The 55945-nt window shown below is 67.9% G+C and carries 53 protein-coding genes and 2 tRNA genes (1 of these 55 cut by a window edge); 25 read left to right on the top strand and 30 right to left on the bottom strand.

Going from position 1 to position 55945, the window contains the following annotated elements; all coding sequences use genetic code 11:
* The first annotated feature begins 56 nt into the window (after positions 1–56).
* Both AC5QAB_RS01015 and AC5QAB_RS01010 read left to right on the top strand, forming a co-directional pair.
* Positions 57–932, top strand: coding sequence for a phosphate/phosphite/phosphonate ABC transporter substrate-binding protein (locus tag AC5QAB_RS01015; protein WP_227864238.1), 876 nt, complete (start codon positions 57–59; stop codon positions 930–932).
* On the top strand, positions 929–3055 hold the full coding sequence (locus AC5QAB_RS01010) for a putative bifunctional diguanylate cyclase/phosphodiesterase (RefSeq protein ID WP_014647803.1): 2127 nt from the start codon (positions 929–931) through the stop codon (positions 3053–3055). Before AC5QAB_RS01015 ends, AC5QAB_RS01010 begins: the two co-directional genes overlap by 4 nt.
* Positions 3056–3122: 67 nt before the next feature.
* Here AC5QAB_RS01010 and epmB read toward each other — a convergent pair whose 3' ends face one another.
* Positions 3123–4163, bottom strand: coding sequence for an EF-P beta-lysylation protein EpmB (gene epmB / locus AC5QAB_RS01005; protein ID WP_087948696.1), 1041 nt, complete (start codon positions 4161–4163; stop codon positions 3123–3125).
* Positions 4164–4259: 96 nt separating this feature from the next.
* Here epmB and efp point away from each other — a divergent pair, with 96 nt between their 5' ends.
* The 5 genes from efp (at position 4260) to AC5QAB_RS00980 (ending at position 8522) form a co-directional block, all read left to right on the top strand.
* A complete protein-coding gene (gene efp / locus AC5QAB_RS01000; RefSeq protein ID WP_005410381.1) occupies positions 4260–4826 on the top strand; it encodes an elongation factor P in 567 nt (188 codons plus the stop codon).
* Positions 4827–5027: 201 nt separating this feature from the next.
* Entirely contained in the window at positions 5028–6371 is a 1344-nt protein-coding gene (locus AC5QAB_RS00995; RefSeq protein WP_014647801.1) for a TRZ/ATZ family hydrolase, read from the top strand.
* Positions 6372–6397: 26 nt separating this feature from the next.
* A complete protein-coding gene (gene ubiG / locus AC5QAB_RS00990) occupies positions 6398–7114 on the top strand; it encodes a bifunctional 2-polyprenyl-6-hydroxyphenol methylase/3-demethylubiquinol 3-O-methyltransferase UbiG (protein ID WP_014647800.1) in 717 nt (238 codons plus the stop codon).
* Complete coding sequence (locus AC5QAB_RS00985; protein ID WP_014647799.1) at positions 7111–7806, top strand: phosphoglycolate phosphatase; 696 nt, start codon at positions 7111–7113, stop codon at positions 7804–7806. Before ubiG ends, AC5QAB_RS00985 begins: the two co-directional genes overlap by 4 nt.
* 11 nt (positions 7807–7817) lie before the next feature.
* A complete protein-coding gene (locus tag AC5QAB_RS00980; protein ID WP_032956133.1) occupies positions 7818–8522 on the top strand; it encodes a squalene/phytoene synthase family protein in 705 nt (234 codons plus the stop codon).
* Positions 8523–8611: 89 nt separating this feature from the next.
* Here the strand turns inward: AC5QAB_RS00980 and AC5QAB_RS00975 are convergent, their stop codons facing one another.
* The 3 genes from AC5QAB_RS00975 to yidD are packed head-to-tail and all read right to left on the bottom strand — an operon-like array spanning position 8612 to position 11059.
* A complete protein-coding gene (locus tag AC5QAB_RS00975) occupies positions 8612–9457 on the bottom strand; it encodes a M23 family metallopeptidase (protein WP_032956132.1) in 846 nt (281 codons plus the stop codon).
* A complete protein-coding gene (locus AC5QAB_RS00970) occupies positions 9457–10803 on the bottom strand; it encodes a dihydroorotase (RefSeq protein ID WP_032956131.1) in 1347 nt (448 codons plus the stop codon). The genes AC5QAB_RS00975 and AC5QAB_RS00970 overlap by 1 nt, the downstream gene beginning before the upstream one ends.
* A 1-nt stretch (position 10804) precedes the next feature.
* A complete protein-coding gene (gene yidD, locus AC5QAB_RS00965) occupies positions 10805–11059 on the bottom strand; it encodes a membrane protein insertion efficiency factor YidD (protein WP_014037867.1) in 255 nt (84 codons plus the stop codon).
* Between the two features lie 271 nt (positions 11060–11330).
* Between yidD and dksA the strand changes: the two genes are divergently transcribed.
* The gene (gene dksA, locus AC5QAB_RS00960) at positions 11331–12557 is read left to right on the top strand and encodes an RNA polymerase-binding protein DksA (RefSeq protein ID WP_075076325.1); all 1227 of its coding nucleotides are present in this window, start codon (positions 11331–11333) and stop codon (positions 12555–12557) included.
* 520 nt (positions 12558–13077) lie between these two features.
* Here dksA and AC5QAB_RS00955 read toward each other — a convergent pair.
* Genes AC5QAB_RS00955 through cysS form a run of 3 tightly spaced genes read right to left on the bottom strand, consistent with a single transcriptional unit; the run spans position 13078 to position 16205 of the window.
* A complete protein-coding gene (locus tag AC5QAB_RS00955) occupies positions 13078–14325 on the bottom strand; it encodes an MFS transporter (protein WP_032956128.1) in 1248 nt (415 codons plus the stop codon).
* The gene (locus AC5QAB_RS00950; protein WP_032956126.1) at positions 14322–14774 is read right to left on the bottom strand and encodes a SufE family protein; all 453 of its coding nucleotides are present in this window, start codon (positions 14772–14774) and stop codon (positions 14322–14324) included. Before AC5QAB_RS00950 ends, AC5QAB_RS00955 begins: the two co-directional genes overlap by 4 nt.
* A 54-nt stretch (positions 14775–14828) precedes the next feature.
* A complete protein-coding gene (gene cysS / locus AC5QAB_RS00945) occupies positions 14829–16205 on the bottom strand; it encodes a cysteine--tRNA ligase (RefSeq protein WP_014647791.1) in 1377 nt (458 codons plus the stop codon).
* Positions 16206–16393: 188 nt separating this feature from the next.
* Between cysS and AC5QAB_RS00940 the strand changes: the two genes are divergently transcribed.
* From AC5QAB_RS00940 to AC5QAB_RS00890, 11 genes are all read left to right on the top strand, one after another.
* Positions 16394–16957, top strand: a complete 564-nt coding sequence (locus tag AC5QAB_RS00940; protein WP_014647790.1) for a glycine zipper 2TM domain-containing protein — start codon at positions 16394–16396, stop codon at positions 16955–16957.
* Between the two features lie 331 nt (positions 16958–17288).
* A complete protein-coding gene (locus AC5QAB_RS00935; protein ID WP_014647788.1) occupies positions 17289–18299 on the top strand; it encodes an N-acetylornithine carbamoyltransferase in 1011 nt (336 codons plus the stop codon).
* 119 nt (positions 18300–18418) lie between these two features.
* Positions 18419–19615, top strand: a complete 1197-nt coding sequence (locus tag AC5QAB_RS00930) for an argininosuccinate synthase (RefSeq protein WP_014647787.1) — start codon at positions 18419–18421, stop codon at positions 19613–19615.
* A 151-nt stretch (positions 19616–19766) separates the two neighbouring features.
* Positions 19767–20855: an acetylornithine deacetylase gene (locus tag AC5QAB_RS00925; RefSeq protein ID WP_014647786.1), complete on the top strand. Its 1089-nt coding sequence runs from the start codon at positions 19767–19769 to the stop codon at positions 20853–20855.
* Positions 20856–20930: 75 nt separating this feature from the next.
* Positions 20931–22259, top strand: coding sequence for an acetylglutamate kinase (locus tag AC5QAB_RS00920; protein WP_014037858.1), 1329 nt, complete (start codon positions 20931–20933; stop codon positions 22257–22259).
* Positions 22260–22263: 4 nt separating this feature from the next.
* Positions 22264–22863, top strand: coding sequence for a GNAT family N-acetyltransferase (locus AC5QAB_RS00915; protein WP_014647784.1), 600 nt, complete (start codon positions 22264–22266; stop codon positions 22861–22863).
* Positions 22860–23813, top strand: coding sequence for an N-acetyl-gamma-glutamyl-phosphate reductase (gene argC, locus AC5QAB_RS00910; protein WP_014647783.1), 954 nt, complete (start codon positions 22860–22862; stop codon positions 23811–23813). The genes AC5QAB_RS00915 and argC overlap by 4 nt, the downstream gene beginning before the upstream one ends.
* 20 nt (positions 23814–23833) lie before the next feature.
* On the top strand, positions 23834–25129 hold the full coding sequence (gene argH / locus AC5QAB_RS00905; RefSeq protein ID WP_069116091.1) for an argininosuccinate lyase: 1296 nt from the start codon (positions 23834–23836) through the stop codon (positions 25127–25129).
* Positions 25129–25392, top strand: coding sequence for a YciI family protein (locus tag AC5QAB_RS00900; protein ID WP_164165722.1), 264 nt, complete (start codon positions 25129–25131; stop codon positions 25390–25392). The genes argH and AC5QAB_RS00900 overlap by 1 nt, the downstream gene beginning before the upstream one ends.
* A gap of 11 nt (positions 25393–25403) precedes the next feature.
* Positions 25404–26561 (top strand): glutamate 5-kinase, encoded by a 1158-nt coding sequence (gene proB / locus AC5QAB_RS00895; RefSeq protein WP_014647780.1) that lies wholly within the window; start codon positions 25404–25406, stop codon positions 26559–26561.
* Positions 26558–27829, top strand: a complete 1272-nt coding sequence (locus AC5QAB_RS00890; RefSeq protein ID WP_014647779.1) for a glutamate-5-semialdehyde dehydrogenase — start codon at positions 26558–26560, stop codon at positions 27827–27829. The genes proB and AC5QAB_RS00890 overlap by 4 nt, the downstream gene beginning before the upstream one ends.
* Before the next feature lie 128 nt (positions 27830–27957).
* Here AC5QAB_RS00890 and pgaD read toward each other — a convergent pair whose 3' ends face one another.
* The 10 genes from pgaD to AC5QAB_RS00840 all read right to left on the bottom strand — a co-directional run bounded on the left by pgaD (position 27958) and on the right by AC5QAB_RS00840 (position 38648).
* On the bottom strand, positions 27958–28428 hold the full coding sequence (pgaD, locus tag AC5QAB_RS00885; protein WP_014647778.1) for a poly-beta-1,6-N-acetyl-D-glucosamine biosynthesis protein PgaD: 471 nt from the start codon (positions 28426–28428) through the stop codon (positions 27958–27960).
* Positions 28425–29675 carry a poly-beta-1,6-N-acetyl-D-glucosamine synthase gene (pgaC, locus tag AC5QAB_RS00880; protein WP_172412062.1) on the bottom strand — a complete coding sequence of 417 codons (1251 nt, stop codon included), beginning with the start codon at positions 29673–29675 and terminating at the stop codon, positions 28425–28427. The genes pgaD and pgaC overlap by 4 nt, the downstream gene beginning before the upstream one ends.
* Positions 29676–29682: 7 nt before the next feature.
* On the bottom strand, positions 29683–31569 hold the full coding sequence (gene pgaB, locus AC5QAB_RS00875; protein ID WP_495233109.1) for a poly-beta-1,6-N-acetyl-D-glucosamine N-deacetylase PgaB: 1887 nt from the start codon (positions 31567–31569) through the stop codon (positions 29683–29685).
* Position 31570: 1 nt separating this feature from the next.
* Entirely contained in the window at positions 31571–33598 is a 2028-nt protein-coding gene (pgaA, locus tag AC5QAB_RS00870) for a poly-beta-1,6 N-acetyl-D-glucosamine export porin PgaA (RefSeq protein ID WP_032956114.1), read from the bottom strand.
* Positions 33599–33940: 342 nt separating this feature from the next.
* Positions 33941–35146 (bottom strand): CynX/NimT family MFS transporter, encoded by a 1206-nt coding sequence (locus AC5QAB_RS00865; protein ID WP_014647774.1) that lies wholly within the window; start codon positions 35144–35146, stop codon positions 33941–33943.
* A gap of 221 nt (positions 35147–35367) precedes the next feature.
* Positions 35368–35444: transfer RNA gene (locus tag AC5QAB_RS00860), tRNA-Pro, on the bottom strand.
* Between the two features lie 140 nt (positions 35445–35584).
* Positions 35585–35661, bottom strand: a tRNA-Pro gene (locus AC5QAB_RS00855).
* Between the two features lie 55 nt (positions 35662–35716).
* On the bottom strand, positions 35717–35833 hold the full coding sequence (gene cydX, locus AC5QAB_RS00850; RefSeq protein WP_005410354.1) for a cytochrome bd-I oxidase subunit CydX: 117 nt from the start codon (positions 35831–35833) through the stop codon (positions 35717–35719).
* 58 nt (positions 35834–35891) lie between these two features.
* A complete protein-coding gene (gene cydB, locus AC5QAB_RS00845; protein WP_014647773.1) occupies positions 35892–37043 on the bottom strand; it encodes a cytochrome d ubiquinol oxidase subunit II in 1152 nt (383 codons plus the stop codon).
* A 15-nt stretch (positions 37044–37058) separates the two neighbouring features.
* Complete coding sequence (locus tag AC5QAB_RS00840; protein ID WP_032958157.1) at positions 37059–38648, bottom strand: cytochrome ubiquinol oxidase subunit I; 1590 nt, start codon at positions 38646–38648, stop codon at positions 37059–37061.
* Positions 38649–38876: 228 nt separating this feature from the next.
* Here AC5QAB_RS00840 and cydD point away from each other — a divergent pair, with 228 nt between their 5' ends.
* Positions 38877–40622: a thiol reductant ABC exporter subunit CydD gene (gene cydD / locus AC5QAB_RS00835; protein WP_495233108.1), complete on the top strand. Its 1746-nt coding sequence runs from the start codon at positions 38877–38879 to the stop codon at positions 40620–40622.
* Positions 40619–42298, top strand: a complete 1680-nt coding sequence (gene cydC / locus AC5QAB_RS00830; protein ID WP_495233107.1) for a thiol reductant ABC exporter subunit CydC — start codon at positions 40619–40621, stop codon at positions 42296–42298. The genes cydD and cydC overlap by 4 nt, the downstream gene beginning before the upstream one ends.
* Positions 42299–42410: 112 nt before the next feature.
* On the opposite strand, the gene AC5QAB_RS00825 is transcribed toward cydC, so the two are convergent.
* From AC5QAB_RS00825 to ccmA, 11 genes are all read right to left on the bottom strand, one after another.
* Entirely contained in the window at positions 42411–42755 is a 345-nt protein-coding gene (locus AC5QAB_RS00825; protein WP_014647770.1) for a DUF1294 domain-containing protein, read from the bottom strand.
* A complete protein-coding gene (metX, locus tag AC5QAB_RS00820) occupies positions 42756–43868 on the bottom strand; it encodes a homoserine O-acetyltransferase MetX (protein WP_164165735.1) in 1113 nt (370 codons plus the stop codon).
* Positions 43869–44048: 180 nt separating this feature from the next.
* Entirely contained in the window at positions 44049–45038 is a 990-nt protein-coding gene (locus AC5QAB_RS00815) for a tetratricopeptide repeat protein (RefSeq protein WP_495233106.1), read from the bottom strand.
* Positions 45032–45481 (bottom strand): cytochrome c-type biogenesis protein, encoded by a 450-nt coding sequence (locus AC5QAB_RS00810; RefSeq protein WP_495233105.1) that lies wholly within the window; start codon positions 45479–45481, stop codon positions 45032–45034. Before AC5QAB_RS00810 ends, AC5QAB_RS00815 begins: the two co-directional genes overlap by 7 nt.
* Positions 45482–45485: 4 nt before the next feature.
* A complete protein-coding gene (locus AC5QAB_RS00805; protein ID WP_014647766.1) occupies positions 45486–46103 on the bottom strand; it encodes a DsbE family thiol:disulfide interchange protein in 618 nt (205 codons plus the stop codon).
* An 8-nt stretch (positions 46104–46111) separates the two neighbouring features.
* Positions 46112–48031, bottom strand: a complete 1920-nt coding sequence (locus AC5QAB_RS00800; protein ID WP_495233104.1) for a heme lyase CcmF/NrfE family subunit — start codon at positions 48029–48031, stop codon at positions 46112–46114.
* Positions 48032–48493, bottom strand: coding sequence for a cytochrome c maturation protein CcmE (gene ccmE / locus AC5QAB_RS00795; RefSeq protein WP_014647764.1), 462 nt, complete (start codon positions 48491–48493; stop codon positions 48032–48034).
* Positions 48490–48678, bottom strand: a complete 189-nt coding sequence (ccmD, locus tag AC5QAB_RS00790) for a heme exporter protein CcmD (protein WP_005410342.1) — start codon at positions 48676–48678, stop codon at positions 48490–48492. The genes ccmE and ccmD overlap by 4 nt, the downstream gene beginning before the upstream one ends.
* Positions 48675–49445, bottom strand: coding sequence for a heme ABC transporter permease CcmC (gene ccmC / locus AC5QAB_RS00785; protein WP_495233103.1), 771 nt, complete (start codon positions 49443–49445; stop codon positions 48675–48677). The genes ccmD and ccmC overlap by 4 nt, the downstream gene beginning before the upstream one ends.
* Positions 49446–49488: 43 nt before the next feature.
* Complete coding sequence (gene ccmB, locus AC5QAB_RS00780) at positions 49489–50184, bottom strand: heme exporter protein CcmB (RefSeq protein WP_014647762.1); 696 nt, start codon at positions 50182–50184, stop codon at positions 49489–49491.
* Positions 50181–50810: a heme ABC exporter ATP-binding protein CcmA gene (gene ccmA / locus AC5QAB_RS00775; protein WP_014037834.1), complete on the bottom strand. Its 630-nt coding sequence runs from the start codon at positions 50808–50810 to the stop codon at positions 50181–50183. The genes ccmB and ccmA overlap by 4 nt, the downstream gene beginning before the upstream one ends.
* Positions 50811–50996: 186 nt before the next feature.
* On the opposite strand from ccmA, the gene AC5QAB_RS00770 reads away from it, so the two are divergent.
* From AC5QAB_RS00770 to AC5QAB_RS00760, 3 genes are all read left to right on the top strand, one after another.
* Positions 50997–52145: a pyridoxal phosphate-dependent aminotransferase gene (locus AC5QAB_RS00770; RefSeq protein WP_049406006.1), complete on the top strand. Its 1149-nt coding sequence runs from the start codon at positions 50997–50999 to the stop codon at positions 52143–52145.
* A 14-nt stretch (positions 52146–52159) separates the two neighbouring features.
* Complete coding sequence (locus AC5QAB_RS00765; protein WP_049406008.1) at positions 52160–52966, top strand: amidohydrolase; 807 nt, start codon at positions 52160–52162, stop codon at positions 52964–52966.
* A 111-nt stretch (positions 52967–53077) separates the two neighbouring features.
* On the top strand, positions 53078–53512 hold the full coding sequence (locus tag AC5QAB_RS00760) for a hypothetical protein (RefSeq protein ID WP_197561846.1): 435 nt from the start codon (positions 53078–53080) through the stop codon (positions 53510–53512).
* Here the strand turns inward: AC5QAB_RS00760 and AC5QAB_RS00755 are convergent.
* Positions 53499–54629, bottom strand: a complete 1131-nt coding sequence (locus AC5QAB_RS00755; protein ID WP_100450333.1) for an MFS transporter — start codon at positions 54627–54629, stop codon at positions 53499–53501. The genes AC5QAB_RS00760 and AC5QAB_RS00755 overlap by 14 nt on opposite strands.
* Positions 54630–54719: 90 nt before the next feature.
* Between AC5QAB_RS00755 and AC5QAB_RS00750 the strand changes: the two genes are divergently transcribed.
* Positions 54720–55508 carry an AraC family transcriptional regulator gene (locus AC5QAB_RS00750; RefSeq protein WP_164109466.1) on the top strand — a complete coding sequence of 263 codons (789 nt, stop codon included), beginning with the start codon at positions 54720–54722 and terminating at the stop codon, positions 55506–55508.
* 115 nt (positions 55509–55623) lie between these two features.
* Here the strand turns inward: AC5QAB_RS00750 and AC5QAB_RS00745 are convergent, their stop codons facing one another.
* Positions 55624–55945: the end of a pseudouridine synthase gene (locus AC5QAB_RS00745; protein ID WP_197561847.1), read on the bottom strand. It continues 1316 nt past the right edge of the window; 322 of the gene's 1638 nt are visible here — the last part of the coding sequence; its start codon lies beyond the right edge, outside the window; it ends in the stop codon at positions 55624–55626.

Genomic DNA, 55945 nt, shown 5'->3' with positions numbered 1-55945 from the left:
TGAAGCCTGTGTCGGGTCTGCGAAGGGCAGTGCAGAGGGGACTGCTGGGCCTGGTCATGATCCTGCTGGCCGGGACGGTGCATGCAGCACCGGACCCGGTGCTGGTGCTGGGCCGGATCAGCGATGATCCCAAGGCCCATTACGAGCAGCTGCAGCCGTTGCTGGACTATGTGGTGGCACGCATGCATGACGTCGGCATCAAGGAGGGGCGGATCCTGATGGCGCGCGACCCGCAGCAGATGGCCAGCTATCTGCGGCGGGGGCGGGTCGACTGGGTTACGGAAACGTCGGGTACGGCAGTGGCACTCGGCCAGCGCAGTGGCGCGCGGCCGTTGTTGCTGACCGAGCGCAATGGTGTGCGTGAGTACCAGACCGTGTTCTTCGTGCGCCGCGACAGTCCGGTCCAGCGCATCCAGGATATGCGTGGGCATCGCCTGGCGTTGCAGAACACGGCGTCCACCAGTGCCTACCTGGTGCCGGTGATGACGCTGCTGCAGGAGGGGCTGGCGCCGCAGATCCTGGCCGGCGTGTGGGACATGCCGGGCCGGGACAGTGTGGGGTATGTGTTCGCGCGCAGCGAGTTGAACATCGCTACGTTCGTGCACAAGGGCGTGGTTGACGTGGGGGCGGTGAGCAGCGTGGACTGGAACGACGAGCGACGGATGCCGGCGGCATTCCGGCGCGACTTCCGCGAGCTGCTGCGCACCAGGCCCTACCCGCGGGCGGTGGAGATGGTGCGCGCCGACCTCGACCCGCGGGTGCGTGACCGGCTGCAGGACGTCCTGCTGCAGGCGGCCAGTGACCCGCAGGCGCAGGGGGCGTTGCATCGGTTTTTCGGTACTTCCGGTTTCCACCGCGTCGATGCGCATGCGCAGCAGCGGCTGGATGAATTGAAACAAGGATTGACGCGCGTGCGGATGGAAGTGGAATGAAGTGGCTCGGCTCGGGAATGCAGGCCCGGTTCCTGCTCGCGATGGGCGGGGCGATGGTCGTGGTGGTGGCGATCCTGGCAGTGTTGCTGGGGCGGCAGGCGGCGATGCAGGGCGAGGTGCGCAACCTCAGTGGTGGCGTCATCCATGAACTGTTCGACCGCAGCGTGCGCAGCCGCGGCGAAGCGATGGCGCGCGAGCTGTCCGACGCGCTGGCCAACCCGTTGTACTACCGCGACCTGGACCAGGTCGGTGCGCTGGTGCGCAGCACCGCACGGCAGCCGGTCGTGCGCTATGTGCTGGTGTTCGACGACCGTGGCCGGCTGGTGCATGACGGCTCGATCGAGGTGTCCGGCTTCGGCCAGCCGATGGCCGACCCGCTCGCTCCCAAGGCCGCGGTGGCGCAGGCGCTGGTGGTGCAGGAATCGCCCAAGGTGCTCGACAACACCATGCCGATCATGGTCGGCAACCAGCGCATCGGCGGCGTCCGCGTCGGCATGGCGCTGGACGAGGTGCAGCAGCGCGAACAGGCAGCCAATGCCACGCTCGGCGAGCGCCTGCAGCAGGTCGGCAGCCGCCACCTGGGCTGGCTGCTGCTGATGCTGGGCCTGCTGGTGGTGATCGGCGTGGCGGTGATCCTGTACGTGCAGCGCACCCTGGTGGCGCCGATCCGGGACCTGGCCGCTGCGGCACGCCGCATCGAGGCTGGCGACTACCAGGCGCCGCTGGCCGAGAACACCCGCAATGACGAGGTCGGCGAGCTGGTGCGCGGCTTTGCCCGGATGCGCGATTCCATCGCCCGCCATGACCGCGAGGTGCGGCGCATGGCCTATACCGATGCGCTGACCGGGTTGACCAACCGGCTGGCGTTCCGGGAAGCACTGGACCATCGCCTGATGGCGGCGCGCGCATCCAATCATCGGCTGGGCCTGCTGTTCGCCGATATCGACGACTTCAAGCGCGTCAACGATACCCTTGGCCATGAGGCCGGTGACGAAGCGCTGTTGCAGTTCGCACAGCGCATCGGGCGCGCGGTTGCCGAAGCGGGAGGCGATGAGGCGCTGCTGGCCCGCTTCGGCGGCGACGAGTTCGTGATCCTGGTCGGCGATGGCGACGTGGCCGCGAACGCCCGGCTGCTGGCCGAGGTGCTGGTGCGCGAACTGGGCAAGCCGCTGGTGGTACAGGGCAGGGAGCTGTTCCTGGGGACCTCGATCGGCGTGACCCTGTTCCCGGACGATGCCGCCGATGCGACCACGCTGCTGAAGAACGGCGACATCGCCATGTACCAGGCGAAGATGGCCGGCAAGAACTGCTACCGCCATTACAGCCGGGCGATGGACCATGCGGTCGAGCGCCGCGTGCACATGGAGCAGGAGCTGCGCGGGGCCTGGGAGCGCGGCGAGCTGCGCCTGGCCTACCAGCCGATCTTCCGCATGCGCGACCGGCGCATGGTCGGCGTCGAAGTGCTGCTGCGCTGGCAGCATCCGACCCTGGGCACGATTCCGCCGTCGGTGTTCATCGAAGTGGCCGAGCAGAGCGGGCTGATCGAGATCATCGGCCCGAAGGTGCTGCGTGCGGCCTGCATGGAAGCCTCGCAGTGGCCACGGGGTGCGGGCGGCGACGATCTGTTCGTGTCGGTGAACGTATCACCGCGGCAGCTGCGCGGCGGCGAGCTGCCGGCGCTGGTTGCACAGTGCCTGCATGAGTCCGGGCTACCGGCCTCGCGCCTGCACCTGGAGCTGACCGAAACCGCAGTGATCGGCGACGAGATGGTTGCCGCGCAGCTGCTGGACAAGCTGCACCGCACTGGCGTGAAGGTCTGGCTGGATGATTTCGGAACGGGCTTCTCCGGTCTCAGCCACCTGCGCCAGGTGCCGGTGGACGGCGTGAAGATCGACAAGAGTTTCGTGGCCGACATGCAGCGCGATCCCGACGATCTGGCACTGACCACGGCCATCATCGCCATGGCCCACGCGCTGGGCATCACGGTGGTGGCCGAAGGCATCGAGCAGCAGGCGCAGTTCGAACTGCTGGTGCAGCGCGGCTGCGATCTTGGCCAGGGCTACTGGCTGAGCCACCCGGTGACCGCCACCGAAGTGGTGCGGATGATCGAATCGGGTCTCTGACCGACGGTTGTTGTGTCGGGGTCAGATCCCTTTTCCGCAGGAAAAAGGGATCTGACCCCCTGCGGAATTACAGCGGGCGCTTGCTCGGGTCGCCGGGCAGTTCGCGCACCAGCTTGGGGATCAGGTAGCCGGACAGGCGTGCGGTCAGGCCGGCAATCAGCGCCTTGGCCTGGCTGTCGTCCACTTCGAAGTGGGCCACGCCCTCGACCCGGTCCAGCTGGTGCAGGTAATAGGGCAGCACGCCGGCGGCGAAGCTGCGCTCGCTCAGGTCCTGCAGGGCCTGCACGCTGTCGTTGACCCCGCGCAGCAGGACGGCCTGGTTCAGCAGCTGGGCGCCGACGCCGCGCAGGCGGCTCATCGCAGCGTCCACGCTGGCGTCGAACTCATTGGCATGGTTGGCGTGGACCACGATCGCCAGCGGCCACGGCAGGCTGCCCAGCCAGGCCAGCAGCTCCTCGTCCACGCGCTCCGGCAGCACGATCGGCAGCCGGGTGTGGATGCGCAGGCGGCGGATGTGCGGGATCGCGCGCAGCGCATCGGTCAGCTCGGCCAGCTTGTGCGTGGCCAGTGACAGCGGGTCGCCGCCGGACAGGATGACCTCGTCGATGTCCGGGTCGGCCGCGATGGCTGCTACGGCCTCCTGCCAGCCGCCCTTGGCGGCGTTTTCCGCGGCATAGTCGAAGTGGCGGCGGAAGCAGTAGCGGCAGTTGATCGCGCAACTGCCGGTGGCGACCAGCAGGGCGCGTCCACGGTACTTCTGGATGACGCCGGTGGCCTTCCTGGCGGCACCATCACCCACCGCATCGAAACTGAACCCGGGTGCCGGGCGCATTTCCTCGTCGACGGGCAGCACCTGGCGCAGCAGCGGGTCGGCCGCGTCGCCCACGCGCATGCGCGCCACGAAGCCCTCCGGCACGCGCAGCGCGAACTGGGCAATGGCCGCCTCCGAGACACCCAGCGCGGCCGGGTCCAGCTGCAGCCGGGCCAGCAGGGCGTGCGGGTCGCGCAGCGCCTGGCGCCAGAGCTGCTGCCAGCGCGCGGGCGCGCCTGGCGACTGGGGCCGGGGGAAGGCGGAAAGCTGCATGGAGAGGGGGCCTGCGGTTATCATGGGGGCAGAAAAACAGTCGCCCACCGGCACCCGGTGGGCTTTCCATTCTAACGGCTCGCCGCACCCGCGGCGTTTTTGCCACTCAGGAGTTTACGCATGGCCAGCTACGGCATGAACGACGTCAAGAACGGGATGAAGATCCTGGTCAACAACCAACCGGCCGTCATCATCGACACCGAATACGTCAAGCCGGGCAAGGGCCAGGCCTTCACCCGCGTGAAGTACCGCCTGATCAAGGACGGCCGTACCCAGGAAGTGACCATGAAGTCGACCGACTCGCTGGATGCAGCCGACGTCGTCGATACCGACATGAACTTCATGTACAGCGACGGTGAGTACTGGCACTTCATGGACCCGGAATCCTTCGAGCAGGTCCAGGCCACCAAGGCCGGCATGGGCGGCGCCGAGAAGTGGCTGAAGGGCGAGGAGTCCTGCGTGGTCACCCTGTGGAACGGTGAGCCGATCTTCGTGCAGCCGCCGAACTTCGTCGAGCTGAAGATCACCGAAACCGATCCGGGCGTCCGTGGCGACACCTCGGGCGGCGGCGGCAAGCCGGCCACCCTGGAAACCGGCGCCGTGGTCCGCGTGCCGCTGTTCGTGAACCAGGACGAAGTGATCCGCGTCGACACCCGTTCGGGCGAATACTCCGCACGCGTCAAGTAATCCGGCGCAGCCGGATTACGGTAGTGACGGCCGCTGGCCGGATACGCGCCATCGCATTCGCGCTGGCGCTCCCATGATCTGCTTCGGCAGATCATGGGCCCCCGCTTCACGGGTCTCCAGACCCCGCCGCTTCGCGGCAGCCCCTGACTCAGGGGCGTGTCCCCCAGAAGTATCTCGCCGCCCCCCAGCCAGTGAGCCCGCATGAGCGATAGCCCGCACCTCCCCGAAGCCTGCGACCTGCTCATCGAAGCCGGTTACGTCGTTCCGATCGAGCCGCATGCGGTGGTGCTGGAAGACCATGCCGTTGCCGTGCGTGGCAGCGAGATCGTGGCCATCCTGCCGCGTGCCGAGGCGCGCGCACGCTTCCGCGCCACCCAGGTGGTGAGCCGACCCGAGGCTGCGCTGATGCCGGGCCTGGTCAACGCGCACACGCACAACCCGATGACCCTGCTGCGCGGCGTTGCCGACGACCTGCCGCTGATGACCTGGCTGCAGCAGCACATCTGGCCGGTGGAAGCGGCGGTGATCGGCCCCGAATTCGTTGCCGACGGTACCACCCTGGCCATCGCCGAGATGCTGCGCGGCGGCACCACCTGCGCCAACGAGAACTACTTCTTCGGCGACGTGCAGGCCGCGGTCTACAAGAAACACGGTTTCCGCGCGCTGGTGGGCGCGGTCATCATCGATTTCCCCACCGCCTGGGCCAAGACCGACGACGAGTACTTCGCCAAGGCCGGTGAACTGCACGACCAGTGGCGCACCGATCCGCTGATCGGCACCGCGTTCGCGCCGCATGCGCCTTACACGGTCAATGATGCCAACTTCGAGCGGGTACGGATGCTGTCCGACCAGCTCGACATGCAGGTGCACCTGCACACCCACGAGACCGCGCAGGAAATCAACGATTCGATCAGGCTGCACGGCCAGCGCCCGCTGGCGCGGCTGGATCGGCTCGGCCTGGTCAACGACCGCCTGATCGCGGTGCACATGACCCAGCTGACCGATGCGGAAATCCACCTGTGCGCCGAACGTGGCGTCAGCGTGGTGCATTGCCCGGAATCCAACCTGAAGCTGGCCTCCGGTTTCTGCCCGGCCTGCGCCCTGCAGCGCGCAGGCGTGAACCTGGCGATCGGTACCGATGGCTGCGCCAGCAACAACGACCTGGACATGTTCAGCGAGAACCGCACCGCGGCGATCCTGGCCAAGGCCGTGGCCGACGACGCCACTGCACTGGACGCGGCAACCACGCTGCGCGCGTCCACGCTGGGTGGCGCACGCGCGCTGGGCTTCGGCGACCGCATCGGCTCGATCGAAGTCGGCAAGCAGGCCGACCTGGTCTGCGTTGATCTGTCCGCGCTGGAAACACAGCCGCTGCACAACGTGCTGTCGCAGCTGGTGTACGCCACCGGCCGCCAGCAGGTCAGCGATGTCTGGATCGCCGGCAAGCCGAAGCTGGTGCAGCGCGAGCTGGTCGGCATGGACCTGCCGGGCATCATCGCCAACGCGCGCCAGTGGCGCGAGCGCATCCGCCATATCCGCGCCTGAACCCTGGCGCCGCAAGGACATCCCACATGACTGCCCCCCACGCTTCCTCAAATTTCGATCAGGCCGAGCTGGACAAGTTCGCTGCGCTGGCCAACCGCTGGTGGGACGCTGACGGCCCGCAGAAGCCGCTGCATGCGCTGAATCCGGTGCGCCTGCAGTACGTGGCTGACCGCGTGCCGCTGCGCGGCGCCCGCGTGCTCGACATCGGCTGCGGTGGCGGCCTGTTGAGCGAAGCGCTGGCCCAGGCCGGTGCTGACGTCACCGCCATCGACCTGGCCCCGGAGCTGGTCAAGGTCGCGCGCCTGCATGCGCTGGAAAGCGGCGCCCAGGTCGATTACCGGGTGCAGGCGGCCGAGGATCTGGCCGCCGAGCAGCCGGGCAGCTTCGACGTGGTCACCTGCATGGAAATGCTGGAGCACGTGCCGGACCCGGGCGCGATCATCGAGGCCTGCAAGCGCCTGCTGAAGCCGGGCGGCCACCTGTTCCTGTCGACCATCAACCGCACCGCCGCCGCGTTCGCGGTGGCGATCGTCGGCGCCGAGTACGTGGCGCGCCTGCTGCCCAAGGGCACGCACCACTACCAGGAATTCATCAAGCCGGCCGAGCTGGCGCGCTGGCTGCGCGAGGCCGACCTGCAGCTGGTGGATGTCAGCGGCATGGCCTACGAGCCGTGGCGCAACCATGCCCGCCTGAGCAGCCGCACCGACATCAACTACCTGGCCTACGCGGTCAAGCCGGCATGACCGCCGCCCGCTTCCCGCGTGCGGTGCTGTTCGACCTGGACGGCACCCTGCTGGACAGCGCGCCGGACTTCGTCGCCACCTGCAACGCGATGCTGGCCGAGCGTGGTCGTGCGCCGATCGATCCGGCGGTGCTGCGCCCGGTGGTCTCCAAGGGCTCGCGCGCGATGGTCGGGGCCGCTTTCCCGGACCTGGATGCCGCTGCGCGAGATGCACTGATTCCGGAATTCCTGCAGCGCTACGAAGCGCTGATCGGCCAGCACGCGGTGCTGTTCGATGGCGTGGCCGGCATGCTTGCCGCGCTGGATGACGCCGGCACCGTGTGGGGCATCGTCACCAACAAGCCCGAGTACCTGGCGCGGCTGATCCTGCCGCAGCACGGCTGGCAGCAGCGCTGTGCAGTGCTGGTCGGCGGTGACAGCCTGGCCGAGCGCAAACCTCACCCGCTGCCGCTGCTGCACGCTGCGCAGGCCATTGGCGTTGCTGCCGAAGACTGCGTGTACGTGGGTGACGACGAGCGCGACATCATCGCCGCGCGGGCCGCGGCCATGCCGTCGGTGGCAGCCCTGTGGGGCTACCGCCTGCACAGCGACGATCCGCTGGCCTGGCAGGCCGACGTGCTGGTCGAGAACGCTGAACTTCTGCAACTGGCCAGTCTCTGGCCGACCCGGCCGGCAGCCCCGGCCCAGCCGTAAGGAATGGTGTAGTGAGCAGTACCGCGCTGGACAGTTTCCTCGACAAGTGGCGCAGCCGTTGGCCGGAATGGTCGGTGGCCGCCCCGTTCGTGGCCGAATCGCAACGCGAGCTTGCAGTGGCGTGGTTCGCGCTGCTGCAGGAGTTCGACGACATGCTCAACACCAGCGGCGATCCGCTGCCGGCCGACGCCAAGCTGGCGTGGTGGGGCGAGGAGCTGCGCAGCTGGGCGGGACATCGCTCGCGCCATCCGCTGGGCAGGCTGCTGGAGCCGGTGCGTGCACCGTGGGCCCAGTTGGCCGAAGCACTTCCGGATCTGGTTGAAGCGCGCACGGTCGCGCTGGATGCGGCCGGCGCCGAGCGCGCGCTGGCGAACTACGCCGAGGCCGTAGCCGCGGTGGAGGCGGCCTTGTTCGCTGACAAGCCGCGCACCGGCGCCGGTCGTGCGGTGCAGCTGCAGACCTTGGCGCAGCGCCTGCAGGACGCTGGCGTGGCGGGTGTGCCGCGCAGCCTGCTGGACGAGGACGCCAGCAATGCCGCACAGCGCTGGGCGCAGCATCTGTTGAAGGGGTGGGGCACCCGCGTGCCCGGCCCGCGCCCGCGCCGTGTGTGGTCCAGCCTGGCGCGTGCGCGGGTGGCGGCACAGGCCGCAGGCAAGCCGATCGAGGCCACCCCGGTGCGCACCCTGCTGCGCGTGTGGTGGGCCGCGCGCGGTTGATCCAACGTACCTGGTAGTGCCGGCCGCTGGCCGGCATCCAGCAGGGCGCGGAAGAGGATGAGGTTGCCGGCCAGCGGCCGGCACTACCGTTACTTGCGCTCCAGCACCAGCAGCGGGTCGATACGGGTCTCGAACCAGTTCATGCCCCAGTGCAGGTGCGGGCCGGTGGCACGGCCGGTGGCGCCGACCGCAGCGATCACCTGGCCCTGTTCAACCCGGTCGCCGACCTTTACGTCGATGCGCGAGAGGTGCAGGAAGTTGGAGCTGACCCCGAAGCCGTGGTCGAGCAGCAGCGTACCGCCGGTCAGGTACAGGTCCGGCCCGGCGAAGGTGACGATGCCGGCGGCCGGTGCCTTCACCGGGGTGCCGGTCGGTACCGCGATGTCCATGCCCGAATGACCGGCACCGGGCTGCCCGTTGTACACGCGGGCATTGCCGAAGCGACCGCTGATGCGGCCCTGCACCGGCCAGATGAAGGTCTGGGTGAAGTCGGTGCGGTCGTCATCGCGGGCACGCGCGGCGGTCACCTGCGCCTGTTCGCGCTTGATCCGCTCGGCAATCGCCGGCGGCGGATTGACCGTCTTCGGCGGCACGCCGTTGACCCGCTCGGTGGGCCAGTCGCGCGGCGTCACCGCAATGGTCGCGGTCTCGCTGCCACCATCGGGGCGCTGCACCTGCACGCGCAGCGGGCCCTTCTCGTCACGGCCGATGCCGAACACCACGCTGCCGTAGCCGCTCACCCGCAGCTGGCGACCGGCGTACTGCACGCGGCTGCCGGCGGGAACCTTGCCGATCACCAGTGCGCCCTGCGACGCACTGGCCGGGAACACCACGCGGCTGTCGATCAGGCTGCCAATGCCATCCTGCGCCTGCGCCGCGGGTACGGAAAACAGGGGCGCGGCCAGCAGCGCCCCGATCAGAAGTGCCGAGCGCATCAGCGGTTGTAGGTCATGCGCTGGCCGGCGGGTTCGCCCACCAGGTTGCTGCCGTCCCACACCAGCTGGCCGTTGACCCAGGTGGAGGCGACGCGCGAACGGAAGGTGGTGCCCTCAAACGGCGACCAGCCGCACTTGGACAGCACGTCCTCGCGCTTGACCGTGAACGGCACGTCTTCGACCAGGACCAGATCGGCGAAGTAGCCTTCGCGCAGGAAGCCACGTTCTTCCACGTCGAACAGCTGCGCCGGGGCGTGGGCGAACTTCTGCACCACCTGCTCGCGGGTCAGCTTGCCTTCGTGCACGCGCTCCAGCGCGGCCACCAGCGCGTACTGCACCAGTGGCAGGCCGGAGGGGGCCTGCGCGTAGGGCTTCTGCTTCTCTTCCCAGGTGTGCGGCGCGTGGTCGGTAGCCAGCACGTCCAGCACGTCGTCGGCCAGCGCAGCGGTGATCGCCTCGCGGTCGGACACTTCCTTGATGGCCGGGTTGCACTTGATCAGGTTGCCCTTGGTCGCATAGTCCGGGCGCGCGAAGTGCAGGAAGTGCACGCAGGTTTCAGCGGTGATCTGCTTGCGGCTGCCATCGGCGCGGATCAGCGGGCCCTTCTCGAACAGCGCCAGTTCATCGGCGGTGGAGATGTGCAGCACGTGCAGGCGGGTGCCGTGTTTGCGCGCCAGCGACATCGCCAGGCGGGTCGACTTGATGCAGGCTTCGCGCGAGCGGATGTCCGGGTGCATGTCCGGGGTCAGCGCATCGCCGTACTTTTCCTGGAAGGCCTTCAGGTTGGCATCGATCATCGGCGTGTCTTCGCAGTGCGTGATGATCGGGGTCGGGCATTCGCGGAAGATCGCGTCCAGCGTTTCGGGGTTGTCGACCAGCATGTTGCCGGTCGAAGCACCCATGAACACCTTCACGCCCGGCGCCTTCTTCGGGTCCAGCGCACGGATGGCGTCCAGGTTGTCATTGCTGGCGCCGTGGTAGAAGCCGTAGTTGGCCCAAGCGCGGCCGCGCGCGAGCTCGTACTTGGCTTCCAGGATGGTCGAATCCAGCGTCGGCGGGTTGGTGTTGGGCATGTCCATGAAGCTGGTCAGGCCACCGGCCACGGCCGCCGCCGATTCGCTGGCGATGTCGCCCTTGTGGGTCAGGCCCGGTTCGCGGAAGTGCACCTGGTCATCGATCATGCCCGGGAGCAGCCAGCGCCCGGCCGCGTCCACCACCTGCTCGCCGTCGCGCGGCGCCAGCCCGTTGCCGATCTGCGCGATGCGGCCGTTCTCGATGCGCAGGTCGCCGTCGAAGGTGCGGCCTTCGTTGACCATGCGGGCATTGGTGATGAGGGTGGAGGACATGTCAATGTTTTCCTGTGCAACGGCAAGAGGGGGCGTTGGGGGACTCGGGCACGGGGTCGAAGCCGCCGGGATGGAACGGGTGGCAGCGGCCCAGCCTGCGCGCAGCCAGCCAGCTGCCGCGCAGCGGGCCGTGCCGCGAGATCGCGTCCATCGCGTATTCAGAACAGCTCGGCACGAAACGGCAGCGGGGCCCCAGCAAGGGGCTGATGAAGCGCTTGTAGAAGCGCAGCAGGGCAATGAGCAGGCGCGAGATCACCCAGTCATCTTATGCCAGTTGGCATGAAGGCCGCATTTGTGCAGGATGGGCCGTTGGTCGCATGTCGCCGATGGCCTGCGACCGGTACCAGCACCGTCGGGTGCTGGCCAGGTTCCGTACCGCGCAAGGCGGTCCGTGTTCGTCGGACTGCCCATTGGGCGCCTTGGCTCCAGGACTGAATGGAGCAGGGTGCCGAGGTTGCTGCTGCGGGTCGGGTAGGCTATAAAGGCCCGCTTTCCCGGGCCCCGGGGAATCCAAGGAAGAGCGTTTCGTGGCTGCTAAAAAAACTGCAAAGAAGGCCGCAACGGCCGCCAAGAAAACCGCCAAGCCTGTTGTGAAGAAGTTGGCGGCAAAGCCCGTTGCCAAGAAGCCGGCGAGCAAGCCGGCGACCAAGGCAGCGTCCTCGCAACCGGCGGCCAGGAAGGCCACCGCAAAGAAAACGCCGGTCAAGGCAACCAAGCCGGTGGCGAAGAAAGCCGCTGCGCCCGCCAAGGCCAAGCCAGCCGCTGCCAGCAAGAAGGCGCCGGTGAAAAAGGCCGTCAGCAAGGCTGCGCCGGTGAAGAAGACCGTCGCCAAGCCGGTGGTCAAGAAGGCAGCAGCCAAGCCGGCGCCGAAGGCGGTGGTGAAGAAGGCTGCAGCCAAGCCGGTCGCCAAGCCGGCGGCAAAGAAGGTCGCTGCGGCCAAGCCGGTCGCCACGCCTGCCGCTGCAAAGAAGGTTGCCAAGAATGTTGCCGCACCGGCCGTAAAGCCGGCCCCGGCCCCAGTAGTGAAGTCCGCACCGAAGCCTGCTGCCAAGCCGGCTCCGGCCAAGCCTGTCCCGGCCAAGACCGTGGCAGTGGCAGCAGCCCAACCGGCCTCCAAGCCGGCCCCGGCCGCCGCTCCTGCCGCTTCGAAGGCCCCGCAATCCAAGAATCCCGTGCCCGTTTCGAAATCGCCTGCCAAAACCGCCGTGAAATCCGATTCCGCCCCGAAGACCGTGTCGCGCCCTGTCGGCAAGGTTGCCGTGGCCGTCGCCGCCCGCTCGGCAGCACCGGCCCCGCGCAGCAAGTACAAGGTGGTCGAATACAAGACCGACGAGGCCACCGGCCGCCCGATCCTGCCGGCTGGCTACAAGCCGTCCTCGGAAGAGGAATACATGAGCCCGCTGCAGCAGGAGTATTTCCGCCAGCGCCTGCAGAACTGGCGCGCGGACCTGGTGGAAGAGTCCAAGCAGACCATCGAGAACCTGCGCGAGGAAGTGCGTGACATCGGCGACGAAGCCGAGCGCGCGACCCGCGAAACCGAGAACTCGCTGGAACTGCGTACCCGCGACCGCTACCGCAAGCTGATCGGCAAGATCGACAGCACCCTGAAGCGCCTGGAAGCGGGCGACTACGGTTACTGCGTCGACACCGGCGAAGAAATCGGCCTGGAGCGCCTGGAGGCGCGCCTGACCGCCGAGCGCACCATCGATGCCCAGGAGCGTTGGGAGCATCTGCAGAAGCAGCAGGGCGACTGATTCCTGATCGTTGTCTGGTCATGCAGAAAACCCGGCTTCGGCCGGGTTTTTTGTTGGGTTCGAGTTGGCTGTGTAGAGCGCCTTCCGGGTATCGGGTGGAGCCTGCGGGTGGGGCCGATGTAGAGCCGAGCCCACGCTCGGCTCAGGCCGAAGCCGGAGGGCAAGGAAGAGCAAAAGCAAAAGCAAAGGCAGCCAAGCATGGCTTGGCTCTATCAGGAACGGTCATGCGTGCGCTCGCGGCTGTTGAGTCCGCCTTGTAGCGAGCCGAGCACCGCAGGGGAATCAGGCGCGAAGAGGCGGCTCTATCCTGTAGAGCCGACTGCTGGTCGGCTGGCTCTCCGCGCCGTCCCCTGATTCACCGAGGAGCACAGGGCACCGGCGCGCAGCGCCGGCTCGCGGATGGCGGAGCGCTTCTTTGGTTACTTTCTTTTCGCGAAAAGAAAGTGACAAGCCCGATCATCGAGGGAGAGCAACGGCCCCAGCCAAACGCCCGGCGCCGCCGAATCCGCTGTTAGCAGCGTCACTGCAGGTCGCGAAGATTCAACTTCCGCAGCGTCGGGTTCTTCCACGCGGTGATCCCGGCAACGCTCAGCACCGCGAACCCGCCCAGCACCACGGCCGGTACCAGGCCGAGCAGCTTCGCCATCGTGCCGGCATAGAACGCGCCCAGCTCGTTGGACGAACTGATGAAGATGCCGTTGATCGACGATACGCGACCGCGCATTTCTTCCGGCGTGGCCAGCTGCAGGATGGTCGAGCGGATCACCACCGAGACGCCATCGAAGGCGCCGTAGAACAGCAGGATCAGCGCCGACAGCCAGAAGTGCTGCGACAGCCCGAAGCTGATCACGCACAGGCCGAAGCCGGCCACCGCGAACAGCAGCACGCGGCCGGCATTGCGGTGCAGCGGGTGGCGGGCCAGCCACAGGCCCACGCACACCGAGCCCAGCGCCGGCATCGCGCGCAGGATGCCCAGGCCTTCCGGGCCGTGGTGCAGGATTTCGTGCAGGAACGCCGGCAGCATCGCCACCACGCCGCCCAGCAGCACCGAGAACATGTCCAGCGCCATCGCGCCGACCATGATCCGGTTGCCGACCACGAAGCGCGCGCCTTCGGCGATGCTCTTGAAGATCGGCGCGGCAGGGCCGGTGTGCACCGGCTCCTCCACTTTCAGCGTGGCCAGACAGGCCATCGCCACCAGCGCGAAGGCGGTGGCCACCGCGTAGGACAGACCCTTGCCACCGAAGCCGACCAGCACGCCGCCCAGTGCCGGGCCGGCGATCATGCCGGCCTGGAATACCACCGCGCCCAGGCCGGCGCCACGCGCGAACTGGTCACGGGCCAGTACGCGGGCGAACAGGGCGTTGTAGATCGGCGACAGGAAGGCGCGGACCATGCCGGTCAGCGCAATGGCTGCGTAGATCGGCCACACGCCGTCGATCGGCAGCCAGCCCATGGCCACGCTGGTCAATACCAGTGCGGTGGCGATCAGTCCGCAACAGGCGACCATGCCCAGGCGGCGGCGCGGCAGGTGATCCACCAGGTAACCGGCGAACGGCGCCACGCAGAAGAACGGCAGCACCTCGGCCAGGCCGATCAGGCCCAGCGAGAACGGATTGCGGGTAACTTCGTAGATGTGCCAGCCGACGGTGACCGCGACCACCTGGTAGGACAGCATCGCGAAGATGCGGTACGCCAGCAGCCTGGCGAAACCGGGCCGGGACAGCAGGCCCAGCGCGCTGTCTTCGGCTGTGGCAGGCTCGCTCACGACGGGTCGCGCTGCAGCTGGGCCTGCGCGGTCTCGCGGATGAAGGCCAGCATCGCCGCCACGCCGTTGCTGCGGGTCGGCGAGAGGTGGCGGGCCAGGCCGATGTCCTGGATGTAGCTCGGCTCGGTGGCCAGGATCTCCTGCGCCGAGCGCCCGGAGTACACACGCAGGGCCAGGAAGATCAGGCCGGAGACAATCGCCGAATCACTGATGGCATGGAAGCGCAGCGACTGCGCGTTGCCTTCGGGCACGATCCAGACCATCGACTGGCAGCCGAGCAGGCGATGCTCTTCGGTCTTCCATTCTTCCGGGAAGGCCGGCAGCTTGCGGCCGAGGTCGATCAGGTACTGGTAACGCTCGGACCAGTCGCCGAAGAAGCCGAATTCCTCGGCGATGGCGGCCTGTGCCTCGGCGGCGGTGGGTTCAAGCGGGAACGGGGAGTCGATCACAACAGTCTCTACGGTGGGGGCGTGGCCGGCGTACCGGCCACGGGGCAGGGCGGGTCAGCCGCGCTTGCGCGACCAGCGCACGCCCTGCGGGGTGTCTTCCAGCACGATGCCTTCGGCGGCCAGCTGGTCGCGGATGGCGTCGGAACGGGCGAAGTCGCGCGCCTTCTTGGCAGCGGCACGCTCATCGATCAGGCCCTGGATGCGGGCATCGTCGCCGCCGTCGCTGGCCGCAGTGCCGAACCACTGCGCTGGATCGGCCTGCAGCAGGCCCAGTGCCAGTCCGGCGCCGAGCAGTTCACCCTTCAGGCGCGCCTGCTCGGCCGGATCGGTGGCACGACGCGCATCGGCGGCGATGCGGGCCACTTCGGCCAGTGCCTGCGGGGTGTTCAGATCGTCATCCAGGGTCGCCTCGACCGTGGCCGGGATCGCAACGACCGCCTCGACTGACGCCAGTTCGCGCAAGGTGCCGTACAGGCGGTCCAGGGTGCGCACCGACTGTTCGATCAGGCCATCGGACCAGTCCAGCGGTTGCCGGTAGTGGGCCGACAGCAGGGCCAGGCGCAGTGCTTCCGGCGGGTGCTGGCGCACCAGGTCGTGCACGCGCTCGATGTTGCCCAGCGACTTGCTCATCTTGGCGCCGCCGAAGTTGAGCATGCCGTTGTGCAGCCAGAAGCGGGCGAAGATCTTGCCGCCGTGGGCGCACTCGCTCTGCGCAAGCTCGTTCTCGTGGTGCGGGAACTGCAGGTCGACGCCGCCGGCATGGATGTCGATGGTCTCGCCCAGGTGGGCGGCGGCCATTGCCGAGCACTCGATGTGCCAGCCCGGGCGGCCACGGCCCCATGGCGACGCCCAGCCGGGCAGGTCGTCGCTGGACGGCTTCCACAGCACGAAATCACCCGGATCACGCTTGTACGGGGCCACGTCGACACGGGCGCCGGCCAGCATTTCGTCCGGATCGCGGCGCGAGAGCTTGCCGTAGCCATCGAAGCTGGCCACCGCGAACAGCACGTGGCCTTCGGCAGCGTAGGCATGCCCGTTGGCGATCAGCTGCTCGATCATGGTGATGATCTGCGGAATGTGCGCGGTCACCTCCGGCTCGATGTCCGGCGGCACCACGCCCAGCGCGGCCATGTCCTCACGGTAGGCGGCGGCGAACCTGTCGGTGATGGTGCTGATCGGTACGCCCTGCTCGCGCGCGGCGGTGTTGATCTTGTCGTCCACGTCGGTGATGTTGCGCGCGTAGCGCAGGCCACCGAAACGGCGCCGCAGCAGGTCGGCCAGCACCCCGAACACCACCGGGCCACGGGCGTTGCCGATGTGCACGTAGTTGTAGACCGTCGGGCCGCACACATACAGGGTCGGACAGGCCGGATCGAGCGGGGTGAACGGTTCGAGCTGGCGAGTCAGGTTGTTGTGCAGGCGCAGGGTCATGGGGCTGTGGCTGGGGGACAAGCCTGTGATTTTAGAACGTGTCGGCCCCCTTTGGGGGCACCCGTTGCCACCGGTGGACGCCGGGGCCACCCGGGGTGGGGTGGGCAGGAGCGGCGTGGACGGGTAATGTTCAGCCCCTTGCGCTCGCCACTGCCTACACTATTGCCGTGTCCTTGCTCCCGTCGCCAATGAAATCCACCGCGTTGCTGACCCTGGCCTGCCTGTCGGCGCTGCCCGCCGTGGTGCTGGCGCAGGAGGCCGAGCCCCGCAACCGGGTGGTGATCGTTGAGAACGTGAAGTTCGACTACGCCCAGGTGCTGAACGTGGAGCCGGTGTTCCAGACCCTGCGCGCGACCCGCACCGAGGAGCACTGCGAGCCGGTGTCGACCCGGACCCTGGCCCCGGTGAACGTGACCGGCGAGGAGCCGGTCGAGGACAAGGGCCGGATCAGCCGCTTCTGGGACTCGGTGCGCTCGATGTTCAAGCGCAGCGACGAAGAGGCCGTTGAGGAGCCCGGAGCCGAGACGCCGGCCCCGGCACCGGCCAACACTGGCCCGATGCTGACCCGCGACTGCCGCATCGTGCCGGTGGGGCGTGAATTCCGCCGGCCCATCGCCTACGACGTGGATTACGTCTACAAGGGCACCAAGTACCGTTCGCGGCTGCCGGAAGACCCCGGCAACCGGCTCAAGATCCGGGTGTCGATCACGCCCTGGGTCGGCCCGGAGCAGGGCACGGCCAGCAATCCCTGATTCTGGGACCCCGGCCCTTGCGCCGGCCTCGGCCGCATGCGAAGATGGTTGACCATGAAGCTCACCGACTTCCAGCACGACAGCAGCGCAGCCCGACAGGCGTCGGGCATGACCTCGCGTGCGCGTCGACCGGAACCCCACATCCTCGCTGGGTAACCGGAGCTTTTTGCTGTTCGTCCGAAAAAACCCAGCCCGCCGGCTGGGTTTTTTCGTTTCCGCGCTTCAAAAGTGCATCTTCTGAAAGCTGCAACTGCAATCTTCCCGCTCCACCTTTGATTCCTGTTTTCCCTTCCACCGCGTCGAAACCGGCGCCGCCACGCAAGGAAAGATGATGTCCCCCAAGCACTTCCTGAACACCCAGGACTGGAGCCGCAGCGATCTCGACGCGCTGTTGACCCAGGCGGCGCTGTTCAAGCGCAACAAGCTCGGCGACCAGCTCAAGGGCAAGTCGATCGCGCTGGTGTTCTTCAACCCGTCCATGCGCACCCGCACCAGCTTCGAACTGGGCGCGTTCCAGCTCGGTGCCCACGCGGTGGTGCTGCAGCCGGGCAAGGATGCGTGGCCGATCGAGTTCAACCTCGGCACGGTGATGGACGGCGATACCGAAGAGCACATCGCTGAAGTGGCCAAGGTGCTGGGTCGTTACTGCGACATCATCGCCGTGCGTGCGTTCCCCAAGTTCATCGACTGGGCCTACGACCGCCAGGACATCGTCCTCAACAGCTTCGCCAGGTACTCGCCGGTGCCGGTCATCAACATGGAGACCATCACCCACCCGTGCCAGGAGCTGGCCCACATCATGGCCCTGCAGGAGCACTTCGGCACCCAGGACCTGCGTGGCAAGAAGTACGTGCTGACCTGGACCTACCACCCCAAGCCGCTGAACACCGCCGTTGCCAATTCGGCGCTGACCATCGCCACCCGCATGGGCATGGACGTGACTCTGCTGTGCCCGACCGCCGACTACATCCTCGACGAGCGTTACATGGGCTGGGCCGAGCAGAACGTGGCCGAGAGCGGCGGCTCGCTGAAGATCAGCCATGACATCGACAGCGCCTACGCCGGCGCCGACGTGGTCTACGCCAAGAGCTGGGGCGCGCTGCCGTTCTTCGGCAACTGGGAACCGGAGAAGCCGATCCGCGACCAGTTCAAGCACTTCATCGTGGACGAGCGGAAGATGGCGCTGACCAACAATGGTGTGTTCAGCCACTGCCTGCCGCTGCGCCGCAACGTGAAGGCCACCGACGCGGTGATGGATTCGCCGCAGTGCATCGCCATCAACGAAGCCGAGAACCGCCTGCACGTGCAGAAGGCGATCATGGCGGCGGTTGCCGGGCGCTAGATCGAACAAGGGGTAGAGCCGACCGTTGGTCGGCTGCTCCCGCAGCGGCGCATCCAATATTCCAGCCGACCAACGGTCGGCTCTACCGAATTCCCATCCCCCAAGTGGACCTGACCCCCATGAGCAACAAAGACGTCGTTCTCGCCTTCTCCGGCGGCCTGGATACCAGCTTCTGCGTGCCGTACCTGCAGGAGCGCGGCTACAACGTGCACACCGTGTTCGCCGACACCGGCGGCGTCGATGATGAAGAGCGTGATTTCATCGAGAAGCGCGCCGCCGAACTGGGCGTGGCGAGCCACCTCACCGTCAACGGTGGCCCGGCCATCTGGGAAGGCTTCGTCAAGCCGTTCGTGTGGGCCGGCGAAGGCTACCAGGGCCAGTACCCGCTGCTGGTCTCGGACCGCTACCTGATCGTCGATGCCGCGCTGAAGCGTGCTGCCGAGCTGGGCACCAACATCATCGCCCACGGTTGCACCGGCATGGGCAACGACCAGGTCCGCTTCGACCTGGCCGTGAAGGCGCTGGGCGACTACCAGATCATCGCGCCGATCCGCGAGATCCAGAAGGAACACACCCAGACCCGCGCCTACGAGCAGAAGTACCTGGAAGAGCGTGGCTTCGGCGTGCGCGCCAAGCAGCAGGCCTACACCATCAACGAGAACCTGCTGGGCCTGACCATGTCCGGCGGCGAGATCGACCGGTGGGAAGCCCCGGGCGAGGGTGCGCGTGGCTGGTGCGCACCGCGCAGCGAGTGGCCGGAGCAGGCCCTGACCGTGACCCTGAAGTTCGTTGAAGGCGAAGCCGTCGAACTGGACGGCAAGGCGCTGCCGGGTGACCAGATCCTGGCCCAGCTCAACAAGCTGTTCGCGCCGTACGGCGTGGGCCGCGGCGTCTACACCGGCGACACCGTGATCGGCCTGAAGGGCCGCATCGTGTTCGAGGCCCCGGGCCTGGTTTCGCTGCTGGCCGCACACCGTGCGCTGGAAGATGCGGTGCTGACCAAGCAGCAGAACCGCTTCAAGCCGGACGTGGCGCGCAAGTGGGTGGAGCTGGTGTACGAAGGCTTCTACCACGACCCGCTGAAGACCGACATCGAAGCCTTCCTGAAGTCCTCGCAGGCCAAGGTCAACGGTGAAGTGGTGCTGGAAACCCGTGGTGGCCGCGTCGATGCGGTGGCCGTGAAGTCGCCGCACCTGCTCAACACCAAGGGCGCCACCTACGCGCAGTCGGCCGACTGGGGCGTGGAGGAGGCTGAAGGCTTCATCAAGCTGTTCGGCATGAGCTCCACCGTTTACGCGCAGGTCAACCGCGGTTGACCTGTGACGGGGTGCCGGCCGCTGGCCGGCGCCTCGCAACGTCGATGGAGGGTAGTGCCGGCCGCTGGCCGGCTCGTGGCACGGCTGGATCATTGCGGAGCCGGCCAGCGGCCGGCACTACCGATTTCGAACCCTACGGATATTCAGACACATGCTTGAACAGACGCTCGATCACCTGCAGGCCCTGGTGTCCTTCGACACCCGCAACCCGCCGCGTGCGATCACCACCGGTGGCATCTTCGATTACCTGCGCGACAACCTGCCCGGCTTCAACGTCGAGGTGATCGACCATGGCGCGGGCGCAGTCAGCCTGTACGCCGTGCGCGGGACGCCGAAGTACCTGTTCAACGTGCACCTGGACACCGTGCCGGACTCGCCGCACTGGAGTGCCGACCCGCATGTGATGCGGCGCCTGGACGACCGTGTGGTCGGCCTGGGCGTGTGTGACATCAAGGGCGCCGCCGCTGCGCTGGTGGCGGCGGCCAATGCCAGCGATGGCGATGCCGCCTTCCTGTTCTCCAGCGACGAGGAAGCCAACGATCCGCGCTGTATCGCCGCGTTCCTGGCCCGTGGCCTGCCGTATGAAGCGGTGCTGGTGGCCGAGCCGACCATGAGTGAAGCGGTGCTGGCGCATCGTGGCATCAGCTCGGTGCTGATGCAGTTCGCCGGCCGCGCCGGCCATGCGTCCGGCAAGCAGGACGCGGCCGCCAGCGCGCTGCACCAGGCCATGCGCTGGGGCAACCGTGCACTGGACCATGTGGAATCGCTGGCCTCGGCCCGCTTCGGCGGGCTGACCGGGCTGCGCTTCAACATCGGTCGCGTCGAAGGCGGGATCAAGGCCAACATGATCGCACCGGCTGCTGAGGTGCGCTTCGGGTTCCGCCCGCTGCCGTCGATGGACATTGATGGCCTGCTGGCGACCTTCGCCGGTTTCGCCGAACCGGAAGCCGCCGTTTTCACCGAAACGTTCCGTGGCCCCAGCCTGCCGGCCGGTGACATCGCCGAGGCCGAGAACCGCCGCCTGCTGGCGCGCGACGTGGCCGATGCGCTGGAGCTGCCGATCGGCAACGCGGTGGACTTCTGGACCGAGGCCTCGCTGTTCTCCGCCGGTGGCTACACCACGCTGGTGTTCGGCCCGGGCGACATCGCCCAGGCCCACACCGCCGATGAGTTCGTGACGCTGGAGCAGCTGCAGCGCTACACCGACGCCGTGCATCGCATCATCGCCGCCGGCGCCTGATCGACCCTACAACGCCGCCCGGCCCTGGCCGGGTGGAACTGCAACGCGGCGACCGCCGCCTGTGACGAAACCGAAATGTCTCCTGCCCTCCAGCCCCACCGCCAGACCCGCCAGACCATCGTGCGCCTGCTTTCCAGCATGGCCAGCGCGAAGGAGATCAGCCAGTACCTCAAGCGCTTCTCGCAGCTGGACGCCAAGCGCTTCGCCGTGGTCAAGGTCGGCGGCGCGGTGCTGCGCGACGACCTCGACGCGCTGACCTCTTCGCTGTCGTTCCTGCAGGAAGTCGGGCTGACCCCGATCGTGCTGCACGGCGCCGGCCCGCAGCTGGATGCCGAACTGTCGGCCGCCGGCATCGAGAAGCAGACCGTCAACGGCCTGCGCGTGACGTCGCCGGAAGCGCTGGCGATCGTGCGCCGGGTGTTCCAGCAGTCCAACCTGCGCCTGGTCGAGGCGCTGCAGCAGAACGGCGCGCGCGCCACCTCGATCACCGGCGGCGTGTTCGAGGCCGAGTACCTGGACGTGGACACCTACGGCCTGGTCGGCGAGGTGAAGAAGGTCAACCTGGCACCGATCGAGGCCAGCCTGCGTGCCGGGTCGATCCCGGTCATCACCAGCCTGGGCGAGACCGCTGGCGGCCAGATCCTCAACGTCAACGCCGACTTCGCCGCCAACGAGCTGGTGCAGGAACTGCAGCCATACAAGATCATCTTCCTGACCGGCACTGGCGGCCTGCTGGACGAGCAGGGCAACGTGATCGATTCGATCAACCTGTCCACCGAGTACGACCACCTGATCGCGCAGCCGTGGATCCACGGCGGCATGAAGGTGAAGATCGAACAGATCAAGGATCTGCTCGATCGCCTGCCGCTGGAATCGTCGGTGTCGATCACGCGCCCGGCCGATCTGGCCAAGGAACTGTTCACCCACAAGGGGTCGGGCACGCTGGTGCGCAAGGGCGAGAAGGTGCTGCGCGCCACCGCCTGGAACGAGCTGGACCTGCCGCGCCTGAAGGGCCTGATCGAATCCAGCTTCGGCCGCACCCTGGTGCCGGAGTACTTCGAAAAGACGAAGCTGCTGCGCGCCTACGTCAGCGAGAACTACCGCACCGCGGTGATCCTCACCGACGAGGCCGAGGGCGTGTACCTGGACAAGTTCGCCGTGCTCGACGATGCGCAGGGCGAGGGCCTGGGCCGCGCGGTCTGGAACGTGATGCTGGAGGAAACCCCGCAGCTGTTCTGGCGTTCGCGCCATGGCAATCCGATCAACCACTTCTATTACGCTGAATCCGACGGCTGCTACAAGCAGGACCACTGGAAGGTGTTCTGGTTCGGCGCCGACGGCATCGACCGGATCAAGACCTATGTCGACCATTGCGCCCGGCGCGCGCCGAGCCTGCAGGGCTGAACACATGAACCATGCCGACTGGACCAAGGTCCCTACGCTAGCGGGCACCCATGCGCGGCTGGAGCCGCTGCAGATGGGGCATATCGATGGCCTGCGCGGCGCGCTTGGCGATGGCGCGTTGTCCAGGCTCTGGTACACCCAGGTGCCCGATGCGAAGACCATGGCCGGCTACGTGCAGGCAGCGCTGCAGGCGCAGGCCGAAGGCAGGGTGCTGCCGTTCGTGGTGTTCGATGCCAACGACCAGATTGTCGGTACCACCCGCTACTACGATCTGCAAGCGGACGTGCCGCGCCTGAGTATCGGTTACACCTGGTATGGCGAGTCTGCGCAACGCACCGGGGTCAACACCGAGACCAAGCTGATGCTGCTCAGCCACGCGTTCGAGCGGTTGCAGTGCCTGAGCGTCGTGTTCGAGACCAGCTGGTTCAACTTCACTTCGCGCACCGCCATCGCACGCCTCGGCGCCAAGCAGGATGGCGTGCTGCGCAACCACAAGCGGCACGCCGACGGCACGCCGCGCGACACCGTCATCTTCTCCATCATCGATGCGGAATGGCAGGGCGTGAAGCGCCACCTGCAGTACCGCCTGGACAGCCACGCATGAACGATTCGACTTTCACCCTGGGCATCGTCGGGGCCCGCGGCCATACCGGCGCCGAGCTGATCAAGCTGGTGGCCGCCCATCCGCGCCTGGAACTGGCCTTCGTCTCCTCGCGCGAGCGCGCCGGGCAGCGCCTGTCCGACCACCACCCGGAATTCCAGGGCGAGCTGCAGTACGAGAACCTGGATGCCGACGCGGTGGCCGCCAAAGGCGTGGACGCGGTGATCCTGGCCCTGCCCAACGGCCTGGCCGCACCGTTCGTGGCCGCGCTTGAAGCCGCCAAGCCGGACACCGTCATCGTCGATCTCTCGGCCGACTACCGCTTCGACAACAGCTGGTATTACGGCCTGCCGGAGCTGACCCGCGGCCGCTACAACGGCCAGAAGCACATCAGCAACCCGGGCTGCTATGCCACGGCGATGCAGCTGGCGGTGCATCCGCTGCTGGACCTGCTGGCCGGCCCGCCGCAGTGCTTCGGTGTCTCCGGCTACTCCGGTGCCGGTACCACGCCGTCGGACAAGAACAACGTCGAACTGCTGGCCGACAACCTGATGCCGTATGCGCTGACCAACCACGTGCACGAGCGCGAGGTGTCGGTGCAGCTGGGCGTGGCCGTCGAGTTCATGCCGCACGTCGCGCCGCATTTCCGCGGCATCACGCTGACCGCCAACCTGTGGCTGAACCGCGTGCAGACCCGCGAACAGATCGTCGAGCGCTTCCAGCAGGCCTATGCCGGCGAACCCCTGATCGAAGTGGTGGATGAAGCGCCGTGGGTCAGCCGCATCGCCGGCCGCCACGGTGCCCAGGTCGGTGGCTTCACCCTGGCCCCGGGCGGCAAGCGGGTGGTGGTGGTGGCGACCCTGGACAACCTGCTCAAGGGCGCGGCCACCCAGGCCATGCAGAACCTCAACCTCGCGCTGGGCATCGACGAACTGACGTCGATCCCGCACTGAACACGCCTTCCGGAGCCCCCATGGCAGACCTTCTTTGGCAGAAGCCCGGCGTCGCTGTCGACGCCCAGATCCAGACCTTCCTCGCCGGCGACGACGTGATCCTCGACCGCGAGTTCTTCCTGCATGACATCGCTGCCAGCGCCGCGCATGCGCAGGGCCTGCAGCACATCAGCATCCTCAGCGCCGACGAGCTGGCAGGCCTGCTGCGCGAGCTCGACGTGCTGGCGCAGGATTTCCGTGAAGGCCGCTTCGTGCTGGATACGCAGTACGAAGACGGTCACTCAGCAATCGAAGCGCGTTTGACCGAACGCCTCGGCGACGCTGGCCGCAAGATCCACACCGGCCGCAGCCGCAACGACCAGATCCTGGTCGCCACCCGCCTGTGGCTGAAGGAGAAGCTGCTGCGCGTGGCCGGGCTCAGCACCGACGTGGCCAAGATCGCGCTGGACCGTGCGCAGGCCGAGAAGGACCTGCCGATTCCCGGCTATACCCATATCCAGCGCGCCGTGGTCTCTTCGGCCGGCATGTGGTGGGCCGGATGGGCCGAGGCCTTCATCGACAACGCCATCCGCGCCCGTGACACCCATGCGCTGGTCGACGCCAATCCGCTCGGCACCGCCGCCGGCTACGGGGTGAACCTGCCGCTGGACCGCGAGCACACCACGGCCGCGCTCGGTTTCGCGCGCATGCAGATCTCGCCGATCTACGCACAGCTGTCGCGCGGCAAGTTCGAGCTGGCCGCGCTGGAAGCACTCGGTGGCGCTACGCTGGACCTGCGCCGCATCGCCTGGGACCTGTCGCTGTTCACCAGCGCCGAGTTCGGCTTCGTCGCGCTGCCGGCGCAGTACACCACCGGCAGTTCGATCATGCCCAACAAGCGCAACCCGGACGTGATCGAGCTGATGCGTGCGACCCACGCCAGCGTCGCCGCCGCGCGCACCGAGATCGAGCAGCTGCTGTCGCTGCCTTCGGGCTATCACCGTGACCTGCAGTCGTCCAAGGGCGCCATCTTCCACGGCTTCGGCCGTGGCCTGGCCGCGCTGGAACTGCTGCCGGCGCTGCTGGCCAATCTGGAGTGGCGTGACGACAGGCTGCGCGCAGCGATCGATTCGGGCATGTATGCCACCGACGTCGCCGTGGAAGCGGCGGTGGCCGGTGTGCCGTTCCGCGAGGCCTACAAGGCCGCTGCAGCCGGTGCCGACAGCGCAGGGCAGGGACGTACCCCGGAAGGCAGCCTGGCTGCGCGTGTATCGCCGGGCTCGGCCGCCGATCTGCGCCTGGACGAACTGCGCGCACGCTGGCAGGCGCTGTCCTGATGGCGGGCACTGTCTACCTGGTGATGGCGATGCGCCGGCCGGACTTCAACGATGCGGCGGTGCAGCCGCACCGCGATTTCCTCGAGGCGTTGCAGGCACAGGGAAAGCTGCAGCTGACCGGTGGTTTCGCCGATGGCAGCGGTGGCGCCTATGTGCTGTGCAACGTCGAGAGCCTGGAACAGGCGCAGGCGATCGTCGCCACCGATCCGCTGGTGACGATGCACGCTTCCGAGCTGACCGTGCACGAATGGAATACCCGCTGAGGCCCTGACCGATGACCCTGCACGCCGCCACCGTCGCTTCGCCGTTCCCGCAACAGGCGCTGCCGCCATGGCGGCGTGCGGTGCTGAAGGTCGGCAGCAGCCTGCTGGCGGCCGATGGTGGCGGCCTGTCGCCACGCCACGCGCTGGGCCTGGCCCAGTTTGTATCCGCCAACGTACTGGCTGGGCGCGAGGTGGTGATCGTCTCCTCCGGCGCGGTTGCGGCGGGGCGCGCGATCCTGCCGCGGGCCGATGAACCCGGTGCGGCGATGGCGGCGCGCCAGGCCCTGGCCGCGCTCGGCCAGGCGCAGCTGATCGGGCTCTGGCAGCGCTTCTTCGAGCGCCCGGTGGCGCAGGTGCTGCTGACCCACGACGACCTGCGCAACCGCCGCCGCTACCTCAATGCACGCGCCACGCTGAGCGAACTGCTGCGGCTGGGTGCGCTGCCGGTGGTCAACGAGAACGACACCGTATCGGTGGACGAGCTCAAGCTCGGTGACAACGACAACCTGGCCGCGACCGTGGCCGCGCTGGTCGATGCCGATGCACTGTTCATCGCCACCGACATCGACGGCCTGTACAGCGCAGATCCGCGCACCGTGGCCGACGCGCGGCCACTGCACGACGTGCCGGAACTGAGTGACGATGTGCTGGCGATGGCCGGCGGCGCCGGCTCGCGCGCCGGCACCGGCGGCATGCGTACCAAGCTTGAGGCGGCGGCCAAGGCGGGCCGCCTTGGCATCGAGACCTACCTGTTCAACGGCCGCAGCAGCGATGTGGTGCGCGCGCTGGCGCAGGACCGCCTGTTCGGCACCCGCATCCACGCCGCACGCAGCCGCGAGGCTGCCCGCAAGCACTGGCTGCGGCACGCGCCGCTGGCCGAGGGCGCGATCGTCGTCGATGCCGGTGCGGCACAGGCGATGCGGGAGAAGGGCGCCTCGCTGCTGCCCGGCGGCATCACCGCTGCCGAGGGGGCATTCCGGCGCGGCGACATGGTGCAGGTGTGCTGGATCGCACCGCAGGGGCGTGTCTGTGTCGCCCGCGGCGTCAGCCAGTACGCGGCCGACGACGTGCGCCGGATCGCCGGCCATCATTCGCGCGACATCCAGGCCGTGCTGGGCTACAACTACGGCGGCAGCGTCGTCCATCGTGACGACCTGGTGCTGCCATGACCGGTTTGAAGGACACCCCGATGAGCGAAATCGAAGCCCAGGCGCGCGCCTGCCGTGATGCAGCGCAGATCGTTGCCGGCCTGGACAGTGCGGCGCGACGCACGCTGCTGCTGGCGATGGCGCAGGCCCTGGAAGTAAATGCCGGACTGATCCTGGCCGGCAACGCACGCGACCTCGCCGCCGCGCGCGACAAGGGCGTTGGCAGTGCCATGCTCGACCGCCTCGCACTGGACCCGCCGCGGCTGTTCGCGATGGCCGAGGCGGTGCGCGAGGTGGCCGCGCTGCCTGACCCGGTCGGCCAGGTGACGCGCGACGACGTACGTCCCAACGGCATCCGCGTGCAGAAGGTGCGCGTGCCGCTGGGCGTGATCGCGATGATCTACGAGGCGCGCCCGAACGTGACGGCCGAAGCCGCCGCGCTGTGCCTGAAGGCCGGCAATGGCGTGATCCTGCGCGGTGGTTCCGAAGCGATCCACTCCAATACCGCCATCGCCCAGGCGCTGGCCGGTGCATTGAAGGCCAACGGCGTACCGCCGGCGGCGGTGACCGTGCTCACCGACCTGCGCCGCGAGGCGATGCTGGAACTGCTGCAGCTGCATGAGCTGATCGACCTGGCCATTCCGCGTGGCGGCGAAGGCCTGATCCGTTTCGTGGCCGAGCACGCGCGCGTGCCGGTGATCAAGCATTACAAGGGGGTGTGCCACCTGTTCGTGGACGCCAGCGCCGACCTCGGCAAGGCCATCGACCTGCTGGTGGACGGCAAGTGCAGCCGGCCGGCGGCGTGCAATTCGCTGGAGACGCTGCTGGTGCACCGCGCCGTGGCTGACGCGTTCCTGCCGCGCGTGGCGCAGGCGCTGGGTGAGCGTGGGGTGCAGCTGCGCGCCGATGCGCAGGCGCAGCCGTTGCTGCCGGGCAGCACGGCGGCGACCGAGGAGGATTACGCCGCCGAGTTCCTCGATCTGGTGCTGGCGGTGCGCGTGGTCGATGATCTTGATGCAGCCATCGCGCACATCCGCACCTATACCTCCGACCACACCGAAGTGATCGCCACCGAGGACACCGGCCACGCCGAGCGCTTCGTCAACGCGCTGCGCTCGGCGGTGGTGATGGTCAACGCTTCGTCGCGCTTCTCCGATGGTGGCCAGCTGGGCCTGGGCAGTGAGATCGGTATTTCCACCACGCGCCTGCACGCCTACGGCCCGATGGGCTTGGAAGCCCTCACCGTTGAACGATTTGTCGTGCGCGGCGAAGGGCAGACGCGTACATAAGTGGATCCACGCCGCGCGTGGATGCTCTTCGCGGCAAACCCCGGTGCCGACCAAGGCCGGCACCCACCAGGCCCAAGCGCCGACCAAGGTCGGCAGCTACCAAAGCAAGCGCCGACCCAGGTCGGCAGCTACACCACCTCGCGGCGGATTCCGACCGGCCGTGCGTGATCATCCATGTGCAGCGTGGCGGCCTTGCAGCCCATCAGGCGTTCGGCCAGCCCGGTGCTGGCGCCCAGATCGGCGGCCACTTCGTTGAGGCTGGCCAGGGGCCGCGGCAGGCGGCGTTCGCGGCCACGGAAGCGGGCGCGGTTGTACTCGGCCCAGGCGATCAGCAGCACGCTGGCGCACAGCAGCATCAATGGCAGCGCGACCAGCACGTACGGGTCGAACTGGTTCTGCCGTTCGTAGAGCTGCCGCCAGGCCAGCTGGCCACCGATCAACCACGAGAGCAGGGTCACCAGGGGGGCCCACAGATAGAAGTAGAAGCCCCAGAACGCCAGGGTGACGAAGCCCCAGGCCGTGCGCTGGAAGTGTGGCTGGCGATGCGGCTTGCGGATCATCCGCGAGTCGAAGCGGTTGGACGGGCGTTGCGCGTTCATCGGATCCCCCGGTCAGGGCTGGTCCAGGTGGCGCGCTTGCTGCGACGGCGCAGCAGCGTCTTGGGCAGCGCCACCAGGGTGGTGGAAAGGCTGATCAGCCAGTACGCCATCGGGTACCAGATGACCCAGAAGTAATTGCGTCCAATCTGTGTTTCGTAACGCCGGTCGATGATGAGGCTGCTGGCGAACTGCAGCAGGCAGACCAGCGCCAGGATCACGCCATGCCACTCCGGCAGCAGGCTGGCGATATGCAGCTGCGGCGGCAGCTCGATGAACTTGCCCAGTGCCCACAGCAGCACGATGAACAGCATCGTGTAGGCCCAGACCACGCTCAGCACGTACTCCAGCAGCACGCCCCACATGCGCCGCTCTTTCCAGTGCAGCAGCGAGCGCGCGTGGCGCAGCATCACTTCCACGCCGCCCTGGGCCCAGCGCAGGCGCTGCCGCCAGAGGCCCTTGAGCGTCTCCGGCATCAGGATGAAGCACAGCGCATTGGGTTCGTAGCGGATGTCCCAGTGCGCGCGCTGCAGGCGCCAGCTGATGTCGATGTCCTCGGTCACCATGTCATCCGACCACCAGCCGACCTGGTGCAGGGCAGTGCGGCGGAAGCCGGCGATCACGCCGGAGATGGTGAAGATGCGGCCATACACGCGCTGTGCCCGCTTGATCATGCCGATGATCGAGGAGAATTCCGCCACCTGCAGGCGTCCGAGCAGGGTGGAGCGGTTGCGGATGCGCGGGTTGCCGGTGACCGCACCGACCCGGTTGCCACTGACCAGGTGCCAGACCATCCAGTGCAGTGCATGCTCTTCCAGCATCGCATCGCCATCGATGCACACCAGGTACTCCGAGCGTGCGGCCAGTGCGCCCATGCGCAGCGCATTGGCCTTGCCCAGGTTGCGGTCCAGGTGCAGCACGCGAAGCCGTGGATGCCTTGCCGCCAGCGCATCCAGCCGTGCGCCGGTGTCATCGCTGCTGCCATCGTCGATGGCGATCACTTCGTAATCGGCGGGGTAGCGCTGGGCCAGCGCCGCAGTGAGCGTGTCGTCCAGGTTTTCTGCTTCGTTGTGGCAGGGCACCAGCAAGGTCGCGAAGGGAGGGGCGATCATCAAGGGCGGATCGTTGCGCGGACGTGAGTGACGCTCGCGCCGGAAGTAGTAGTACAGGCCACCGGACATCCAGAAGAACGCCATCACCATCGGGTAGTAGAAGGCGAACTGGAACAGGACCTGCAGCAGCGGATGCATGTCCACGTCACTTCTCCGGGTACGGGAAGTTGCCGGCGGACATTGCCGCGCGGGCATCGCGGGTGGAGGGCTGGTCGGCGATGAAGTCATCGGGGTACCAGGCGAAGTGGTGCACGCCCTGCGCTTGCAGCTGGCGGATCTGCGCACGCAGGCGCCCGGCGGGAATCGGCTGCCCGCTGCGCCAATCGACGGTCTGCAGCTCGAACAGCGTGTGCTGAAGCTGCGGGTCGTGCGCGCGTACCGCGGCCAGCAACTGGTCGAGCCAGCGCTCGGGGTGCCTGCTGCCTTCCATCCACGGCATCGCCATCAGCGCCGTCTGGTCGTAGGCCTTGTTGAACAGGTCCAGGCGCTGCGCGAACCAGGCTTCGCTCTGCGGGCGGAGTACCGGCTCGGCATACAGGTTGCGCACCGTTGCCAGTTTCGGCCGCCAGCGCTGCGCGCTGTTGCGCAGAGCCAGGGTGAAGTCGATCAGTGCCTGGGTACGTGCGCTGCCATCTTCGCCGGCCGCCAGGGCGGGCAGCTCGGTGTCGCGCAGGTAGCCGTCGTCATGGAACAGCAGGCCTTCGAAGTAGGAATTGACCGCCAGGTCCTCGTAGATGTCGAGCATGATCTGCCTGGCCTTCGGGTTGGTGAAATCCAACCGGTACATGCCGTCGGCATCCCCATTGCGGATCGCCAGCACCTTGCGCTGCTCCGGGTCGGGCAGTTCGAAGCCGAGCACTGGCAACCACGCGTAGACCTTCACGCCCGCGCGGGATTTCAGCTGCCAGGCGACGCGGCTGAACAGGTCCGCCCGCATCGGCATGTGCCGGTTCGGGAAATACAGCGCATCGGCGGTGTTGTTGCCGTCCGGGTCGGCAAAGGCCTGCAGATAGACATGGGTCGGCGCGATGCGCTTGACCCGCTCGATCAATGCATCGAGATTGCGTGCCTGCTGCGCTGGATCCGGGTCATACATGTCATCCAGATCGATCTGCAGGGCGCGGATGCCATCGAGCGCCACGTCTCGGCGCAGTTCGTAGGCCAGGCCTTCCACGGTCGGGTTGTTGCTCACCAGCAATCGTGCCAGCCCGTGCAGGTCGGGGGCCACTGGCGTGCTACGGCCTTCCAGGTCGAACGAAACCGGCATGCCCAGCTGCTCGGCGATGTCGTTGCTCAACTGGTTGTACGCGGCATATGGCCAGACGATGGCGCGCGGGCGCACGCCCAGGTGCTGCTGGATGCGCTGCACGCTGCGCGAAAGATCAGTGCGCAGGCGCTGCTCATACTGTGTCCCGCTCTCGTAGCTGCGCGTGGCCGGGGTGTAGATGCGGGTGACCACGGCGGGCGTGGAGTTTCCCTGCGGATTGGCAAGCACGCCGTGGTGCAGGTCGTCGGTATGGCTGGCCACTTCGATCAGGCCACTGTCGTGCATCTGCTTCAGCTGCGCCCAGGTCACGAAGTCATCGTGGCCGAACGGGCGGTAGCCGTAGTCGATGGTGCGGCCCGGTGCCATGTCCACGTAATCGGTGATCACCGCCACCAGGGCCGGGTAGTGGTAGGCCTGCAGCAGCGGGAAGGCCTTGTCGTAGACGCTGCGCAGGCCATCGTCGAAGGTCAGCAGCACCGGCTTGGGAGGCAGCGTGGCGCGGCCCTGCGAGGCCTCGATCAGCTGCGACAGCGAAACCGGGTGGTAGCCGTGCGCGCCCAGCCAGTCCAGGTGCGCGGCGAAGTTCTGCGTGCTCACCGCATAGGAATCGGCATCACCCTTGGCGGCCACCTTGTCGCGGATGTCGTGGTAGCTGAGGATCAGCAGGCCGTTGTCGATCGCATCAAGATGCAGGGGCTGCTGCGCGAACGCCGGTGGCACGCAGGCCAGCAGCAGGAGCACGATCAGTCGCAGGAAGCGGGCCATGTCAGTCTCCCCAGCGCAATGCGGCTTCGAAGCCGATATGGCGCTCGCGATGGCCGTCGTAGACCGGTCGTGACCACCGCACGCCATACTCGAACACGCGGCCAGGGCCCAGCTGCCACTCGTGCATGTAGGACACCGACGGCACCAACGCGCTGCCGAAGCCGTCCTGCCAGTAGTCGCCCAGCGAGACGGTCAGCCGGTGCCGGAAGTGGCGCTCGTAGTGCCGCCACAGCTGCTGGTCGATGCGCAGGCCGATCTCGACCATGCGGTCGCGCTTCGGGTTGAAGTAGGGCGCATCATCGCGGCTGCCGCGACTGGTGTAGGCACTGGCCAGGCCATCGACCAGCCAGCGTGGGCGGGTCAGCAGGCGCTGTTGGACGCTGGTGCCGAACAGCTCGCGGTGGTTGCCGTCGTCATAGCGGAAGCGGCTCGCGCCGAACGTCCAGTGGGTGAGCTCGCTGCGCCGGTAGTCCACCTGTGCGCTCACGCTGTCGGCGGTGATGCCGGCCGCGCGCGCCTGCATCGAGGCCTCCGGGTCATTGCGTGCGACCACCACGCCGGCGTGCCAGGAATCGTTGAACTGCCAGCCGACGCCGACGCGCAGGCCGGTGTCGCCGATGTGATCGTTGGCGCGCAGGACCGCCGCTTCCGCATCCAGCTGCCCGAAGCGGTAACGCACGCCCGCACCCAGCCACAGGGGATCGATGCGCTGGTCCTGGAAGTCGGTCACGCGACGGTCGGCGAGGGCGAACAACCGCCAGCGGTCATCAAGGACCGGCGTCTCCACGTCCACGCCGTAGTGGCGGTCGTTGTTGCCCAGGGGCGAAGTACCACCGCCCCCGGAGCTGCGGCCGATGTCGGTCCATGCCTTCAGCTGCCAGCCGCGATGCGCGCGCCAGGCCTGGTCCATGCGTTCGACTGCCGGCTGGGTGGGGTAGCGTGCGACCAGGTCATCGTGCAGCGGCCGCGCCAGGTCGTCGCGCTGCAGGGCGACATAGGCCTCTTCCATGCCCAGCCGCGGTTCGATGTCCCGCGGATCGAGCGCGTGTGCCATCTGCTGGCGCTGCAGCGCCCGGCGTGGCCAGCCGCGCATCATGTAGACGCTGCCCAGCGCACTCTGCAGCCCGCCGTTGCCGGGTGCGATCTCGACCATCGACTCCAGGTCGTGCTGCGCGGTGTGCAGGTCGCCGCTGTAGGCGCGCACCATCGCCAGGTTGAGATCGGCCTCGTAGCGCGACCAGTTCGCGTACGGCGACTTGCCGTTGCTCCAGCGCCACGCCGGCTCCTTGTCGCGCCATGCCTGCAGCAGGTCGATGGCCTTTTCCTGCTGCTCGCTTTCCAGGTAGGCGTAAGCCAGTTCCGAATGCGAGGCGTCGCGCGTCGGGTCGCCAGCGACGGCCGCCTGCAGCACCGGGATGGCTTCTTCCGGGTGCAGGGTGCCCATCAACGAATCGCCCACTGCGGGCAGCACGTAGTCGGGCAGGGTGTGGCCTTCGGCCTGCAGTGCCCGCGCTTCCTCGCGGACCTGTGCATGGCGGCCCAGCCGGTTGAGCAGGATCAGCCGGTCCATGCGGATCCGCAGTGGTGCCTGCGAGGGCGGGGTGCCTTCGCCGCCGAGGTAGCGCTGCATGCGGGCCAGGGTCGATTCGGCTTCTTCCAGGCGGCTGTCCTCGCTGCTGCTGTAGGCCAGGCTCCAGACCACCAGCTTGGCCAGGTAGTCGCCTTCCAGGCGCTGTTTCTGCGCAGCGTCGAACAGTTGCGGGCGCTGCTGGTACAGCTCCCACGCACGCCAGGCGTTGCCGATGTCGCCCAGCGTCAATACGCGCAGCTTGAACAGCAGGTCGTCGTTGGGTTGCTGTTGGCTGGCGCGCTCGATCGCGCCCAGGGCGTCCAGCCAACGCGCCTGGTCTCGATAGCGGCCGATCTCGGCCAACGCTGCTTCGCGGTCGGGCGGGGCAGCGCTGCTGGCCCAGGCCAGGGCGGTGCAGGCGAGGCCGACGCAGAGCGCCAGCCGGCGGTGGACAACCATTGGGGACCCCCTTGGCTTCCGAACCAGACAACCTGAAAAATGTGACGCACATCACATGCCAGCTTTTGGCGTGGCCGTGGCCCGCGTCACTCCCTTCGTGCATTCCCGCCCAGCGAAGACGGATACAACCCGGACAGCGACCTGCGATGTCTTGTCTGAAACGAAAGTCCCCCGCACACCGAGTGGTGGCCCGGGCGGCGCTGCCGCCCCCATGCCCGATGCCGGCACGCGGCAAGGATGGGCATTCGTGGGCACTATCCGCCCGGAATTGTCAGCCCGGCGTCAAAATGCGCAGACGGGCTGACGAATGGTAGGTGGGCCCGGTTGCGGGCCCCACGTGGCTTACCAGAGATCTTCCAGCTTGCGCGGCTTGCAGGCCACCCACGAGGCGCACAGCATCAGGGCGGCGCAGCCGAACAGGAAGCTGAACGGGAGGGTCCAGCCGTCGCTGACCGTGTGCAGCCAGCCGACCAGGAACGGGCCCAGGCAGCTGAAGCTGTAGCCCACGCCCTGCATGAAGCCGGACAGCGCCGCCGAGCCGGTCGGGGTGCGGGTGCGCAGGTTGATCAGGGTCAGTGCCAGCGGGAAGGTGGATGGGCCGACGCCGAGCAGGCAGGCCCACAGCAGGGGGGCCTTCATCGGTGCCAGCAGCAGGCCGGTGAAGGCGATCACGAACGAGAAAAAGCCGATCAGCACCAGCGGGAACGGGTTCTGCATGCGCACCGCCATCGACGGAATGACCAGCGATGGCAGCAGGCCCAGCGCCGAGAACACGGCGACCATCACGCCACCGAACGCGGGCGTGCCACCGGCCTCGACCACGATGCGCGGCAGCCAGGTGAACATCGAGTAGGTCATCAGCGAGGTCATGCCGAACATCAGCGTCATGCTCCAGCCCAGTGACGTGCGCCAGACCTTGCCATGCGGCTGCGCGGTCGGATCGGACACGTTGGACTGCGGCTTCGGCGCGCGCGTGGCCAGCACCAGCCACGGCAGTGCGGCAGCCAGCGCCAGCAGCGCCCACATGCCCAGCGACACGCGCCAGCCTGCGGCGTTGGCCACCGGCACCGCCAGCAGTGCCGGCAGCATCGTGCCCAGCTGCAGCACGCTGATGTAGAGCGTGCTCATGGTGCCGACCTTGTTGGCGAAATAGCGCTTCACCAGCGGCGGCACCACCACGTTGCCGATGCCCATGCCGGCCAGTGCCACCACCGAACCCAACAGCAGCGTGCCGACGTTGCCGGCGCTGGAACGCAGCAGCAGGCCGGCCATCGCCATCACCATCGCCAGCAGCGTGGTGCGCTCCAGCCCGAGGCGCCGCGCCAGTGCCGGCGTGGCCACGCCGAACAGTGCGAACGACGCGGTCGGCAGCATGCCCAGCACGCCGGTCATGGTGGTACCGAAACCGAACTGCTGGCCGAGCACGTCCAGCAGCGGAGTGATCGAGGTGACCGCGGTGCGCAGGTTGATCGCTGCCAGCAGGATCGCGGCGAATGCGAGGACGCGGCCGTGCAGCAGCGACGGCGAATCGGAAGGGGAGGAACTCATCGGTGGTCCTTGCAGGTGTCGCACGCCGGGGCAATGGCATGCAGCGCCGGCATCGGTCTACGCCGAAGCGGCAGGTGGGGGAGGGGCTGCTGGCGGGCCGGCAGCGCGGCCATTGTACGTGCGGGCTCCGGCAAGGTCCCGTCATGCGGGCGGCCAGGTGCCTGATACAAAAAAACCCGGAGGACAGTGATGTCTTCCAGGCTTCTTGGTGACCACCGAAGTGGTCGGGGAGACAGGATTCGAACCTGCGACCTCTACGTCCCGAACGTAGCGCTCTACCAGACTGAGCTACACCCCGAAGGGAGCCGCCTATTCTAGCGATTCACCCCGATGGCGGCAAGGGGTGAATGCTGTTTTCTTCACACTGCCGAAGCAGTGCCACTTCAGGGAACAAAAAAGCCTGGACGACTTCACCAGGCTTCAATGCGACCACCGAAGTGGTCGGGGAGACAGGATTCGAACCTGCGACCTCTACGTCCCGAACGTAGCGCTCTACCAGACTGAGCTACACCCCGAAGGAGCCGCCTAAGATACCGTGTGAAGGCCAAGGCGGCAAGGTTTTTTTACAGCTCAGCGACGATTTTCTTTCTCGATGCGGTTCTGCTCGCGGGCTTCGAACCACATGCCGTTGAGGATGGCCACCGTCGAGGCGAGGCCGGCACCGAGAATCCAGGCGAAATACCACATGATCAGTCTCCTTCATTCCGGGTAGGTGCCGACCGTTGGTCGGCACACGTGCAAGCAATCAATACGCGTTCGGGTTGTTGCCCATCTCTTCGGTGGTGGTCTTGCCCTTCAGCACGCGGTACACCCAGGTGGTGTAGGCGAGGATGATCGGCAGGAACACCGCCGTGGCCAGCAGCATGATCCACAGGGTCAGGTGGCTGGACGAGGCATCCCACACGGTCAGGCTGGAGGTGGGCTGGCTCGAGGACGGCAGCAGGAACGGGAAGATGGCGAAGCCGACGGTCAGGATGATGCCGGCGATGGCCGCACCGGAGGCAATGAAGGCCAGGCCGCCGCGGCGGGCACGCAGCAGCACCGCACTGGCGAGCAGGCCGGCCAGGCCGAGCAGCGGGGCCAGGATCGTGGCCGGCATCGTGCTGTAGTTGCGCATCCAGCCACCGGCGGCGCCGAGTTCGGCGGTCTTCAGCAGCGGATTGGTGGCGCCGTCGGTGACCACCTGCGAGGTGATCTGGTAACCCGGCAGGCCGAAGGCCACCCAGGCGCCGCCGACCGCAAAGAGCACGAAAGCGATGATCGCGGCGATGCTGCCGAAGCGGGCCGCACGCTCGGCCACCGGGCCGTCGGTCTTCAGCACCAGCATGGCGGCACCGTGGGCGACCAGCATCGACACGCTGAGCAGGCCGGCCAGCAGTGCGAAGGGCATCAGCAGGCCGAAGAACGAGCCGGTGTAGAAGATGCGCATGCTGTCATCGAAGTGGAACGGCACGCCCAGCACCACGTTGCCCACCGCCACGCCCATGATCAGCGCCGGGATGAAGCCACCGATGAACAGCGCCCAGTCCCAGGTGTTGCGCCAGCGCTCGCTGGGCATCTTGCTGCGGAACTTGAAGCCGACCGGACGCAGGATCAGGGCGAACAGGATCACGAACATCGCCAGGTAGAACCCGGAGAAGCTGACCGCGTAGAGCGGCGGCCAGGCGGCGAAGATCGCGCCGCCGCCCAGGATCAGCCACACCTGGTTGCCTTCCCAGACCGGACCAATGGTATTGATCACCAGCCGGCGCTCAGCGTCGTTGCGGGCGACGAAGGGCAGCAGGGTGCCCACGCCCAGGTCGAAACCATCCATCACGGCGAAACCGATCAGCAGGATGCCGAGCAGCAGCCACCAGATCACGCGCAGCGTGGTGTAGTCCAGAAGAATGAAATCCATCTTGGTTCTCCTGCCTCAGGCCTGGCCGGCGGCCGGCGCCGAGGCATTGTGGGAAGCATGCGGCTGGGGCGACTGCAGCGACGGCAGCACCTCGTCCGGACCCTTGCGGATCGCCTTGAGCATCAGCTTGATCTCGACCACGATCAGCGCGGTGTAGATGGCAGTGAAGCCGGCCAGGGTCAGCACGATGTCATGCAGGGCCAGGCCCGACGCCGCATAGAAGGTCGGCAGCACGCCATCGACCGCCCACGGCTGGCGACCATACTCGGCCACGAACCAGCCGCACTCGATCGCGATCCACGGTGCCGGCAGCGTCCACAGGGCCAGCTTGAGGAACCAGCGCTTGTCCTGGAAGTTGTTGCGGCACGAGTAGTAGAAGGCCAGTGCGAAGAAGGCGATCAGGTAGAAGCCCAGGCCGGCCATCACGCGGAAGGTCCAGAACAACGGCATCACGCGCGGCACCGTGTCCATCGCCGCCTGCGAGATCTCCTGCGGGGTGGCGTTGAGGATGTCATCGCGATAGCGCTTGAGCAGCAGGCCGTGGCCCAGGTCCTGCCAGTGGCGGTCGAACATCTCGCGCGCTTCAACGTCGTTCTTGTTGGCGCGCAGGCGTTCCAATGCACCGTAGGCCAGCTGGCCGCCACGCACGCGGTGTTCGGCGCGCTCGACCAGTTCCAGGATGCCGGGAATCGGCTGGTTCAACGAGCGGGTGGCGATCAGGCCCATCAGGTAGGGGATCTTCACCGCGTAGTCGTTCTGGTGAGTCTCCTGGTTGGGGATGCCGAAGGCGGTGAAGTCGGCCGGCGCACGCTCGGTCTCCCACATCGCCTCGATCGCGGCCAGCTTCATCTTCTGGTGTTCGCTGGCGGCGTAACCGCTCTCGTCACCCAGCACGACCACCGACAGCGATGACAGCAGGCCGAACGCCGCGGCCACCGCAAACGAACGACGGGCCAGGTCCTTGTGCTTGTTGCGCAGCAGGAACAGGGCGCTGATCGCCATCACGAACACCGCACCGGTCACGTAGCCGGCGCTGACGGTGTGCACGAACTTGGCCTGCGCCACCGGGTTGAACACCACCGCCATGAAGTCGACCACTTCCATGCGCATGGTTTCCGGGTTGAACACCGCACCGGTCGGGTTCTGCATCCAGCCATTGGCCACCAGGATCCAGATCGCCGACAGGTTGGTCCCCAGCGCCATCAGCCAGGTCACCATCAGGTGCTTGACCTTGCTCAGGCGGTTCCAGCCGAAGAAGAACAGGCCGACGAAGGTCGCTTCCAGGAAGAACGCCATCAGGCCTTCGATCGCCAGTGGCGCACCGAAGATGTCACCCACGTAGTGGCTGTAGTAGGACCAGTTCATGCCGAACTGGAATTCCATGACGATGCCGGTGGCAACGCCCATGGCGAAGTTGATGCCGAACAGGACGCCCCAGAACAGGGTCATCCTGCGCCAGATCTCCTTGCCGGTCATCACGTACACGCTCTCCATGATGGCCACCATGAAGGACAGGCCGAGGGTGAGCGGTACGAATAGGAAGTGGTACATCGCGGTCAGCGCGAATTGCAGCCGCGACAGTTCTACGACTGTCTGATCAATCATGGCCTGGCTACCTCGTTGGATAGTGCCGTTGCAGGTGGCGGGAAGGGTGGTCTACGACGTGAATGATGTGACCGACTACTTCAAACAGCCTTGATCCAGATCAATGTATGAACAGGTGCCCCGGTTGATCGTATGCCAACCTGATGAAGACTGCGACCGCCGGCCGCAGGGGCGGGCTATTGCCTGCGCCTACAATGCCGTGTCTCCCCCGCTGCCCGTGAAGACCTCTTGAGCGCTGCCGAAACGACCCCTGACGGCCTGTCCCCGGATGCTGAAACCGCCCGCCAGCGGCGTGTGCGCACGGCCTGGCTGGCCGACCTGGCACGCTCCGCCCGGGGCCGCCAGCGCCTGGCCGCGCTGTGCATCAGCCTGTCCGGCGCGCTGTTGATCGGGCAGGCTGCCGCCATCGCCTGGCTGGTGCAGCAGGTGCTGGTGGAGCGCGTGCCGCTGGCCTCTGGCCTGCCGGTGCTGGCGGGATTGGCGGTGATCCTGGTGCTGCGCACCCTGCTGGGCAGCGCCACCCAGGCCGCCGCCGGTGACGTGGCCGACGCCGCCCGGCTGGCACTGCGCGAACGCGTGTTCGCGCGCCTGCTGGGCCAGGGCCCGCTCTGGCTGCGGCAGCGCCGCACCGGTGAACTGGGCGAACTGATGCTGCATCACGGTGATGCGATCGAGAGCTATTACAGCGGCTTCCTGCCGGTGCGCACCGAAGTGGTGGTGGTGCCGCTGCTGATCCTGGCCGCTGTCGCCTGGGTGGACTGGGTGGTGGCGCTGATCCTGCTGTTCACCGCGCCGCTGGTGCCGTTCTTCATGATGCTGGTGGGCTGGGGCGCTGAAGCCGCCGGGCGCGCGCAGCTGGGCGAACTGGCGCGCATGAGCGGCCATTTCGCCGACCGCATCAAGGGCCTGGGCCTGCTGCGCCTGTATGGCCGCGGCGAAGCCGAACTGGCCGGCATCGAGGCCGCGGCCGAAGGCGTGCGCGTGCGCACCCTGAAGGTGCTGCGCATCGCCTTCCTGTCGTCCACCGTGCTGGAATTCTTCGCCTCGGTGAGCGTGGCGATGGTGGCGCTGTACCTGGGCCTGAGCTATCTGGGCATGATGTCGCTGCATGCAGCGGTGCCGACGCTGGGTGCGGGCCTGTTCTGCCTGCTGCTGGCGCCGGAGTTCTATGCGCCGCTGCGACGGCTGGCTGCGCACTACCATGATCGCGCCAATGCACTGGCCGCCGCCGCCGAAGTGGAGCGCCTGCTGCAGTCGCTGCCGGACGAGCAGGGCCTGATCGAGAACGAGGTTGCGCCGCTGGCGGTGGAGCCGGCCGAGGCCGCCTTGCCGCCACTGCAGGCGCAAGGACTGGTACTGCGCCCGTTGGGTGCGCCGCAGGATGTGCTGCGGGATCTGGACCTGCTGCTGGAGCCGGGCCAACGCCTGGCCCTGGTCGGTCCCAGCGGGTCCGGCAAAAGCACGCTGCTGGAGGCGCTGGCCGGTTGGTTGCCGCCGCGTGCCGGCAAGCTGCAGCTGGGCCCCGGCGTGCAGGTGGCCTATGCCAGCCAGCGACCGTACCTGTTCCATGGCAGCATCGCCGACAATCTGCGCCTGGCCGATCCCGCAGCCAGCGATGCGCGGTTGCGCGCGGTGGCCGAGGCTTCGCAGGTCCTGCAGTTTGCCCAGCGCCTGCCGCAGGGGCTGGACACGGTGATCGGCGAACGCGGCTTCGGCCTGTCCGGTGGTGAAGCCCGCCGCATTGGCCTGGCCCGCCTGCTGCTGCGCGACCCGCAGGTGCTGCTGCTGGACGAACCCACCGCGTTCCTCGATGCCGATACCGAGGCGGCGCTGCTGCGCAGCCTGGCCGCGTATGCGCGCGGGCGCAGCGTAGTGGTCGCCACCCACAGCCCGGCGGTGATCGCCTGGGCCGATCGTTGCCTGCTGTTGCCGGAAGGCCGCCTGGTCGAGCCGGCACAGGCGGTGCGCGCATGAGCCGTTCGCCTGATTCGCTGCGCGCGGTATTCCTGCGCCACCGGCCGCGCCTGTTGCTGACCCTGCTGCTGCTGTGGACCACGATGCTGGCCGGCACGGCGCTGCTGGGCCTGTCCGGTGGTTTCCTCACGGCGGCCGCGCTGGCCGGTGCGGCCGGCCTCGGCCAGGGCTTCAACTTCTTCTCACCCTCGGCCGGCATCCGTGGCCTGACCATGGCGCGCATCGTGTCGCGCTACTTCGAAAAGCTGGTCGGCCACGATGCCACGCTGCGCATCGCCCGCGACCTGCGCGTGTGGTTCTTCCGCCGCGCGCTGCCACTGGCGCCGGCACGATTGGGCGCCACGCGCACCGGCGAGCTGCTGGCGCGGCTGCTGGGGGACATCGGCGAAGTGGATGGGCTGCTGGTGCGTGCGATCGGGCCGCTGGTGGCGCTGGGCGCGCTGTCGCTGGTGGCGGTTGCCTCGGCAGCGCTGATCCTGCCCTCGGCGGCGGTACTGCTGGCGGTGCTGGCGCTGCTGATCGCCTTCGGCGTGCCGTGGCTGGGCGTGCGTGGCCACGATGACGAAGAGGCCGATCGTGCCGCGCACCGCGCGGCGTTGCGCACCGCTGCATTCGAAGGGCTGGAGGGGGCCGGTGACCTGGCTGCGCTGCATGCCGATGCGGCTTGGCAGCTGAAGGTACGCGTGGCCGCCAAGCAGCTGGCCTCGCGTGATCGTCGTCGGCGTTGGCGCCTGATCGCGGCCTCGACCCTGCACGGCCTGGTGGCGGGGCTGGGCCTGGTGGCGATGCTGGCGTTGGCCCTGCACGCCGCCGAACAGCAGCACATCGCGCCGGAAATGGCCGCAGGCCTCGTCTTCCTGACCGTGGCGCTGATCGAACTTTGGGCCGGCATGGGCCTGGCCTGGCAGTCGCTGCAGTCCGGGCGCATTGCTGCCGACCGCCTGCAGGCCATCGTCGAACAACCGCCGACGGTGGAGGATCCGCAGACGCCGCAGCCGGTACCCCAGGTGGCGCGCGTGCATTGGGATGACGTGCACTTCCAGTGGCCAGGTGCCGCTCGGCCGGTGTTGTCCGGCCTGCAGCTGACCCTGGCACCGGGGGAACGCATCGCGATCCGTGGCGACAGCGGCAGCGGCAAGACCACGCTGTCCAGCCTGCTGCTGCGGTTGTGGGATCCGCAACAGGGGCGAATCACCTATGGCGGACGCGACCTGCGCGACGTCGCCCAGGCCGAGTGGCACCGCCAGCTGGCCTGGCTTCCGCAGAACGCACCGGTGTTTGCCGGTACCGTGGCCGAGAACCTGCGGCTGGGGGATCCCGACGCCCGTGATGCTGCGTTGTGGGCGGTCTTGCGCCGCGTGCGCCTGGGCGACTGGGCTGAGCACAACGGTGGCCTGCAGGCCTGGGTCGGCGAGAACGGTGCGACGATGTCGGCGGGCCAGGCACGACGCCTGGCGCTGGCGCGCGCGCTGCTGCGCAATGCGCCGATCCTGCTGCTGGACGAACCCACCGAAGGCCTGGACGTGGATACCGCACGTGCGCTGTTGCAGGACCTTTCCGGGTTGCTGGACGGGCGCAGCCTGCTGATGATCACCCACGACGACCTGCCCGAAGGCGTGGTCGATGCGCAGTACCGGTTGCGCGACGGGATGTTGGAGCGCGAAGTGCTTCGGTAGATGCCGACCTTGGTCGGCACATCCACGCATGGCGTGGATCTACTGTTGAGCCGAGCCCATGCTCGGCTCCGGAAGCAAGCCAGCCGAGCATGGGCTCGGCTCTACAGGCCGGTCAATGGGAGAACTCGCGCAGCATCACCGCGATCGAGGCCACGTTGGCCAGCACGCACAGCCAGAACACCCACTGGAATGCGGCTTTGCGATGCTTGTGGCGGAACAGCGCCTGGCCCAGCAGCGCGCCGGGCCAGCCTCCGGCGAAGGCCAGCAGCTGCAGGGTGCGCTCGGGAATGCGCCATCGCTTTCGCTGCGCCGCGCGCTTGTCGTGGCCATACAGCCCGAACGACACCGCACTGGCCAGCAGGCACCAGCCACCCAGCCACAGCGGCAGCACACCGCTGATCATCAAGGCGGTCAGCGCGCCGAAGGCGGCCAGCGCGAGGTTACGCCGCCACGCCACTTACAGCGCGTCGAGGAAGCCGCGCACGGCGGGGCCGAAACGCTCGAAATCGACGAGGAAGGCATCATGGCCCTGTGGCGATTCCAGGCCGATGAAGCGCGCATCGGCACCGCCGGCACGCAGGCCGTCGGCGACCTGTTGCTGCTGCTGCACCGGGAACAGGATGTCGGTGTTGGCGCCGATGGCCAGTGCCTTCTCCACCCGGATCTTCGCCAGCCCGGCCAGCACATCGCCGTCGGCGTACTCGGCCAGGTCGAACCAATCCATCGAACGGCTCAGGTACAGATAGCAGTTGGGATCGAAGAAACGCACGAAGCGCCGTGCGTGGCCTTCCAGATAGCTTTCCACCTGGAATTCCAGCCCGAACGGATCGTCGTCGGCCTGGTCCGAATCCAGCCGCACGCGGCCGAAGCGGCCATCCCATTCCAGTGCCGAGCGGTAGGTGATCACGCCCAGCTTGCGCGCCATGCGCATGCCGGACTCGGGGTACTCGGCATCGTCGTAGTGGCCGCCATTCCAGCGCGGGTCGAGACGGATCGCCTCGCGCTGCAGCGAGCGGATCGCGATCGAGAACGGCAGCGCCTGCGCACTGCCGGAAATGTTGACGTGGCTGCGCGCGATGCCCGGGTGCAGCATCAGCACGGCCAGCGCGGTCATCCCGCCCATGGAATTGCCGACCACGCAGGCCAGCTGCGCGATGCCCAGCGCACGCACGACTTCGATCGCGGCGCGAGCGCCGTCTTCGATCGACAGCTCGGGGAAGTCCAGGCGGTAGGGCTCACCGCTGGCCGGGTTGATCGAGGCGGGGCCGGTCGATCCCTTGCAGCTGCCCAGCGAATTCACGCAGACCACGAACCAGCGGCGGGTATCGATGGGTTTGCCGGGGCCAACCATCGCTTCCCACCAGCCCGGCGCCGGATTGGCCTCGTTGGCCGCCGCATGCGCATCCGGCGACAGGCCGGTCACGATCAGGATCGCATTGCTGGCGTCAGCGGCCAGCGTGCCCCAGGTCTCGTAGGCCACGCGTGCGCCGTGCAGGGTGCCACCGCGCTTGAACGGGAACGGCGAGGGCAGGGCGTGGAAGCGGGTGCCGGGCGGGATGAATTCGGTCATGCAGTCATTCTAGCGGGGCTGCATGTGGAGCTGGCGACACGCTGGTTTCCATGGATGGATGGACGCGGACCGGACCGTCGCATCCACGCATGGCGTGGATCTACTGTAGAGCCGAGCCCATGCTCGGCTGCGGTTGAGTTGCCGGCGCCGGGCAGCCGAGCATGGGCTCGGCTCTACAGGTCAAGGGAAGCGCAGCTCCACAACACCGTCGTGGGGCAGGCTTACCTTCACCGGAACGCTCTGCAGGTCGTCCTCGCTGCGGTTGGCGCTGCCGCTGCGCGAGATGCGTGCCACCACTTCCACTTCGCGATGGGCCGACAGCGGTGCGGTCGGCATCGGGCTGTCACCGTCGCCCAGCCCGACCGTGTCCGGGAATCCGGCCAGGGGCAGCTTGCGCGCGGCCACCGGCATCGGTGGTCCACCAACGGCGCGGGCCAACACGAATACCTGGGTGCTGGCCGGCCACTCGGTGCCCTTCAACGCAGGCAGGTGCACACGCACCTGCAGCAGTGCCGGTGGCGACGCGGGCGCAGCATCGGGCGCCTGGCCGGCGGCCTCGCGCGCGATGGCGATCTGTGCCTGCAGCGCCTGCGCGGCACCCGGCTCCAGTCGTGGCAGCAGGCCGCTCCACACATCCGCGGCCTCGGCGTTCTTTCCGCGCTGGCGCAGGGCGATGCCCAGCAGCCAGCTGGCGCGCTCGGCATCGGGAGCCTGTGCGCGCGCCTGCTGCAACCAGGCCATTGCGGTGTCATCGAACTGCTTGCCGGCATCAGCCTGCGCGCGCGCCTGCGCGGCTTCCACCAGCACGCCCGGATCATCCGGTGCCAATGCGGCGGCCCTCGCGAAGGCATCCGCCGCGGCTGCGGCGTTGCCCAGTTCGGCCTGCGACCGGCCCAGCAGCGCCCAGCCATCAGCCCGCTGCGGGTCTCGCTCCAGTGCGTCCTGCAGGGCCTGCACGCCATCGCGCAGGGAGGCTACCGACGGCGTCGGCTGTACCTGTGCTGCACGCGGATCACCGATCAGCAGGTACAGGCAGGCACCGGCCACGCCCAGTGCGAACACGCCGACCACGAAACCGCGACGGCCGTGGTGGCGCAACGGCCACAGCACCAGTGCTGCCATCAGCGCAGCAACCAGACCGGCCAGCACCGGCAGCCAATGGTTCACCATTCGTCTCCTTCATCGGCCTTGCCGGCCGGCGCCGCGCCGACGGTGCGTCCACGTCGGCGGACGATGCCCAGCACCAACAGTGCACCGGCGCCGAGCACCAGCAGGGGGCCACCCCACAGCAGCCAGGTGCCCGGCTGCAACGGTGGTTGATAGAGCACGAACTCACCGTAGCGCGCGACCAGGAACTGCTTGATCTGTGCGTCGTCGTGGCCCTGCTGCATCAGCTGCAGCACCTCGCGGCGCAGGTCCTGGGCGATCTGCGCGTTGGAATCGGCCAGCGACTGGTTCTGGCACTGCACGCAGCGCAGCTGTGCGGCCAGGTCATGGAAGCGGCGTTCCTCGGCGTCATCGCGGAACTGCAGCGGCTGCGGATCGTGCAGCGGCTGCTGGGCCAGCGCGGCCAGCGGCAGCATCAGGAGCAGCAACGCCCGCAGCCAGCGCATGGGTTCAGGGCGCCGTATGCAGGGTGTTGCCGGCACTGCCCTGGGCCTTCTCGATCTTCTGCAGCGCCGGGATCAGCTTCTCGTCGACCACGCGCTGGGTCATCGCACCGCTGTACTTCCAGCGCACGATGCCGCTGCCATCGACCAGGAAGGTTTCCGGTGCGGCGGTCACGCCCCAGTCGATCGCGGTACGGCCCTCGACATCGCTGAGCACGACCATGAACGGGTTGCCCAGCTGTTCCAGCCAGTGCAACGCGTCGGTCGGGTCGTCCTTCCAGTTGTAGCCGATCACGCGCACACGCTTGCTTTCCGCGAAGCGGGTCAGCACCGGGTGTTCTTCGCGGCAGGCCGCGCACCAGCTGCCCCACACGTTCAGCAGGTAGGGTGCGCCGCGCAGGTCGTCGCTGTGCACGATCATTTCCGGGTCGTGCAGCACCGGCAGCGCGAATGCCGGCGCCGGTTTGTCGATCAGTGCCGACGGCAGTACGTCGCGCTGCGGATCGCCTGATTTCATCACCCCGTAGATCATCAGCCCGAGCAGGCCGAAGAAGAACAGCACGCCGATCACGATGGCTACCGGCGGCAGCGGGCGGGAGGGACGCGGGGTGGGGGACTCGGACATGGGAACTCCTACGGACGACGGAAACGGCGATCGGCGGCGGTGATGAATCCGCCCAGGGCCATCAACAGCGCGCCCAGCCAGATCCAGCGCACGTACGGCTTGATGTGCACCCGGACCGCCCATGCATTGTTGCCCAGCGGCTCGCCCAATGCCACGTAGACATCACCATTGAAGCGTGCATCGATGCCGGCCTCGGTCATCACCTGGCCGCCGCTGGCGTACTGGCGCTTCTCCGGATGCAGCAGGGCCAGCTCGCGGCCGTCGCGGAACACGCGCAGGTGGCCGCGGTCGGCGATGAAGTTCGGGCCTTCGCGATGGTCCACACCTTCGAAGCGCACTTCGTGGCGACCGACCACCAGCTGCTGGCCTGGTGCCAGCGCCACTTCGCGCTGCACGTTCAGCGCCTCCACCAGCAGCGCGCCGGCCAGGAACACGGCAATGCCGGCGTGGGCGACGATCATGCCGAGCATTTCGGCGGTGAAGCGGCCATTGCCGCGCAGGCGCTGCCAGACGAAGCGTGCGGTGCCGAGCGCGACCCAGGCCGCAGCGGCCACGCCGATGCCGGCCTTCCACCCGTTCTGCGGCGCCTGCCACCAGGCCAGCGCGCCCAGCAGCAGCGCCAGGCCCAGCCACGGTGCCAGCAGCGCGAAGGCGCGCGAGGGCTGGTCACGCTGCCATTTCACCAGCGGGCCGAACGGCAGCAGCAGGATCATCGGCGCCATCAGCAGCAGGAACAGGCTGCCGAAGTAGGGCGGGCCGACCGAGATCTTGCCCAGCGACAGCGCATCGGCCAGCAGCGGGTACAGCGTGCCGAGCAGCACCATCGCGCAGGCGGTGGCCAGCAGCAGGTTGTTGGCCAGCAGCAGGGTCTCGCGCGAGGTGGCGGTGAAGCCACGGCGTGGGTCCTCGGCGTCCACGTTCAGCTGGCTGGCACGCAGCGCGTACAGCAGCAGGCTGCCACCGACCAGCACCGACAGGAAGACCAGGATGAACAAGCCGCGCGAGGGATCGGCGGCGAACGAATGCACGCTGGTCAGCACGCCCGAGCGCACCAGGAACGTGCCCAGCAGCGACAGCGCGAAGGCGGCGATCGCCAGCAGCAGGGTCCAGCTGCCGAAGGTGCCGCGCTTTTCAGTGACGGCCTGCGAATGGATCAATGCCGCACCGACCAGCCACGGCATGAAGCTGGCGTTCTCCACCGGGTCCCAGAACCACCAGCCGCCCCAGCCCAGCTCGTAATAGGCCCACCAGCTGCCCAGCGCGATGCCCAGGGTCAAAAAGCCCCAGGCGACGTTGGTCCATGGCCGCGTCCAGCGCAGCCAGCGTGCGTCGACGCGGCCTTCCAGCAGTGCGGCAACCGCGAAGGCGAACGGCACCGCGAAGCCGACATAGCCCAGGTACAGCATGGGCGGATGGATGATCAGCCCCGGGTCCTGCAGCAGCGGATTGAGGTCGCGGCCTTCCAGCGGTGCCGGGTTCAGGCGCAGGAACGGGTTGGAGGTGAAGATCAGGAAGGCGAGGAAGCCGACGCTGACCACGCCCATCACCGCCAGCACGCGCGCCTGCACCGGTGCCGGCAAGTGCCGCGAGAACAGCGCCACCGCGCCGGACCACAGCGCCAGCACCAGCGCCCACATCAGCAGCGAGCCCTCGTGCGCGCCCCAGACCGCCGAGTAGCGGTAGACCATCGGCAGCAGCGTATTGGAGTTCTCGGCCACGTAGCGCACCGAGAAGTCCTGCTGCACGAACGCGGCGGTCAGTACCGCGAACGCGCCGGCGACCAGCAGCAGCTGCGCGAACGCGGCAGGTCGTGCCACCGCCATCCACGCCGTATTGTTGCGCTGCGCGCCCACCAGCGGCAGGCCGGCCTGCAGCAGCGAGGCCAGCAACGCGCACAGCAGCAGGATCTGACCCAGTTCGGGCAGCACTCAGCGCACCTCGGGTGCCGTCACCGGCACGTCGTGCTTGCGATGGGCGTCGCCCATCTTGTCGGCCACTTCCTTCGGTACGTACTTCTCATCGTGCTTGGCCAGCACCTCGTCGGCGACGAAGGTGCCGTCCTGCAGGCGGCCGCTGGCGACCACCGCCGTGCCTTCGGCGAACATGTCCGGCAGGATCCGCGACGTGGTCACCGCCAGCTGCGCGTCGCCGTCGGTCACCTCGAAGCGTGCCTCCAGCGAGCCGACCGGTCGGTTGAAGGAACCTTTCACCACCATGCCACCGAGGCGGAAGCGCGACTGTGCATCGACATCGCCGCGCAGCACTTCCGACGGCGTGTACAGGTAGGCGATGTTGCGCTCCAGTGCCATCGCCACCAGTGCGGTGGCCAGGCCGGAGGCGAGCAGGGCCAGCAGCACCCACACCAGGCGGCGGCGCTGTACCGGGGTCATCGTTCCAGCTCCGTCGACAACGGCGCCGCTGCGTCCTGCCTGCCGGCGCGGGTCTGCTGGCGCTGCTGGCGGGCCAGTGCCAGCCGGCGCGCCACGCGCAGGCGCAGCCACGAACCGATGGCATCGGCGCCGAGCACCAGCACGAACACCGCGTAGGCACCGATCACATAGGGCAGGTGGGTCATGGCTGGGCCTCCCGGGCCGGGCGTCCGGCATCGACGCGGCCGCCGACCCAGGCCTTGCCGGCCTCGCGGTCGAGATTGTCGGCGCGGGCCTTGGCCAGCACCGAACCGGCGAACCAGAACTTGGTGCCGATCACCATCCACCACAGCGGCGCGATCATCGCGCTGCTGATCGCCGATTCACCGAACACGCTGATCGACTGGCGCTGGTGCAGGCCGCCCCACCAGTCCACCGAGTAGCGGATCACCGGCAGCAGGCTGACACCGACAATGGCCAGCAGACCGGCCGCGCGCGCAGCGCTGCGGCGGTCCTCGATGGCGTGGTACAGGCCGATCACGCCCAGGTACAGGAACAGCAGCACCAGCTCGCTGGTCATGCGCGGGTCCCAGTCCCACCAAGTGCCCCAGGTGCCCTTGCCCCAGATGCTGCCGGTCAGCAGGGTGATCAGGGTGAAGCCGGCACCCATCGGCGCGCAGGCCATGGACAGGATCTCGCAGACCTTGATCCGCCAGATCAGTGCGATGGCCGCATACAGCGCCATCAGCGCGAAGACGAACAGGCTCATCCAGGCACTGGGCACGTGGATGTAGAGGATGCGGAAGCTGTCCAGCTGCTTGGCTTCCGGTGGCACCACCAGCAGCGCCTGCCACATGCCGACCAGCAGCACCGGCACCGCCGCGAGGTAGAACACCCGCGACCAGCGGGCAGCGAAATGGTCGAACGTGGGGGGCGAACCGAGTTGGTGGAACCAGCGGACAATCGGATTCATGCGTGGCGGCTATCCAGCAGGGGTGGATTGGCTCTCAGCTCGGTCAACTCAGAGAAATACGTATTGCAGCGGCAGTGGCCAGCGGCGCCAGCACCAGCGCGACCAGCAGGCCGGCGCCCAGCATCAGCAGCGCACCGACCGGATCCTGTCCGCGTCCGGCTGCCGCCAGGCTGCCTGCGCCGAACACCAGCACCGGCACGTACAGCGGCAACGACAGCAGCGCCACGAGAATACCAGAGCGTCGAATGCCTACGGTCAGCGCGGCGACCACGCCACCGATCAGGCTCAGCAACGGCGTGCCCAGCAGCAACGATGCCAGCAACATCGGCAGCTGGTCATGCGGCAGATGCAGCATTTCGGCCAGCAGCGGGCTGACCACGATCAGCGGCAGCGCAGTGGTGGCCCAATGCAGCAGCACGCGCACCAGCACCAGCCAGGCCAGCGGCACCGGCGCCAGCAGCCATTGTTCCAGCGAGCCATCCTCGGCGTCGGAGCGGAACAGCGAATCCAGCGACAGCTGTCCGGCCAGCAGCACGGCCAGCCACAGCACTGCACCGGCGGTGGCGGCCAACAGCTGTGGTTCGCGGCCCTGGGCCAGGGCGAACAGCACCACCACCAGCACCGCGAACAGCAGCGGTTGCAGCGCATCGCCGCGGCGGCGCCAGAGCAGGCGCAGGTCGCGCCTGAGCAGGGCGCCTGCGGTCTGCCACAGGCCCGGTTCGGTGCCCGGCGCGATCACGCGGCACCGCCGAGGTCGAGCTGGCGGGTGCGCACCGGCGGTGCGGCATAGGCACCGTGGGTGGTGACCAGCGCAGCGCCACCGGCGCGCAGGTGCGCCGAAATCATCCGGTTGACCAGGGTGATGCCCTCCAGGTCGAGGTTGGCATAGGGTTCGTCCAGCAGCCACAACGGTGCCGGCGACAGCCAGATGCGCGCCAGTGCCAGCCGCCGCTTCTGTCCGGCCGACAGATGCCGTACCAGGGTGTCCTCATAACCGGCCAGGCCGACGATGGCCAGCGCGTTGCCGGGCATCTGCCGCGCACGCCGTCCGTGCAGGCCGCACAGGAAATGCAGGTTTTCCAGCGTGCCGAGGTCCGGTTTCAGGGCCGGCAGGTGGCTGAGGTAGGCGACATAGCGCGCGCGCTCGGCATTGCTGGCCGGCTTGCCGTCGATCCGCACCTGGCCGGCACCGGGCCGGGCCAGGCCGGCCAGCACGCGCAGCAGGGTGGTCTTGCCGGCGCCATTGCCGCCCTGCACCAGCAGCGCTTCGCCGGCGTCCACATGGAAGTCCAGCGGGCCGAACACCGGCTCGTCATTGCGGGAGAAGCTCAGGCCGCTGGCAGCCAGCAATGCAGGGGTGTTCAAGGGGCAAAGGTCTTCATGCCGGAGTGCGGCGGCAATTGTAGCGGTGAATTCACAGGGTAGTGCCGGCCGCTGGCCGGCAGATGCGGCCAAGCGTCGCAGAGTGGCCGAGGTTGCCGGCCGGCGGCCGGCACTACCGAGGCAGGGATTGCGTAAACTCAGGGGCTGTCTCCCCATATCCCCAGGCCGATGCAACCCACCACCAAGCTGCCCAAGGTCGGTACCACGATCTTCACCGTGATGTCCCAGCTCGCCGCCGAACACGGCGCGGTCAACCTGGGCCAGGGTTTCCCGGACTTTTCGGCGCCGCAGCGCCTGATCGACGAGACCGCCAGGGCGATGGCCGCCGGGCTGAACCAGTATCCGCCGATGACCGGCGTGGCGCCGCTGCGCCAGGCCATCGCACAGAAGGCGCTGGACTGCTACGGCGCGCAGGTCGATGCGGACAGCGAGATCACCGTCACCAGCGGTGGCACCGAGGCCATCTTCAACGCCATCCACGCCGTGGTGCGTGCCGGCGAGGAAGTGATCGTGCTGGACCCGGCGTATGACTGCTACGAACCGGCGATCGACCTGGCCGGAGCCAGGGCCGTACATGTGTCGCTCGATCCGCAGACGTTCGCGGTCGATTGGGACCGCGTGCGCGCAGCGATCACCCCGCGCACCCGCATGCTGATCGTCAACACCCCGCACAATCCGTCCGGTGCGATGCTGTCGGCGCAGGACATGCAGGCGCTGGCCGAACTGCTGCGCGGCACGCAGATCTACCTGATCTCCGATGAGGTGTACGAACACATCATCTACGACGGCCGCCGCCATGAATCGGCGCTGCGCTACCCGGAACTGCGCGAGCGCGCGTTCGTCATCTCCAGCTTCGGCAAGACCTACCACTGCACCGGCTGGAAGATCGGCTATGCGATCGCCCCGCCGGCGCTGACCGCCGAGTTCCGCAAGGTGCACCAGTACAACACCTTCACCAGCTTCGGCCCGGCGCAGCATGGCTTCGCCGCGATGATCCGCGACGAACCCGAACACCACCTGGAACTGGGCGCGTTCTACCAGGCCAAGCGCGACCGCTTCCGTGAGCAGCTGGCCGGCACCCGCCTGAAGGCGCTGCCGGTCCCGGGTGGCTACTTCCAGCTGGTCGACTATTCGGCGATCAGCGACCTGCCGGACCATGAGTTCGTGAAGTGGCTGACCATCGAGAAGGGCGTCACCGCCATTCCGCTGTCGCCGTTCTATGAGACTCCCCCGGCCGGCCAGCGCCTGGTGCGCCTGTGCTTTGCCAAGAACGAAGCGACCATGGACGCGGCGATCGAACGCCTGCGCCTGCTGTGAGCGGAGACACGGACATGCAGGACCTGCGCATTTCCCTCGTCCAGGGCGACACCCGCTGGCATGACCCGGCCGGCAACCGCGCCTACTACGGTGCGTTGCTGGCACCGCTGGCCGGCAGCACCGATCTGGTGATCCTGCCGGAGACCTTCACCAGTGGCTTCTCCAACGACGCCATCGCCCAGGCCGAAGGAATGGACGGGCCGACCGTGGCCTGGGTGCGCGAACAGGCCAGGGCCTTGAACGCGGCAGTGATCGGCAGCGTGCAGCTGCGCGAGGGCAACGGCGTCTACAACCGCCTGCTGTTCGCAACGCCAGAGGGCGGCCTGCAGTACTACGACAAGCGCCACCTGTTCCGTTACGGCGGTGAGCACGAGCGCTATGCCGCCGGCCGTGAGCGCCTGAGCGTGGAATGGAAGGGCTGGCGGATCAATCCGCAGGTCTGCTACGACCTGCGCTTCCCGGTGTTCTGCCGCAACCGCTACAACGTCGAACGCCCGCAGCAGCTGGATTTCGACCTGCAGATCTTCGTCGCCAACTGGCCGTCGGCGCGCGCCTATGCATGGAAGACCCTGCTGCGTGCGCGGGCGATCGAGAACCTGTGCTTCGTGGCGGCGGTGAACCGCGTCGGCGTGGACGGCAACCAGCTGCACTACGCCGGCGACAGCGCGGTGATCGACTTCCTCGGCCAGCCGCAGGTGGAGATCCGCGAACGCGAACAGGTGGTGACCACCACCATTTCGGCCGAAGCACTGGCTGCACATCGCGCGCGTTTCCCGGCGATGCTCGATGCTGATGCCTTCCACCTGGACGAGCAGGCCTGAAACAGCACGACGGCGGCTGAATGCCTGCCACGCAGCGCGCGCGCCTGCATCCAGCGTGCACGCGCGCGCTGCTAGATTCGCCGGCAGTCCGACCGAACTGGAAGTCCTGCCATGAACAAGCCCTTCGCCCTGCTGCTGGCCCTGTCCGCTGCCACGCTGGCCCCGGCCGCGCACGCCGCCGGCAACCTCGATTGCCAGCTGCGCTACAACCTGTCCGGCTGGTCACTGATCTACAAGACCGCTTCCGGCAACGGCACGGTCAGCTGCAGCAACGGCACCAGCCTGCCGGTGCGTATCGAAGTGAAGGGCGGCGGCCTGACCGTGGGCAAGTCGAAGATCACCAATGGCCGTGGCAGCTTCACCGGCGCCGTCAGCGTCAACGAGCTGCTGGGCACCTACGCCTCGGTTGGCGCGCATGCGGGTGCCGTGAAGTCCAGCAACGCGCAGGTGATGATCAAGGGCGACATCTCGCTGGCCCTGTCCGGCACCGGCAAGGGCTGGGATCTGGGCGTGGACGGCGCCGCCTTCACCATCAGCCGGCGCTGAGCCGTGCCGGCCGCTGCAGCCACAATGCAAGCAGGCCGCACACGATGAGTGTCGGTGCCAGCAGTTGCAGTGCACCGACCACGGCCATCGCCACGCCGATCAACAGGTAGTAGAGCAGGCCGAACAGGGCGCCCGCGCTGCCCAGGCAGTGCGGGTATCCGCGGAGGGCCTGGCCCAGCACATTGGGAATGGCCAGGCCGAACCCGGCCACCACCGGTACCATCGCCGCGACCAGTGCCGGCTGATTGTGCAGCAAGGCAGCCAACAGGCCACCGGCCAGCACCAGTCCTGCGGCGAGCCGGATGCGCGTGGCGGAGGCAACGCCTGCGCGCAGCAGGCGAGCATTGCCCCATGCACCCAGCGCCGAGCCGAGCGCCAGCAGCGCGCCGCTGGCACCGAACCAGGCCAGCGGCCAGTGCAGGCGTTCGAATACGAACGGGCCCAGCGCGTACCAGCTGTACATCGCCACGTTGAACGCCATCACCAGCAGCGCCTGTGACCACATCCAGCGATCACGCAGCAGTTGCCACAACAGTGGCAGCATGGGGGTGTGCGCGACTTCCGCAGGGCGGCTCTCGCGCAGGCCCGTTGCGCATCCGAGCATCAGCAGGCTGACCATCAGCAGCAGGCCGGCCTGCACGCCGGCATAGCCATGGCTGTCCACCAGCAGCACACCCAGTGCCAGCCCGATCGCCGGGCTCAAGGCCAGCGCCATGCCGATCCACGAGAACGCCTGCGCCAACGCCGGACCCTTCAGGTGATCGCGCAGTACGGTCTGGGTTACCACCGAGGCCGCCGCCGCACCCAGTGCGGCCAGTGCCTGCGCCAGCAGGACCTGGCCGAACGTGCTGGCCAGCAGGCCGCCGCAGGCGGCCAGTACGAACACGGCCAGGCCGCAGAGCAGGGCAGGGCGACGACCGACATGGTCGGCCAGCCGCCCCCATAGCAGGACACCGGCGGCAAAACCGAACAGGTACAGGCTCATGGCCTGGCTGGCGGCGCCGGGGGGCAGTGCGAAGCGCCCGGCGAGGTCGGCCAGGGCCGGGCTGTACAGGGTCTGCGCCAACTGGGGGAACATCAGTAGCGCGATGGTGAGCAACAACAGGCGACGCGACATGCGGGTGCTCCGCAAACAGGGCCGCGTATTGTGGTGGCCGGCGGAGTGGCGCACTCTGTCGGTCCGGCCAGGAAATGGATGAAATCGGACATGGCGTGGCTGCAACCGGATGCGCACTTCGATGCGGATGCCTGGAGCGCACCGGTGCTGGGCATCGCGTCGTCGCTGGCCGATCATGATTCGGGTTGGCACCAGCACGCGCGCGCGCAGTTGCTGTACACCCGGCAGGGCTGCACGCGGCTGACCTTCGGCGACCGCATCAGCCTGCTGCCGCCCTCGCGCGCGGCATGGATTCCCGGCAGCCTGCGCCATCGCGCACAGATGCGCCAGGCCGTGGACTACCGCTCGCTGTATTTCGATGCCATGTTGTCGGCACGGCTGCCGCAGCAGCCGGCGATCATCGGCGTCGGCCCCCTGCTGCAGGCATTGCTGGAACCGATCGCGCAGGCGCCGTTCGACCATGACTGGCGGGCGCCACGCGCGCACCATCAATTGGCGTTGTGCGTGCTGGAGATCGCCGCCGCACCGGTGGCGCCGATGGACCTGCCGCTGCCACGCGATCCACGCATCGCGCGCTGCCTGCCGCTGGCCGAGCAGTTGCCGCCTGAACTGGGTGAGCTCGCCGCGCGTGCGGGCCTGAGCGTGCGCACGGTCGGCCGGTTGATGCAACGCGACACCGGCATGGGCTACCAGGCCTGGCGCCAGCAATGGCGCCTGATGCGCGCCATGGAGCTGCTGCTGCTTGGCCATCGCATCGGGCACGTTGCGCAGGACACTGGTTTTTCCGCCGAGAGCCCGTTCATCGCCTTTTTCCGCAGCATGACCGGCACCACGCCCGCCGCTTTCCAGCGACACGCAAAAGGGGACGGAGGGGATTAAGTCGCTTTCGCCCTTCGACGCACAGCGTGGCGAAAACGACTTAATCCCCTCCGTCCCCTTTTCAAAGAAAAACCCCGGCCGGAGCCGGGGTTCTGCATTTCAACGTGGCTGCCGATCAGCCGCCGCGCGGGCCGCTGCGGCGCGGGCCGCCGGGACCGCGGTTGCCACCGGGGCCGCCCGGGCCTCGGTTGGCACCCGGACCACCGGGACCACGGTTACCACCCGGGCCGCGGTTGTTACCGCCGCCCGGACCGCGACCGCCCGGACGGGCGCCGTGTGCCGGCTTCGGGCTGCCATACGGGTTGAAGCCCGGCGTGGCGTGGTCGGACGGGAAGCTCGGCGCGTTGCCCGGATGACCGTACGGGTGCTTGTTGCCCTGGCCCTGCGAGCGGTTGCCGCCACCGGCCGGACGACCCTGGCCGCCTGCGCCGCCACGG

The organism is Stenotrophomonas sp. YJH_SMC_127 (assembly GCF_059372445.1).
Note: the sequence above shows the minus strand (reverse complement) of the source record. Positions and strands in the feature narration are given on the sequence as shown.

What these genes read in the sequence shown, in the direction of transcription:
- AC5QAB_RS01015 (WP_227864238.1), top strand. Translation starts at nt 57, where the DNA reads ATGATCCTGCTGGCCGGGACGGTGCATGCAGCACCGGACCCGGTGCTG.
- AC5QAB_RS01010 (WP_014647803.1), top strand. Translation starts at nt 929, where the DNA reads ATGAAGTGGCTCGGCTCGGGAATGCAGGCCCGGTTCCTGCTCGCGATG.
- epmB (WP_087948696.1), bottom strand. Translation starts at nt 4,163, where the DNA reads ATGATAACCGCAGGCCCCCTCTCCATGCAGCTTTCCGCCTTCCCCCGG.
- efp (WP_005410381.1), top strand. Translation starts at nt 4,260, where the DNA reads ATGGCCAGCTACGGCATGAACGACGTCAAGAACGGGATGAAGATCCTG.
- AC5QAB_RS00995 (WP_014647801.1), top strand. Translation starts at nt 5,028, where the DNA reads ATGAGCGATAGCCCGCACCTCCCCGAAGCCTGCGACCTGCTCATCGAA.
- ubiG (WP_014647800.1), top strand. Translation starts at nt 6,398, where the DNA reads ATGACTGCCCCCCACGCTTCCTCAAATTTCGATCAGGCCGAGCTGGAC.
- AC5QAB_RS00985 (WP_014647799.1), top strand. Translation starts at nt 7,111, where the DNA reads ATGACCGCCGCCCGCTTCCCGCGTGCGGTGCTGTTCGACCTGGACGGC.
- AC5QAB_RS00975 (WP_032956132.1), bottom strand. Translation starts at nt 9,457, where the DNA reads ATGCGCTCGGCACTTCTGATCGGGGCGCTGCTGGCCGCGCCCCTGTTT.
- AC5QAB_RS00970 (WP_032956131.1), bottom strand. Translation starts at nt 10,803, where the DNA reads ATGTCCTCCACCCTCATCACCAATGCCCGCATGGTCAACGAAGGCCGC.
- cysS (WP_014647791.1), bottom strand. Translation starts at nt 16,205, where the DNA reads ATGACCCTGCGCCTGCACAACAACCTGACTCGCCAGCTCGAACCGTTC.
- AC5QAB_RS00940 (WP_014647790.1), top strand. Translation starts at nt 16,394, where the DNA reads ATGAAATCCACCGCGTTGCTGACCCTGGCCTGCCTGTCGGCGCTGCCC.
- AC5QAB_RS00935 (WP_014647788.1), top strand. Translation starts at nt 17,289, where the DNA reads ATGTCCCCCAAGCACTTCCTGAACACCCAGGACTGGAGCCGCAGCGAT.
- AC5QAB_RS00930 (WP_014647787.1), top strand. Translation starts at nt 18,419, where the DNA reads ATGAGCAACAAAGACGTCGTTCTCGCCTTCTCCGGCGGCCTGGATACC.
- AC5QAB_RS00925 (WP_014647786.1), top strand. Translation starts at nt 19,767, where the DNA reads ATGCTTGAACAGACGCTCGATCACCTGCAGGCCCTGGTGTCCTTCGAC.
- AC5QAB_RS00920 (WP_014037858.1), top strand. Translation starts at nt 20,931, where the DNA reads ATGTCTCCTGCCCTCCAGCCCCACCGCCAGACCCGCCAGACCATCGTG.
- AC5QAB_RS00915 (WP_014647784.1), top strand. Translation starts at nt 22,264, where the DNA reads ATGAACCATGCCGACTGGACCAAGGTCCCTACGCTAGCGGGCACCCAT.
- argC (WP_014647783.1), top strand. Translation starts at nt 22,860, where the DNA reads ATGAACGATTCGACTTTCACCCTGGGCATCGTCGGGGCCCGCGGCCAT.
- argH (WP_069116091.1), top strand. Translation starts at nt 23,834, where the DNA reads ATGGCAGACCTTCTTTGGCAGAAGCCCGGCGTCGCTGTCGACGCCCAG.
- AC5QAB_RS00900 (WP_164165722.1), top strand. Translation starts at nt 25,129, where the DNA reads ATGGCGGGCACTGTCTACCTGGTGATGGCGATGCGCCGGCCGGACTTC.
- proB (WP_014647780.1), top strand. Translation starts at nt 25,404, where the DNA reads ATGACCCTGCACGCCGCCACCGTCGCTTCGCCGTTCCCGCAACAGGCG.
- AC5QAB_RS00890 (WP_014647779.1), top strand. Translation starts at nt 26,558, where the DNA reads ATGACCGGTTTGAAGGACACCCCGATGAGCGAAATCGAAGCCCAGGCG.
- pgaD (WP_014647778.1), bottom strand. Translation starts at nt 28,428, where the DNA reads ATGAACGCGCAACGCCCGTCCAACCGCTTCGACTCGCGGATGATCCGC.
- pgaC (WP_172412062.1), bottom strand. Translation starts at nt 29,675, where the DNA reads ATGCATCCGCTGCTGCAGGTCCTGTTCCAGTTCGCCTTCTACTACCCG.
- pgaB (WP_495233109.1), bottom strand. Translation starts at nt 31,569, where the DNA reads ATGGCCCGCTTCCTGCGACTGATCGTGCTCCTGCTGCTGGCCTGCGTG.
- pgaA (WP_032956114.1), bottom strand. Translation starts at nt 33,598, where the DNA reads ATGGTTGTCCACCGCCGGCTGGCGCTCTGCGTCGGCCTCGCCTGCACC.
- AC5QAB_RS00865 (WP_014647774.1), bottom strand. Translation starts at nt 35,146, where the DNA reads ATGAGTTCCTCCCCTTCCGATTCGCCGTCGCTGCTGCACGGCCGCGTC.
- cydX (WP_005410354.1), bottom strand. Translation starts at nt 35,833, where the DNA reads ATGTGGTATTTCGCCTGGATTCTCGGTGCCGGCCTCGCCTCGACGGTG.
- cydB (WP_014647773.1), bottom strand. Translation starts at nt 37,043, where the DNA reads ATGGATTTCATTCTTCTGGACTACACCACGCTGCGCGTGATCTGGTGG.
- AC5QAB_RS00840 (WP_032958157.1), bottom strand. Translation starts at nt 38,648, where the DNA reads ATGATTGATCAGACAGTCGTAGAACTGTCGCGGCTGCAATTCGCGCTG.
- cydC (WP_495233107.1), top strand. Translation starts at nt 40,619, where the DNA reads ATGAGCCGTTCGCCTGATTCGCTGCGCGCGGTATTCCTGCGCCACCGG.
- metX (WP_164165735.1), bottom strand. Translation starts at nt 43,868, where the DNA reads ATGACCGAATTCATCCCGCCCGGCACCCGCTTCCACGCCCTGCCCTCG.
- AC5QAB_RS00815 (WP_495233106.1), bottom strand. Translation starts at nt 45,038, where the DNA reads ATGGTGAACCATTGGCTGCCGGTGCTGGCCGGTCTGGTTGCTGCGCTG.
- AC5QAB_RS00810 (WP_495233105.1), bottom strand. Translation starts at nt 45,481, where the DNA reads ATGCGCTGGCTGCGGGCGTTGCTGCTCCTGATGCTGCCGCTGGCCGCG.
- AC5QAB_RS00805 (WP_014647766.1), bottom strand. Translation starts at nt 46,103, where the DNA reads ATGTCCGAGTCCCCCACCCCGCGTCCCTCCCGCCCGCTGCCGCCGGTA.
- ccmE (WP_014647764.1), bottom strand. Translation starts at nt 48,493, where the DNA reads ATGACCCCGGTACAGCGCCGCCGCCTGGTGTGGGTGCTGCTGGCCCTG.
- ccmD (WP_005410342.1), bottom strand. Translation starts at nt 48,678, where the DNA reads ATGACCCACCTGCCCTATGTGATCGGTGCCTACGCGGTGTTCGTGCTG.
- ccmC (WP_495233103.1), bottom strand. Translation starts at nt 49,445, where the DNA reads ATGAATCCGATTGTCCGCTGGTTCCACCAACTCGGTTCGCCCCCCACG.
- AC5QAB_RS00770 (WP_049406006.1), top strand. Translation starts at nt 50,997, where the DNA reads ATGCAACCCACCACCAAGCTGCCCAAGGTCGGTACCACGATCTTCACC.
- AC5QAB_RS00765 (WP_049406008.1), top strand. Translation starts at nt 52,160, where the DNA reads ATGCAGGACCTGCGCATTTCCCTCGTCCAGGGCGACACCCGCTGGCAT.
- AC5QAB_RS00760 (WP_197561846.1), top strand. Translation starts at nt 53,078, where the DNA reads ATGAACAAGCCCTTCGCCCTGCTGCTGGCCCTGTCCGCTGCCACGCTG.
- AC5QAB_RS00755 (WP_100450333.1), bottom strand. Translation starts at nt 54,629, where the DNA reads ATGTCGCGTCGCCTGTTGTTGCTCACCATCGCGCTACTGATGTTCCCC.
- AC5QAB_RS00750 (WP_164109466.1), top strand. Translation starts at nt 54,720, where the DNA reads ATGGCGTGGCTGCAACCGGATGCGCACTTCGATGCGGATGCCTGGAGC.